At 72.2% G+C, this 49,408-nt stretch carries 42 protein-coding genes, 1 tRNA gene, 1 other RNA gene and 1 pseudogene; 33 read left to right on the top strand and 12 right to left on the bottom strand.

Annotation, left to right across the window (positions count from 1 at the left end):
* Window positions 1-190: 190 nt before the first annotated feature.
* The 3 genes from MXD61_RS21930 to rnpB form a co-directional block, all read right to left on the bottom strand.
* Window positions 191-1,147: a TIGR01777 family oxidoreductase gene (locus tag MXD61_RS21930; protein ID WP_248815316.1), complete on the bottom strand. Its 957-nt coding sequence runs from the start codon at window positions 1,145-1,147 to the stop codon at window positions 191-193.
* Complete coding sequence (locus MXD61_RS21925; protein ID WP_248815315.1) at window positions 1,144-1,953, bottom strand: TetR family transcriptional regulator; 810 nt, start codon at window positions 1,951-1,953, stop codon at window positions 1,144-1,146. Before MXD61_RS21925 ends, MXD61_RS21930 begins: the two co-directional genes overlap by 4 nt.
* 152 nt (window positions 1,954-2,105) lie before the next feature.
* Window positions 2,106-2,524, bottom strand: an RNA gene (gene rnpB / locus MXD61_RS21920) — RNase P RNA component class A.
* A gap of 121 nt (window positions 2,525-2,645) precedes the next feature.
* Here rnpB and MXD61_RS21915 point away from each other — a divergent pair.
* The 3 genes from MXD61_RS21915 to MXD61_RS21895 all read left to right on the top strand — a co-directional run bounded on the left by MXD61_RS21915 (window position 2,646) and on the right by MXD61_RS21895 (window position 8,403).
* Window positions 2,646-3,167, top strand: a complete 522-nt coding sequence (locus MXD61_RS21915) for a lipopolysaccharide assembly protein LapA domain-containing protein (RefSeq protein WP_248815314.1) — start codon at window positions 2,646-2,648, stop codon at window positions 3,165-3,167.
* A gap of 1,714 nt (window positions 3,168-4,881) precedes the next feature.
* Window positions 4,882-7,914 carry a protein kinase gene (locus tag MXD61_RS28180; RefSeq protein WP_308222818.1) on the top strand — a complete coding sequence of 1,011 codons (3,033 nt, stop codon included), beginning with the start codon at window positions 4,882-4,884 and terminating at the stop codon, window positions 7,912-7,914.
* Between the two features lie 174 nt (window positions 7,915-8,088).
* Window positions 8,089-8,403 (top strand): GlsB/YeaQ/YmgE family stress response membrane protein, encoded by a 315-nt coding sequence (locus MXD61_RS21895; RefSeq protein ID WP_163549774.1) that lies wholly within the window; start codon window positions 8,089-8,091, stop codon window positions 8,401-8,403.
* Between the two features lie 117 nt (window positions 8,404-8,520).
* Here the strand turns inward: MXD61_RS21895 and MXD61_RS21890 are convergent, their stop codons facing one another.
* Complete coding sequence (locus MXD61_RS21890; RefSeq protein WP_163549773.1) at window positions 8,521-9,171, bottom strand: MBL fold metallo-hydrolase; 651 nt, start codon at window positions 9,169-9,171, stop codon at window positions 8,521-8,523.
* Window positions 9,172-9,824: 653 nt separating this feature from the next.
* Here MXD61_RS21890 and MXD61_RS21885 point away from each other — a divergent pair.
* From MXD61_RS21885 to der, 10 genes are all read left to right on the top strand, one after another.
* The gene (locus tag MXD61_RS21885) at window positions 9,825-10,814 is read left to right on the top strand and encodes an AAA family ATPase (protein WP_308222817.1); all 990 of its coding nucleotides are present in this window, start codon (window positions 9,825-9,827) and stop codon (window positions 10,812-10,814) included.
* 49 nt (window positions 10,815-10,863) lie between these two features.
* Window positions 10,864-11,553, top strand: a complete 690-nt coding sequence (locus MXD61_RS21880) for a M50 family metallopeptidase (RefSeq protein ID WP_248815312.1) — start codon at window positions 10,864-10,866, stop codon at window positions 11,551-11,553.
* A 181-nt stretch (window positions 11,554-11,734) separates the two neighbouring features.
* The gene (locus MXD61_RS21875) at window positions 11,735-12,709 is read left to right on the top strand and encodes a ScpA family protein (RefSeq protein ID WP_248815311.1); all 975 of its coding nucleotides are present in this window, start codon (window positions 11,735-11,737) and stop codon (window positions 12,707-12,709) included.
* The gene (scpB, locus tag MXD61_RS21870; RefSeq protein ID WP_374629349.1) at window positions 12,706-13,353 is read left to right on the top strand and encodes an SMC-Scp complex subunit ScpB; all 648 of its coding nucleotides are present in this window, start codon (window positions 12,706-12,708) and stop codon (window positions 13,351-13,353) included. The genes MXD61_RS21875 and scpB overlap by 4 nt, the downstream gene beginning before the upstream one ends.
* Before the next feature lie 467 nt (window positions 13,354-13,820).
* Window positions 13,821-14,270, top strand: coding sequence for a hypothetical protein (locus tag MXD61_RS21865; protein WP_248815310.1), 450 nt, complete (start codon window positions 13,821-13,823; stop codon window positions 14,268-14,270).
* Complete coding sequence (locus MXD61_RS21860) at window positions 14,267-15,034, top strand: pseudouridine synthase (protein ID WP_248815332.1); 768 nt, start codon at window positions 14,267-14,269, stop codon at window positions 15,032-15,034. Before MXD61_RS21865 ends, MXD61_RS21860 begins: the two co-directional genes overlap by 4 nt.
* Before the next feature lie 41 nt (window positions 15,035-15,075).
* Window positions 15,076-16,152 (top strand): prephenate dehydrogenase/arogenate dehydrogenase family protein, encoded by a 1,077-nt coding sequence (locus tag MXD61_RS21855; protein ID WP_248815309.1) that lies wholly within the window; start codon window positions 15,076-15,078, stop codon window positions 16,150-16,152.
* 160 nt (window positions 16,153-16,312) lie between these two features.
* A complete protein-coding gene (gene cmk, locus MXD61_RS21850; protein WP_248815331.1) occupies window positions 16,313-17,047 on the top strand; it encodes a (d)CMP kinase in 735 nt (244 codons plus the stop codon).
* Window positions 17,044-17,817, top strand: a complete 774-nt coding sequence (locus MXD61_RS21845; protein WP_248815308.1) for a 1-acyl-sn-glycerol-3-phosphate acyltransferase — start codon at window positions 17,044-17,046, stop codon at window positions 17,815-17,817. The genes cmk and MXD61_RS21845 overlap by 4 nt, the downstream gene beginning before the upstream one ends.
* Window positions 17,818-17,874: 57 nt before the next feature.
* The gene (gene der, locus MXD61_RS21840) at window positions 17,875-19,416 is read left to right on the top strand and encodes a ribosome biogenesis GTPase Der (RefSeq protein WP_248815307.1); all 1,542 of its coding nucleotides are present in this window, start codon (window positions 17,875-17,877) and stop codon (window positions 19,414-19,416) included.
* A gap of 53 nt (window positions 19,417-19,469) precedes the next feature.
* Here der and MXD61_RS21835 read toward each other — a convergent pair whose 3' ends face one another.
* Complete coding sequence (locus tag MXD61_RS21835) at window positions 19,470-20,276, bottom strand: class F sortase (protein ID WP_248815306.1); 807 nt, start codon at window positions 20,274-20,276, stop codon at window positions 19,470-19,472.
* A gap of 320 nt (window positions 20,277-20,596) precedes the next feature.
* On the opposite strand from MXD61_RS21835, the gene MXD61_RS21830 reads away from it, so the two are divergent.
* Both MXD61_RS21830 and MXD61_RS21825 read left to right on the top strand, forming a co-directional pair.
* Window positions 20,597-21,136 (top strand): hypothetical protein, encoded by a 540-nt coding sequence (locus MXD61_RS21830; RefSeq protein ID WP_248815305.1) that lies wholly within the window; start codon window positions 20,597-20,599, stop codon window positions 21,134-21,136.
* A gap of 228 nt (window positions 21,137-21,364) precedes the next feature.
* Window positions 21,365-21,438 (top strand) — tRNA-Pro (locus tag MXD61_RS21825).
* 132 nt (window positions 21,439-21,570) lie between these two features.
* Here the strand turns inward: MXD61_RS21825 and MXD61_RS21820 are convergent.
* Window positions 21,571-21,828 carry an AlpA family transcriptional regulator gene (locus tag MXD61_RS21820; RefSeq protein ID WP_248815304.1) on the bottom strand — a complete coding sequence of 86 codons (258 nt, stop codon included), beginning with the start codon at window positions 21,826-21,828 and terminating at the stop codon, window positions 21,571-21,573.
* Window positions 21,829-22,626: 798 nt separating this feature from the next.
* On the opposite strand from MXD61_RS21820, the gene MXD61_RS21815 reads away from it, so the two are divergent.
* From MXD61_RS21815 to MXD61_RS21765, 11 genes are all read left to right on the top strand, one after another.
* Window positions 22,627-23,727 (top strand): C40 family peptidase, encoded by a 1,101-nt coding sequence (locus MXD61_RS21815; protein WP_248815303.1) that lies wholly within the window; start codon window positions 22,627-22,629, stop codon window positions 23,725-23,727.
* Window positions 23,728-23,831: 104 nt separating this feature from the next.
* Window positions 23,832-24,491, top strand: coding sequence for a CDP-alcohol phosphatidyltransferase family protein (locus MXD61_RS21810; RefSeq protein ID WP_248815302.1), 660 nt, complete (start codon window positions 23,832-23,834; stop codon window positions 24,489-24,491).
* A gap of 11 nt (window positions 24,492-24,502) precedes the next feature.
* Window positions 24,503-26,989: a mannose-1-phosphate guanyltransferase gene (locus MXD61_RS21805; protein ID WP_248815330.1), complete on the top strand. Its 2,487-nt coding sequence runs from the start codon at window positions 24,503-24,505 to the stop codon at window positions 26,987-26,989.
* Between the two features lie 112 nt (window positions 26,990-27,101).
* Complete coding sequence (locus MXD61_RS21800) at window positions 27,102-27,782, top strand: DUF881 domain-containing protein (RefSeq protein WP_248815301.1); 681 nt, start codon at window positions 27,102-27,104, stop codon at window positions 27,780-27,782.
* A gap of 31 nt (window positions 27,783-27,813) precedes the next feature.
* The gene (locus tag MXD61_RS21795) at window positions 27,814-28,176 is read left to right on the top strand and encodes a DUF1290 domain-containing protein (RefSeq protein WP_248815300.1); all 363 of its coding nucleotides are present in this window, start codon (window positions 27,814-27,816) and stop codon (window positions 28,174-28,176) included.
* A gap of 677 nt (window positions 28,177-28,853) precedes the next feature.
* Window positions 28,854-29,624: a DUF881 domain-containing protein gene (locus MXD61_RS21790; RefSeq protein ID WP_248815299.1), complete on the top strand. Its 771-nt coding sequence runs from the start codon at window positions 28,854-28,856 to the stop codon at window positions 29,622-29,624.
* 29 nt (window positions 29,625-29,653) lie between these two features.
* Complete coding sequence (gcvH, locus tag MXD61_RS21785) at window positions 29,654-30,034, top strand: glycine cleavage system protein GcvH (RefSeq protein WP_248815298.1); 381 nt, start codon at window positions 29,654-29,656, stop codon at window positions 30,032-30,034.
* Between the two features lie 291 nt (window positions 30,035-30,325).
* Window positions 30,326-30,871 carry an FHA domain-containing protein gene (locus tag MXD61_RS21780; RefSeq protein WP_163547669.1) on the top strand — a complete coding sequence of 182 codons (546 nt, stop codon included), beginning with the start codon at window positions 30,326-30,328 and terminating at the stop codon, window positions 30,869-30,871.
* A 16-nt stretch (window positions 30,872-30,887) separates the two neighbouring features.
* A complete protein-coding gene (locus MXD61_RS21775) occupies window positions 30,888-31,670 on the top strand; it encodes a MerR family transcriptional regulator (protein WP_374629346.1) in 783 nt (260 codons plus the stop codon).
* 180 nt (window positions 31,671-31,850) lie between these two features.
* Complete coding sequence (locus MXD61_RS21770) at window positions 31,851-32,336, top strand: bifunctional nuclease family protein (RefSeq protein WP_009739504.1); 486 nt, start codon at window positions 31,851-31,853, stop codon at window positions 32,334-32,336.
* Window positions 32,337-32,928: 592 nt separating this feature from the next.
* The gene (locus MXD61_RS21765; protein ID WP_248815327.1) at window positions 32,929-33,468 is read left to right on the top strand and encodes a MerR family transcriptional regulator; all 540 of its coding nucleotides are present in this window, start codon (window positions 32,929-32,931) and stop codon (window positions 33,466-33,468) included.
* Window positions 33,469-33,529: 61 nt separating this feature from the next.
* Here the strand turns inward: MXD61_RS21765 and MXD61_RS21760 are convergent, their stop codons facing one another.
* A complete protein-coding gene (locus MXD61_RS21760; protein WP_248815297.1) occupies window positions 33,530-34,087 on the bottom strand; it encodes a hypothetical protein in 558 nt (185 codons plus the stop codon).
* Window positions 34,088-34,714: 627 nt separating this feature from the next.
* Between MXD61_RS21760 and MXD61_RS21755 the strand changes: the two genes are divergently transcribed.
* From MXD61_RS21755 to MXD61_RS21735, 5 genes are all read left to right on the top strand, one after another.
* On the top strand, window positions 34,715-37,876 hold the full coding sequence (locus tag MXD61_RS21755; RefSeq protein WP_248815296.1) for an FtsK/SpoIIIE domain-containing protein: 3,162 nt from the start codon (window positions 34,715-34,717) through the stop codon (window positions 37,874-37,876).
* Between the two features lie 7 nt (window positions 37,877-37,883).
* Window positions 37,884-39,296 (top strand): hypothetical protein, encoded by a 1,413-nt coding sequence (locus MXD61_RS21750; RefSeq protein ID WP_248815295.1) that lies wholly within the window; start codon window positions 37,884-37,886, stop codon window positions 39,294-39,296.
* Between the two features lie 6 nt (window positions 39,297-39,302).
* Complete coding sequence (locus MXD61_RS21745) at window positions 39,303-39,566, top strand: hypothetical protein (protein ID WP_163547664.1); 264 nt, start codon at window positions 39,303-39,305, stop codon at window positions 39,564-39,566.
* A gap of 275 nt (window positions 39,567-39,841) precedes the next feature.
* Entirely contained in the window at window positions 39,842-41,362 is a 1,521-nt protein-coding gene (locus MXD61_RS21740) for a trehalose-6-phosphate synthase (RefSeq protein ID WP_163547663.1), read from the top strand.
* Window positions 41,363-41,554: 192 nt separating this feature from the next.
* Window positions 41,555-41,746 (top strand): hypothetical protein, encoded by a 192-nt coding sequence (locus tag MXD61_RS21735; RefSeq protein WP_248815294.1) that lies wholly within the window; start codon window positions 41,555-41,557, stop codon window positions 41,744-41,746.
* Here the strand turns inward: MXD61_RS21735 and MXD61_RS21730 are convergent.
* The 4 genes from MXD61_RS21730 to MXD61_RS21715 all read right to left on the bottom strand — a co-directional run bounded on the left by MXD61_RS21730 (window position 41,743) and on the right by MXD61_RS21715 (window position 45,045).
* A complete protein-coding gene (locus MXD61_RS21730) occupies window positions 41,743-42,270 on the bottom strand; it encodes a histidine phosphatase family protein (protein WP_248815293.1) in 528 nt (175 codons plus the stop codon). The two genes, MXD61_RS21735 and MXD61_RS21730, sit on opposite strands and share 4 nt — an antisense overlap.
* 329 nt (window positions 42,271-42,599) lie before the next feature.
* Window positions 42,600-42,968 carry a WhiB family transcriptional regulator gene (locus tag MXD61_RS21725; protein ID WP_163547660.1) on the bottom strand — a complete coding sequence of 123 codons (369 nt, stop codon included), beginning with the start codon at window positions 42,966-42,968 and terminating at the stop codon, window positions 42,600-42,602.
* A 905-nt stretch (window positions 42,969-43,873) separates the two neighbouring features.
* Window positions 43,874-44,254 (bottom strand): rhodanese-like domain-containing protein, encoded by a 381-nt coding sequence (locus MXD61_RS21720; protein WP_248815326.1) that lies wholly within the window; start codon window positions 44,252-44,254, stop codon window positions 43,874-43,876.
* Between the two features lie 80 nt (window positions 44,255-44,334).
* The gene (locus tag MXD61_RS21715) at window positions 44,335-45,045 is read right to left on the bottom strand and encodes a cysteine dioxygenase family protein (RefSeq protein WP_308222816.1); all 711 of its coding nucleotides are present in this window, start codon (window positions 45,043-45,045) and stop codon (window positions 44,335-44,337) included.
* Between the two features lie 670 nt (window positions 45,046-45,715).
* On the opposite strand from MXD61_RS21715, the gene MXD61_RS21710 reads away from it, so the two are divergent.
* Window positions 45,716-47,419 carry a GAF domain-containing protein gene (locus MXD61_RS21710; RefSeq protein WP_248815291.1) on the top strand — a complete coding sequence of 568 codons (1,704 nt, stop codon included), beginning with the start codon at window positions 45,716-45,718 and terminating at the stop codon, window positions 47,417-47,419.
* A gap of 43 nt (window positions 47,420-47,462) precedes the next feature.
* Here MXD61_RS21710 and MXD61_RS21705 read toward each other — a convergent pair whose 3' ends face one another.
* Entirely contained in the window at window positions 47,463-48,203 is a 741-nt protein-coding gene (locus MXD61_RS21705) for a response regulator (RefSeq protein ID WP_374629344.1), read from the bottom strand.
* Window positions 48,204-48,795: 592 nt separating this feature from the next.
* On the opposite strand from MXD61_RS21705, the pseudogene MXD61_RS21700 reads away from it, so the two are divergent.
* Window positions 48,796-49,408, top strand: a pseudogene (locus MXD61_RS21700) (hypothetical protein); the annotation flags it as partial.

Genomic DNA, 49,408 nt, shown 5'->3' with positions numbered 1-49,408 from the left:
GTGAACGCGGCACGGAATGTTCTCGCGGCGGGGCTCGCCGTGATCGCCTGCGGAGACGGAGTGAGACCACCCCGCTCTTAGAGTGGGGAGGCGTCTGTTGGTGAAACAGGAAAACCTGCCCGCGAGGGTAGGAATCCCCGGTCTTCAGGCCGGGGAGGATGTCAAACTTCCACCGACGAGGCCCGTGGCGTCAGTCGTGGCTCCGGCGCCGGGCGACAAGATCGCGAGCTGCCTCCGGCCAGTCGGGAAAGTCGAAGGTGAAGCCCGCGTCCAGCAGTCGCCCGGGAACCACCCGGCGGCTCTTGAGGAGCAACTCGGTGTCGGTGCGCAGGGCAAACGCGCCGATTTCGGCCATCCAGGCGGTGGCGGGCAGGCCGGCCCGGACGCCGGCTGCCCGGCGTAGCGCCGCCATGAACTCCCGGTACGGCAGCGGGTTCGGTGACGCGAGATTCACCGGGCCGTCCACATCACCGCGGTGCAGCAGAAACTCGATCGCCCGCACCAGGTCGACGCCGTGAATCCAGGACATGTACTGCCGCCCCCCGGCGATCGGCCCGCCGAGACCGCACCGGGTCAGGCGCATCATCATCTCGAAGGCACCGCCCGCGCCGGAAGCCATCACGATGCTCGTTCGCAGTGCGACCTTCCGTGTGCTCGGGGCCTGCGCATCGGCCTGCGCGCGTTCCCAGTCCCGTGCGATCCTCACGCTGTAGGCCCAGTAGGCGGGGACGCCGTCCTCCGAACCTCCGAGAACGCCGGTCGCCTCGTCGTTGGCCCGGTCGACACTGTGCGCGTAGATCGTGGCCGTACTCATCTGGAGCCAGACCGACGGCGGGCGGGCCGCCTGGGCGATCGCCGCGCCCACGACCGTGGCCGAATCCACCCGCGAATCCAGCATCTCCCGCAGATGACGTTTGGAGTAACGGCAGTTCACGCTTCGCCCGGCCAGATTGAGCACAGCGTCGGCACCGTCGATCTCCGCCAGCCACGTTCCTGTGTCGCGGCCGTCCCACCAGACCACCCGCGCGCCGGGTATACGGGTGTTCTCCCGTCGGCTCAGGACGACCACCTCGTTCCCGGCGCGGTCCAGCGCGTGCGCGAGGAGAAGACCGAGATGTCCGGTGCCACCGGGAATGACGATCTTCATCGTGCCCGGCTTCCGCGACGCTGTGTCGCCTGTGTTGCCTGGGGCATGGGCTGCCGCATCTCGACCAGCAGAGCGTGGATATCGGCGGTCACCGAGCGAAGCCCCGGAAGCCGACTCAACGGCAGGAGTCGGCTGATCAGTCGGGTGGTCGTGTCAACCAGCCGGCGGGTGCGTATCTGGTCGGGTGAGCGGTCACCGACCCAGAACAGCGTGATACCGAGATAGGTGAGCCAGAGTAGCTCCGGCAGATCCCGGGCCAGCGCTTCGCTGATTCCTCCGGCAGCGCCCTCGACCACCTCCCGGAAAAGGCCGATGGCGGCCTCGCGAGCAGCGGTGGATTCCCCACTGAAAGGACTGGCTGGCGACGATGGCAAGATCGCCGTCTTGATGAAAGATCCGGCGAAGGCGTGGTAGGGCGCCATCTCGTCGATACCGGCGTGGAGCACTCCGCGGAGCCGGTCGGCGAACGCAGCATGCTGTAATGCCTCGGCAGCCCGCCGTCGATGCCCGTCCTGGATGGTGGCGTAGAACTCCTGGACAAGAACTTCCTTCGAATCGAAATAATAGTAGGCGTTTCCCAGCGAGACGTGGGCCGACTGGGCGATCCCGCGCATCGTCGTGCGGTCATATCCGCGCTCCCGAAACGATGCCAGGGCCACGTCCAGGATCAGTGCCCGGGTCGCGCCGCCGCCAGCGCCGCCAGCGGCGGTAACCGGATCATCGGCAGTGCGCCGGCCGGCCGCATCGCTACCCGCTGTGCCCGACCCGCTGACGGCGTCGTGGCCATCCATGCCCCTGACGGTCATGCCGAGCTCCTCTGGTCGACCGGATTCTCGTACTGTAAGCCGTCGGTTGAACATGTTCAACCGACGGCTTACAGGTGCGGGCTCTGGCTTCTTTGGCCGGCATGGGGAACGTCGACCGCGCGGGAAATCGCCGCAGGTCGGCGGGCGTGGGGCGGATGAGGTGGCCTGTAAGCCGGGTTCTGTGGCCGGGGGAGCCTTACGGCGCCCCCGGTGACGGCCATCTCTCTAGGGCCGCCGTTGCCGGCGGCCTCAAGCGGTCTACCCGCAGGCTCGGGCGGGCAGCCCTCAGACGCCTGCGCGGCCCGCGGCCGATACCGGCCGCGAACCTTATTGACCTTGCTCCGGGCGGGGTTTACCGAGCCGCCCAGGTCACCCTGGGCGCTGGTGCGCTCTTACCGCACCGTTTCACCCTTACCGGCGCCGCATGCGACACCGGCGGTCTGTTCTCTGTGGCACTGTCCCGCGGGTTACCCCGGGTGGGTGTTACCCACCGCCCTGCCCTGCGGAGCCCGGACTTTCCTCGGCGGCACCGGGACAGGCCCGACACCGACGCGGCCGTCCGGCCACCTCATCCGCTTCCTTCAGCATAGGGCACCCCGCGGCCTAGACTTCCAGCCAGGGGATGGAACCTGGACGGCTCGGGGCGCGCGCCGACAGGTGACCATGGGCGACGTACACGATGGGGCGGGACGATGGCGGGACCTGAGCAGCCGGGCAAGCGGATCGACCCCACCCGTCCATCGCAGTCCGCGCCACCCACCGGCGTCGGCACCGGAGCCGCCGGCTCACCGGCCTCCGGGCAGGTCCCAGGGCCGTCACCCACGCCCTCGGCGTATCCGGCGGGCCCGCAGGGTGGTCCGGCCGCCGGCACGGGCGCGTTCCCCGGTGGTCCTGTTCCCGGTGGTCCCGTTCCTGGTGGTCCTGTTCCCGGTGGTCCGGCCGGGGGGCGACCGGCGCGGCGGGGGATCGGGTACACCACCTACGCGATCACCGTTCTGGTCGCGGTCATCGCCATCCTCGTCGTCATCTTCGTGGTCAAGAACGACGCCCAGGTCAGCATCTGGCTGTTCGGAACCACCCGGCAGATGTCGGTGGCCGGGGCGCTCGCCGCGTCCGCCGGTGGTGGGCTGATCGTCGGTCTGCTGGTCGGAGTGATCCCGCAGATCCGGCTGCGCCGCGAACTGCGCCAGCTGCGCCGCGCCGCCCGCGGCTGACCCCGCGCCACCCTCGGCTCGAGGTTCCCCTCGGCTGGCGGTTCCCCCGGTTCACGGTTCCCCTCGGTTGAGGGTTCTCCTCGGTTCGTGGTTCTTCGCGGTTCGTGGTCGCGTGCCGAGGGTTGTTCGGTCGCGTGCCGAGGGTTGTTCGGTGTGTGGGGGGTGACATCCTCGAACAGTCCTCGGCACGTCGCGGTCTCGTTCGCGATCCGAGCCGACCTGGGTGCCGCCGGCCTACCAGTCCGGCACCACGATGATCGATTGTTCTCCATGTCTCGGCGGGATCGGCTGAGCGCAGGTTCCTCGGCGATGGGGTCGCCGGGACAAGCCTCGGGCCGCGCGGACCCCCGATGGCGGACCAGGGATCGCGATTGCGTCGCGCCGGCCTGACCCCGGGCAGGGGCGGAACGAGTCGACGCACGGAGCGCGGGAACGGGCGGCGCGGGAGACCGGACGGACGCGGTCGGGGACGGACGGGGTCGGGGACGGACGGGGACGGGGCGGATGGGTGGGGTAAGGGGCGGATGGGTGGGGTGGGTGGGTAGTCCTGCGGGGTGCGGCTATAGCTGGTCGTAATGTTGGTGATCCCCGGAATCATCGGGACGAGCGCCGTGGCCGGGCGAATATCGCCCTGGCGGTCCAGCGGTGTCCGGGGGTCTGCGTGGCAGGCGCGTCCGACCGATTCGTGGCAAAGAAATCCGGTTGGGCTCCTGTCGTTCTGGAGTGGTCATGTTGGCCTTAATTGGCATCCTGATCTGGGAGGGGTTTCATGGCGGAAACACGCGCCATTCGCCGACTGGGTCGAAGCCCGGTACGGCACGTCGTCATCCATTCGGGCGCGTCCTGCGTCACCGTCGAGGGGCAGGTCACAAGGACGGTGCTGAGTGCGCCTGCCAGGGCAGTCGCACCGGCGGCGGCAGCGTCCGCGGCAGTGTCCGTGGGAGCTGCCGCGGCCCGGGAAAACGCCCGGGCGGCAGCGGTTCTGGTGCCGCGGGCGGCCGCGGCGGATGATGCCGGGGGCGAACTCGTGGAGCGGTTCATTCTGGTTCGTAGCCGACGGAACCCGCATCTGAACTGAGCGCACAGGGCACTTCAGCGGCGGCGTCCGACGGGCGCCGCCGCTGCTATTTCCGCCACCTCTTCGATGCGTTTGTGCAGAACGGCCCCCAGATCATGTCGAGCGCTGGCCGGTTGGGGTAACCGATAGGTGTGTCTGTCGGGAGCCGAATGGCCGGGTAGCTGCGGTTCCATCGGTACAGTCCCATTTGTGACACCGCAGCGAACCGATCCGTCCGATGGGGCCGTCCGCGGCCCTTCGCGGTACGTGCGCCGGTACCGAAAGTCCCGAGGGCGGCCCGCGAGACCATCCGTGTGGGGCTGCCCGGTGTGACGGGTCGCCCCTCCCGGACCGGGTAGCCCGTTCGGGCTCGCCCGATCCGGCCGCAGGCTCCGGGCCGATGGCCCGCGCAGGGCCCAGCGGACGCCCGGGATTCACGGGCTGCGCAGGTCAGGTTCACAACCGGACCACAGGTTGCGGCGCCACGGTGAGTGCGGAGTCCGGCGAGGTGGATCGACCCGGGGGCCGATCGGCCCGCCACAGGTTGCCCTGCCGGTAATAACGGGCACATCGTGCATATCGGGCATAGCTGGAGTTGCAGAAGGTTGGAGCCACCGCCGGACAGGCCGTGGACACCGACGACATGAGGAGGTCGACGTGCCGCCGAGGCCACTGCGCGCGGGAGACCCCCAGCAGATCGCCCGGTTCGCGCTGAAGGCGCGGCTGGGGTCCGGCGGCATGGGCGTGGTGTACCTCGGGTCCGATGACAGCACCGGGCAGGCGGTGGCGATCAAGGTCATCCGATCGGACTTCGCCGCCGACCCGGAGTTCCGCGCCCGGTTCCGCCGCGAGATCGAGGCCGCCCGCGCGGTCGGCGGCGCCTGTACCGCCCGGCTCGTCGACGCCGACCCCGACGCCGACGACCCCTGGATGGCCACCGAACTCATCGGCGGTCAGAGTCTCGCCGAGGCGATCGCGACCAGGGGTGCGATGACGACTCCTGTCGTCGTCGCGCTCGCCGCGGGCCTGGCCGAGGCGCTCACCGCCATCCACGGCGCCGGCATCGTCCACCGTGACCTCAAACCCGGCAACGTCATCCTCAGCGGCGACGGACCCAAGGTGATCGACTTCGGGATCGCCGCCGCCGTCGACGCCACCGCCGCCACCCGCACGGGCGTCCTGCTCGGCAGTCCGGGCTACATGGCCCCCGAACAGGTCACCGGGCACGGTGAGGTCGGCCCGGCCGCGGACGTGTTCGCCTGGGGACTCACCGTGCTGTACGCGGCCACCGGTCGGCCGCCCTTTGGCACCGGACGGGCCGACGCCCTGCTCTACCGGGTGGTGCACAGCGAGGCCGACACCGGCAACGTCCCTGGGCGGCTGCGCCGCGTCGTACGTTCGGCGCTGGCCAAGGACCCGTCGGCCCGTCCGACCGCTGCCGCGCTGCTGCGTGACCTGATCGGCCGCTCCGATGATCCCGCCGCCGCCACCCGACGTCTGCTCGACGACGCCTGGGACATCCCCTCGGTCGACCCGGCCGAACTGCTCGCCGCCGCGGCCCGCACCCCGTCTGGTTCATCCGGCTATGTGGGGTTCTCGGGTTCGTCGCAGGGCGACAGTCTGCGCGACATCGACTTCCACGACAGTCAGACGCTGGCCGGCCTGCCCCTGCCACGATCAGCGGTCAGCATGGACCCGTCCCATGAGCGCCGTGAGGGGGGGCGTCCCCCCGGACGGGCCGCCCGTCGGCTGCGGGCCTGGGGTCCCGGCGGATTCACCGCGCCGGAAGGCGATGCCCACCATTCCGGTGTCGCTCGTGGACGGGTCCAGCCGGGCCAGGTGCCGGGGTCGACAGGTGTGGGGATGCCTCCCACCCCGCCGGCGCCGGTCGCCCCCGGCGTCACCGGTTCGCCGGCCGGCTGGCGAACCGGCACGGCCCGTCGCGGACGATCCGCCCGCCGCACCCCCTCCGCCCGGGACACGGCCCGTCGCGGCAGGTCCGGTGGCGACACCGGCCCCGACGACGCACCAGCCGGACCACCAGCGGTCGCCGAGGTCACCGGTCTGCTCGACCCGCAGGCGCTGACCCCCTGGCACACCCTTGGCGGCCAACTGCCGTCCCGCAACGATCCGTCCCGCCGTGATCGGCCCGCCCGATTCGCCAACCCCGGACGAGATGAGCGTGCCAGCCGGGATGGGGACGCCGGCCGGGGTGAGAGCGCTGGCCTGGACGAGGACGATGCCCGCGAGCCAGGCGTTCCCGGTCAGCGGCGTGCCCCGGAGGTGTCCGGGGAGCAGCCGGTCGGCTCCGGCCGGGCCGCGGCGATGGCGATGGCGGTGGCCAGCGCGTCCGTCCAGGCGGCGTGGGATGGCACTGATCATCCGGACGCGGTGGACCGGGTTGATCAGCGCGACGATGGCCCGGCACAGGACCGAGCGCGGCGAACCGTGGGACGTCTCCCCGGCCTCAGCCCGGCCGATCCGGACGGCTCACCCGAGTCGCCCAAGGCGGCGACCAGACAGCCGCGGGAGGCCTCCGACGGCTCCGGCGGGGCGCTCGAGCGGTCGCCGGTGGACTCCGGCGGCTTTGGCCCGGCGTCCGAAGCCGCGGAGGATGCCGCTGGTCAGGCCTGGTCGATGGCCGCCGCAGAGCAGCGTGAGCGTGGCGAGGACGTGGTCGGCGACAGTCACAGCGATGTCGCGGACATTGGCGAAAGCACCGAACTCGACGGTGCCGGTGACGTCGACGGGAGCCTGCCGGCGCTCGAGTCGGGGCCGGGGCTGGAGTCGGGGCCGGGGCTGGAGTCGGGGCCGGCGACCCCGGCCTGGGCTCGGGAACGACTGGTCGTGGCCCAGATCGGCGTCGGCACCGGCGCCGACGCCAGAGCCGCTTCCGGTTCGCGCGAGATCGTGCGGATTGGTGGCGGGCCACTGGGCGGATCGCCGGCGGGGGCGTCGGCGGGGCGGAATCCTCGTCGCAACGCCATGCTCGCGGCGCTGGCCGCGGCGGTCGCCACGTTGACGGCCCTCGGGGCGGCCCATGCCGCTGGTGGGTCCGGCGGCAACGGTGCCGGCGGGGCGGGTCGTCCGACGCCGACGCCGGTGGTTCGCATGGTTTCCCCGCACATGGCCGGCTCCGTGCCGTATCCCAGGGTCGGGACCCGGCTGACCGGCCCGGCGGCCAACAGCGCCGCGCTGGCCAGCGGCTCGACGTCGGCCAGTGGTTCGTCGTCACCCACCGACGCGCCGTTGCCCGCCCTCGACGACGTGCCGGCCTTCCGGGGCGCCGTCAGCCAGCTCGCCGCCGGGCAGTCGTTCGTCGGCTTCATCGCCGATCATGAGGCCGAGGTCGTCCTGCTGGATCTGCTCGCACCGACCGACGGCAACGGCCAGTCCTTCTTCCCCGGCCCTGATCTCGGCGGGGAGTCCGTCCCCAACTTCACCCTCTACGACTCCTGCAACACGCTGTCCCTCGGCCAGGCTCCCGGCTCGGACACCGCCCTGGGCTGCACCGGAACCACCTACCGCCTGAGCGACATGGCCGGTCGCGGCGCGACCTTCGACTCGTCCCGCGGCTTCTACCGCCTGCACGGCTACTTCCGCGTCCACATCATCGGCACCACGCGGACGGGTATCACCGCCGTCAACCTGCTCGCCATCGATCCCAACACGCTCCCCGGCAGCGGCTGACCCGCGCCACCGATCCACCGCCGTCCCCTGGCAGTTCGCTGATCTCGGACGGGATCTCGGACGGGATCGGGGACGGGGACGGGGCTCGAGGCGGGGGTGGGGGCGGGGCGGGATTGTTTGTGGACGGGGGCCGGCGGAGAGAAAACAGGGAGGATCTCGACCTGGGGGTGCAGGATGTTCCAAGTCATCTGGATAGTCTTCGCCGGTCTTGTGATCGGCGTGCTGGCTCGTCTGCTCGTGCGGGGACGGCAGGACATCCCGCTGTGGCTCACCGTCGCCGTCGGTATCGTCGGCGCGCTCGTCGGTAACCTCATCGCCAGCGCGATCGGGGTCCGGCACACCGGCGGCATCGACTGGATCCGGCACGTTCTCCAGGTCGGTGTCGCGGTCGGTCTCATCTTCGCGGTCGCTCCGCTGTGGGCCGCCCGCGGCCCGGGCAGCGCCCATCACCACGACAAGGACCGGCATCACACCGCCGGTCGCCTCTGACGGTCCCCGCTGACAGCCACCTCTGACGGTCGTCCCTGACGGTTGCGTACGGGCGCGTCCACCGGCCCCGAGCTGGTGTCCCTGGCCGGGGCCGGTGGACGAATCCCGACCTGGCTGTCAGTGGCCGCGGCGGGCCCAGTCGTCGACGTCCAGCGCTTCCTCGCCGATGGTGGTGTCGTCGCCGTGGCCGGTGTGGACGATGGTGGCCGCCGGGAGGGTGAGCAGGCGGCTGCGGATCGAGGTGAGGATGGTCGGGAAGTCGGAGAAGGAGCGTCCGGTGGCGCCCGGGCCGCCGCGGAACAGGGTGTCGCCGCTGAACAGGACGGGGCTGTTCTGCAGCTGGCCGTAGAGGCAGACACCGCCGGGGGAGTGACCGGGGGTGTGCAGGACCTGCAGGACGCCGCCGCCGGGCAGGGTGAGGATCTGGTTGTCGGCCAGGGCACGGTCGGGGGGTCGGCGCGGGTAGACCATGCGCCACAGTTCGTCGTCCGCGGGGTGCAGGGCTATCGGGGCCCGGACCAGGTCGGCGAGTTCGGCTGCGGCGTTGATGTGGTCGTTGTGGCCGTGCGTGGCGACGATGCCGGTGACGGTGCGGCCACCGACGGCGGCGGCGATCACGGACGGATCGTGGGCCGCGTCGATCACGAGGACCTCGTCATCGTCGCCGACCAGCCAGACGTTGTTGTCGACCATGAAGGTCTGGCCGTCCAGGGTGAACCCGCCACGTGTGATGACGCGGTCCACCCGGAGGTTCGCACTGCCGGTCATGCCGCCTGCTCCTCACCCCGAACCTGACTTCGAACCCGGAGCGGTCCGCCCCGCGGGGATGGCCGGTGTCGGGTGGCGCGCTGCGCCCGTCCGGTCGGCCCCCGCTGGCGGTCCCCGTGGCCAGACCGTATCCGCCGGACTGGTGACTCGCCCCGCCCCGCCCGTCCGGATGCGATCTCCGGTCGGTCACCGCGCCCTGACGGCCCCCAAACGGGGTAGTTCCGCGGCGTGGTGGAACGCGGAGTGAACGAGCGGGACGTGGGGTGAGCGTCGCGGCAGGGGCGGGCGTGGCCCGCGGGGGACACGGGAAGGGCCGGGCCGACCGCCCCATACGGGCCACTGTCGGGGCCACCGGGAGTGCGCCGCGGACCGGCCCGGAGGTCGCAGTACACGGCGGCGGCGCGGCGGCGGTGGCGCCGGGACGGTGCTAGCGCTCACGGGCGGTGACATCGGGACATGCAGGTCAGATTGCATCTCACCAGTTACACCGGGTACCTGGTTCGGGTTTCACCACAGGTGCCCGTGGCAACGCGCACACGCCGCCCATCACGCGACACGCCGCCTCATGGCCACCCAGGAACCCCCGGAGCGGGTCCGGGTCGGTACGCTCCAACCGGTCCGTTTCTGCTCTTTGTAGAAGGAGCAACCCCTCCGTGGTCCCTTCCACCGACGCCCCGTCCGTCGATCCCCCCATCCGCTTGTCCTATGGCGAGGTGACTGTCGGTGAACCCCGACTGTCCGAGGAGGGGAAGCTCGAGACCGGCGGCGAGAGTCTGGACGACGGGGTCGGCGAGCCCGGCCCGACTGGTCGACCACTGCCGTCCTTCCCGATTCCGGCACCGCTGACGTCCCATGGCCCGGCCTGGATCGTGGCCATGTGCAACCAGAAGGGCGGGGTCGGCAAGACGACGAGCACGATCAACCTGGGTGCGGCGCTGGCCGAGTACGGCCGTCGTGTCCTGCTCGTCGACTTCGACCCGCAGGGGGCGCTGTCGGTCGGGCTCGGCATCAACCCGATGCAGTTCGACCTGACCGTGCACGATCTGCTGCTCGGTGGGGCGAGCGACGTCCGGGAGGTCATCGTCGAGACGCAGGTCGATCGGCTCGATCTGCTGCCGAGCAACATCGACCTGTCGGCGGCCGAGGTGCTGCTGGTCACCGAGGTGGGCCGGGAGCACTCGCTGGCCCGGGCGCTGGCCCCCGTCCTGGACGAGTACGACGTCATCCTGGTCGACTGCCAGCCCTCGCTGGGCCTGCTCACGGTGAACGCGCTCACCGCCGCCGACGCCGTGATCGTCCCGTTGGAGTGCGAGTACTTCGCGTTGCGTGGAGTGGCGCTGCTGCTCCAGACGATCGACAAGGTCCGCGAGCGGCTCAACTCGCGCCTGGAGGTCGCCGGCATCCTCGCCACCATGTACGACGCGCGCACCCTGCACGCCCGCGAGGTGCTCGCCCGGGTCGTCGAACGGTTCCCCGCCGAGGTCTTCCACACGGTGATCAACCGGACGGTGCGCTTCCCGGAGACGACGGTGGCCGGCGAGCCGATCACCACCTACGCCCCGACGTCGGTCGGGGCCGCGGGATATCGACGCCTGGCCCGGGAAGTGATGGTCCGTCACCACACCCCGCCCGCCATCGGCTGAGTCGGGCGCCGGGGCATCCGGACCGGGACGTACGTGAAAAGGTGACACGGTGCTGTTCCATCTCGCCGAACCGGCGGTCCTGCTCGCCCTGCTGGTGGCCTTCGCGATCGGCGTGTTCGTGCACGACGCCGCCCAGGTGCTCACCGCCCGGCTGGTGCGCGACCCCACCCCGATGCGGGCCGGGCGGCTGACCGCCAGCGTGAAGGCACGGCTGACCCCGTTCAGCGGGCTGGCCGTCTTCATCGTCGGGCACGGCTGGGCGGAGTCGGTGCCGATGAACGACGTGTGGCGGCGTCGGCGCTTCCACGTGGCGGCGGCGATCCTCGCCGGGCCGTTGGCCTACCTGCTGCTCGCGCTCGGCTCGCTGGCGCTGTTCGGTCTGGTCAGCGACCGCGCGTCGATCGACCTCGGCGATCGGGTCATCGAGGCGACGGTCGTGAACAGCTTCGCCGCCGAGTTCACCCTGTGGCTCGCGGTGACGTTCGCCTCGATGTTCATCATCAGCCTCATCCCCGTCCCGCCGACCGACGGCGGCCGGCTGGTGTTCCTGCTCGGCGGTACCTCCGAGGGCTGGCGCAACACCCACTACCGGCTCACCGACGGCAACATCGGCCTGGTGATCCTGCTGGCGCTGCTGTTGCTGCCGGCGCTGTTCCCCGGGTTCCCGTCCGTGGTCGGCCAGCTCGTCGGCCCGCTGCTGCGCGGCCTCGGCTCGCTCATCGGCCTGCACCTGGTCTGACCGGTCCCGGGGCTGTCCGCCCGCGCCTGGCCGGTCATCCCGCGCCGGAGCGCGCACCGGCAGGGTCGCCGCGCACCCGTGTGGACGGCGGTGCGCACCGGGGCGGACGTCCTGCGTACCTGGTGGGACGGGCCACCGAGTCGGTCGATCATGCCTGGATGGCCAGGCGTAGCGTTGCCATATGACCCCCTCCCGCGCTGCCACGCAGGCCACGGGCGCCGCCGGCGCGTCCGAGGGCGTGGGTGAGTCGGCCGGCGCCGCGGCGGTGAAGAAGCCAATGATCACGGCGCGGGGCGGGGCGCCGGAACCGTTCGTGGTCGAGCTCGCCAACTTCTCCGGGCCGTTCGACCTGCTGCTCTCCCTCATCGCCAAGCACCGGCTGGACGTCACCGAGGTGGCGCTCTCCCAGGTCACCGACGAGTTCGTCGCGCATCTGCGACGGCTGGGTGACCGGTTCGACCTGGGTCAGGCCACCGAGTTCCTGGTCATCGCCGCCACGTTGCTCGATCTCAAGGCCGCCCGACTGCTGCCCGGCGCCCTCTCCGAGGACGAGGCGGAGGACCTCGCCCTGCTCGAGGCCCGTGACCTGCTGTTCGCGCGGCTGTTGCAGTACCGGGCGTACAAGGAGGCCTCGGCGTTGTTCGCGGGTCTGATGGCGCTGGAGGCCCGGCACGTGCCCAGGGCGGTGGCGCTGGAGTCCCGCTACGCCGACGCGTTGCCCGAGGTGCAGATCGGCATCGGTCCCAGTGAGCTCGCGGCGCTGGCCGCCCGGCTGCGGGAGCCACCGCTGCCACCGCTGGTCGCGACGGACCACGTCCATCTGCCCCGGGTCAGCGTCCGAGAGCACATGATCGCTATCATCGGTCTGCTGCGGGAACTCGGTACCGCGGAGTTCCGCACCCTGTGCGCCGGCTGCCGCCAGACGATCGAGGTCGTGGCGCGGTTCCTCGCTCTGCTCGAGCTGTTTCGGGAGGGGCGGGTGTCCTTCGACCAGGAGGTTCCCCTCGGGGAGCTCACCGTGCGTTGGATCGCCACCGACGACGTGGCCGCCGATCTGTACGCCGTCGGTCGTGGCCTGTACGGGGATGACGCCTCGTACGGGGACGACGACCCGCATCCCGATTCCGACGACGACGCGCACAGGGAGGCCTCGTGACCCCGCCACCGCCCGCGCACCCGGTGCCACCGCAGCCGACCTCACCGACCCAGCCGCAGCCGTCGCAGCCGTCGGCGTCGGCGCGGGTGCCGCGGGGCGAACGGCCACCGCTGGCCGCGCTGCTGGAGGCGGTGCTGATGGTCGCCGAACAACCGGTCGGTGTCGCCGAACTCGCCACCGGGCTCGGGGCGTCCGCACGGGAGATCGAACGCCTGCTGCCGCAGCTCGCCGAGTCCTACGCGCACGACGGACGCGGGTTCCGGCTGCGTCACGTCGGCGCCGGCTGGCGGTTCTACACCGCCGACGAGTGCGCCCCCTGGGTCGAGGGTTTCGTGCTGGCCGGCCAGTCGGCGCGGCTGAGCCAGGCGGCGCTGGAGACCCTCGCCGTCGTCGCCTACCAGCAGCCGGTCAGCCGTGGACGGATCGGTGCGGTGCGCGGGGTCTCCGCCGACGGCGTCATCCGTACCCTGACCGCCCGTAGGCTGGTCGAGGAAGTGGGGCACGACCCGGATACGGGTGCGATCCTCTACGGCACGACCGACTACTTCCTGGAACGGATGGGCCTACGCAGCCTCGAGGAGCTGCCCCCGCTGGCCCCCCTGCTCCCAGGACTCGACGATCTGGATGACTTTGTCACACCGTGAAGAACCTGACACCCGCCGTGAAGGCGCCGTTGTCAGCCGTGAAAGCTCCGCTCCCCGCCGGCAGGCCACCCGCCGTGACGCACCCGGCCGCGGAGACGCGTCCGCTCGCCGGGAGGCGCCTGGCCGTCGGGACGCACCCGCTCGCCGGGAGGCGCCCAGCCATCGGGACGCACCTGCCCGTCGGGACGCACCTGCCCGTCGGGAGGTGCCTGCCCGTCGGGAGGTGCCTGCCCGTCGGGACGCTCCCAGCCGTGGAGACGCGCCCGTCCGCCGGGAGGCGCCTGGCTATCGGGACGCACCTGCTCGCCGGGAGGCGCCTGGCTATCGGGACGCACCTGCTCGCCGGGAGGCGCCTGGCTATCGGGACGCGCCCGCTCGCCGGGAGGCGCCTGCCCGTCGGGACGCTCCCAGCCGTGGAGACGCGCCCGTCCGCCGGGGCGCGCCCGCCTACCGGGACGCTCCTGCCCGTGGGGACGCTCCTGCTCGTCGGGACGCACCCGCTGGTCGGGGTGCGCCTGTCCGTCGGGACGTACCCGCAGGTCGGGGTGCACCTGTCCGTCGGGACGCACCTGCTGGTCGGGGTGCGCCCGCCTACCGGGATGCCCCTGCCCGTGGGGACGCTCCTGCTCGTCGGGGTGCGCCCGTCCGTCGGGACGCTCCCGCTGGTCGGGGTGCGCCCGTCCGTCGGGACGCTCCCGCTGGTCGGGGTGCGCCCGTCCGTCGGGACGCTCCCGCTGGTCGCGGTGCACCTGTCCGTCGGGACGCTCCCGCTGGTCGGGGTGCGCCCGTCCGTCGGGACGCACCGCCTCGCCGGGAGGCGTCCGGTGGTCGGGATGTCCCCGCTCATCGTGAAGCCCCAGCGCGTCGTGACGTGCCGGTCGGTCGGGACGCCGCCGTGCGGCGTGAGGCCCCGGTGAGCGGCGGCGGCAGCCGTGGCCGGCTGGGCGATGCCGCGTCCGAGGGCATTCGGTTGCAGAAGGTCCTGGCGGCGGCGGGAGTGGGTTCCCGGCGGGCCAGCGAGGAGATGATCGACGAAGGTCGGGTCCGCGTCGACGGGGCGGTCGTGCGCGAGCAGGGACGGCGCGTCGACCCGGAGACGGCCATCATCGAGGTCGACGGCGTGCGCGTCGTCACCCGCAGCGGGCTCATCCACCTGGCGTTGAACAAGCCGCGCGGGGTGCTCAGCACCATGTCGGACGACCGTGGTCGCCCGACCGTCGCCGGCCTGCTCACCGAGTTCGGACCGGGGCTGTTCCACGTCGGCCGCCTCGACGCCGACAGCGAGGGACTGCTGCTGGTCACCAACGACGGGGAGCTCGCCCACCGGCTGACCCATCCGTCCTTCGAGGTGGCCAAGACCTATCTGGTCGAGGTGTCCGGGCCGATGCGCCGTGAGGTTCCGCGCACGCTGCGTGCCGGCGTCGAGCTGGAGGACGGTCCGGCCCGCGCCGACTCGGTGCGTGTCGTCGACAACGCCAACGGGCGGGTCATGCTCGAGGTCGTCATCCATGAGGGACGCACGCGTATCGTGCGCCGGATGCTCGAGGCCGTCGGCTACCCGGTGCACCGGCTGGTTCGCACCCAGCTCGGCCCGGTCACCCTCGGGACGCTGCGCGCCGGCCGGCCGCGGCACCTCAGTCGTGGTGAGGTCGGCGCGCTCTACCGCGACGTCGGACTGTGAGCCCAGCTGAACCCTTGTCGACGGCCACGGACCGGGCATCGATGCCGCGCCGGGTCGGGATCGTCGGTACCGGGCTGATCGGCACGAGCATCGGCCTCGCGCTGGCCGCGCAGGGCGTCGAGGTGCTGTTGCGTGACACCGAGGACGCCCAGGTCACCATCGCCGAGAAGATGGGGGCGGGGCGACGCTGGGCGGGCGAGCGGGTCGAGCACGCCGTCGTCGCCACCCCGCTGCCCACGATCGCCTGGCAGGTGCACGAACTGCTGCTCGGCGGTCTGGCCGACACCGTCAGCGACGCGGGCAGCGTGAAGGCCCGGCCCGTCGAGGACGGTGTCCGCCTCGGCGGCGACCTGTCGTCATGGTGCCCGGCGCATCCGATCGCCGGCCGGGAACGTCACGGCGCCGTCTCCGCGCGCCCAGACCTGTTCGCCGAACGGGTCTGGGCGGTGTGCCCACTGCCGCAGACCGTCGACGCGGCCCTGGCGGCCACCACCGCGGTCGCGCTGGCCTGCGGCGCGACACCGGTGCGCACCACCCCCGACCGTCACGACGAGGCGATGGCGACGGTCTCCCACGTCCCGCAGCTGCTCGCCAGCGTGCTGGCCGGGGAGCTGACCGGACTCGACGCGCACGACGTGCCGCTGGCTGGCCAGGGCTTCCGGGACACCACCCGCCTGGCCGACAGCGACGCGGTGTTGTGGGCCGGCATCATCGAGGGCAACCGGGAGCCGATCGGACGCCGGGTCCGGTCGCTCGGCGGTGCGCTCGTCGCCCTCGCCGACGTCCTCGAGACGGGGGACGCAGCCCAGGTCGCCACCGCCATCACCGCGCTGATGCGGGACGGCCACGCGGGACGGGCCCGGCTGCCTCGTAAGGCCGGTGCCACCGTGCGCGAGTGGGGCTGGGTGGGGGTCGTGCTCGACGACCGGCCCGGTCAGCTTGCCGCGATCGTCGGCCTGATCAGCGACTGGGGTGTCAACATCGAGGATGTGGGCCCGTTCGAACACAGCCTGGACGCCCCCGCCGGCATCGTCGAGCTCGCTGTGGATCCGGCGGTCGCCGACGAGGTCGTCCACCGGCTGGTAAACACCGGATGGACGGCATACCGACGATCCTGAAGTGGCACCGAGTAGCCTGATCCGGGTCGCACGCGACGGACGCGACGGACGCGACCCGATCATCCGCACGTATCCGGGACGGAGGAATCGGGTGGAGCCCGACCACGGGTCTGCGTTTTCCACCGGCGCGAGCGCCGACGACGCGACGCAGCAGGCGGCCATTTCGTCGGGACAGGGGCTGGTCGTCGCGGTCGACGGCCCCGGCGGGTCGGGTAAGAGCACCGTGGCCCGCGAACTCGCGCGTCGCCTCGGCCTGCGCTACCTCGACACCGGCGCGATGTACCGCGCGCTCACCCAGCTCGCGTTGGAGCAGCGCATCGACATCGAGGACGCCGCCGCCGTCGGTGAGCTCTCCGAACGGGCGGTGATCTCGGTGGGTGTCGACCCCGAGGCCCCGACGATCGCCGTCGACGGCGCCCGGGTCGACGCGGAGATCCGCACCCGGGCGGTCACCAACGCGGTCAGCGCGATCGCCGCCGTGGCCGCCGTGCGTGGTCGTCTCGTCGCCCAGCAGCGCCAGATCATCGAGGCGGCCGGCGCGGTCGGCGGGATCGTGGTCGAGGGCCGTGACATCGGCTCCGTGGTCGCCCCCGACGCCGCGATCAAGGTGTTCCTGACCGCGTCAACCGAGGTCAGGGCGTTGCGCCGATCCCGTCAGCTCGGTGAGAAGGGCGTGGACGACGTCGCCCGCACCCTGGCCGAACTCGACCGCCGTGACGTCCTCGACAGCACCCGCGCCGCCGACCCGCTGGCCGTCCCCGACGGCGCGATCGTGCTCGACTCGACGACGATGGGCGTCCCCGAGGTGGTCGAGGCGGTCCTGCGCCACTGCGGCCAGTCGACCGCCGCAGGCCAGTCGGCTCCCGTGGGCCAGTCGACCAATGCGGTGTCATGACCGCTGATCCTCTCCCCGCCCCCGATCCCGCGCCGAGCACCAGCGCTGGCGCTGGCACTGGCACTGGAACCAGCGCCGGCAGTGCCGGCCGTGCCGCGGCGCACCGGGGGGCGCAGTCGCCGGTCTACAGCGACCGGCCGCATCGGCTGCTCAAGCCCGGGGTCCGTGCGGTGCTCAACCGGCTGGTCATGCGGGTCGACCTCGAGGGCGTGGAGAACGTCCCGCACGGCGAGCCGCTGATCTTCGCCGGTAACCACAGCAGCTGGCTGGACGGCCCGCTGGTCGTGATCGAGGCGCCACGGACCGTGCGCTGTCTGGTGAAGTCCGAGATGTACACTCGGATTGTCGGCCGGATGCTGCTGTTCAGCGGGCAGATCCCGATTGACCGTGGCCGTCCTGACCGGGATGCCCTGCACACCGCACTCGATGAGCTCTCCCGAGGCGGTGCGATCGGCGTGTTCCCCGAAGGCACCCGCGGCAGTGGTGAGATGGCCGCCGTCCAGCATGGCATCGCCTACCTGGCGGTCCACGGGCGCTGCCGGGTGCTGCCAGTGGCCTGTCTCAACACCGCTCAGGCGCTGCCCAAGGGCGCGCGCTGGCCGCGCCGGTCGGTGCGGGTGCGGGTGGTGTTCGGCAACCCGTTCGAGGTGGAGGTGCCGGCGAACCCCCGTTCGCGTCGGGCGCTGGCCGCCGTCGCCGAGGACATCCGGGTACGCCTGCTGGACCATCTCGAGACCGCCCGGGCCACCCACGGCGGCTCCACCGTGTGATCATCGAGGATCACCGGCTCTGACGACAGGTATGGCAGCAATGCCAGTGACGAGACGATGACAGTGACGAACGAACTGGACGGCCGGATGCGCGGTAAAGCGACGCACGGCGGCAGCGATGCGCAGAGTGACAGCGGTGCGCGGGGCGGTAGCGGTGCGCGGGGCGGCGGCGAGGCGCCGAGCGGGTCGGAGCAGGCCGGCTGGCTGGCCGAGGCGGCCGAACTGGTCGGGTTCGCCGACGGTGACGACGGCGAGTTCGGCGGGCCGGCACTGGGGCAGCCGATCGTCGCCGTCGTCGGTCGGCCCAATGTTGGCAAGTCGACGCTGGTCAACCGGGTCCTCGGGCGACGCGCCGCCGTCGTGGAGGACGTTCCCGGGGTCACCCGTGACCGCATCGCCTACGACGCGACCTGGAACGGCCGCCGGTTCACCCTGGTCGACACCGGCGGCTGGGAGCCGGATGCGTCCGGTCTCGCCGCCCAGGTCTCCGAGCAGGCCCGCGCCGCGCTGGACACCGCCGACGCCGTGCTGTTCATCGTGGACGTCGTCACCGGCGCGACCGACGCCGACGAGGCCGTCGCCCGGGTGCTGCACCGCAGCGGGCTGCCCGTCATCCTGGTCGCGAACAAGGTCGACGACCTGCGGTTCGAGGCGGACGCGGCGGCGCTGTGGAGCCTGGGGCTCGGTGAGCCCCACCCGGTGTCCGCCCTGCACGGCCGGGGCAGTGGCGACCTGCTCGACGCCGTGCTCGCCGCGCTGCCCGAGGCGCCCCGCGAGGTGTTCACCGAGACCACCGGTCCGCGCCGGGTCGCGCTGATCGGGCGGCCGAACGTCGGCAAGTCCAGCCTGCTCAACAAGATCGCCGGTAGTCGGCGTTCGCTGGTGCACGACGTCGCCGGCACCACCCGTGATCCGGTCGACGAACTCGTCACCGTCGGTGGCGAGGAGTGGCTGTTCATCGATACCGCCGGCCTGCGTCGCCGGGTACGCGAGGCCTCCGGCGCCGAGTACTACTCGTCGCTGCGCACCGCCTCCGCGCTGGAGGCGGCCGAGGTCGCGATCGTCCTGCTCGACGCCGGCGAGCCGCTCAGCGAGCAGGACCAGCGGGTCATCACCATGGTCGTCGAGGCCGGCCGCGCGCTGGTGATCGCCTGGAACAAGTGGGACCTCGTCGACGAGGACCGTCGGGTCACCCTGGAACGTGAGGTCGTGCGCGACCTCGGCCGGGTGGGCTGGGCGCCGCGGGTGAACGTCTCCGCCCGCACCGGGCGCGCCACCGACCGGCTGGCTCCCGCCCTGCGCACCGCTCTGGAGTCCTGGGGCACCCGTATCCCCACCGGCCGGCTCAACACCTGGCTCGGCGAGGTCGTCGGCGCCACCCCGCCGCCCGCCCGTGGCGGTCGGGTGCCGAAGATCCTGTTCGCCACCCAGGCCGGCGTGCGTCCCCCACGCTTCGTCGTGTTCACCACCGGCTTCCTCGAGCCGACCTACCGCCGTTTCCTCGAACGCCGGCTACGTGAGGACTTCGGCTTCGCCGGCTCACCCATCTCCATCTCGGTCCGGGTCCGCGAGCGCGGCGACCGCCGCCGTCCCAGCTAAGCCACAGGCCCGTGGCGAGGTGTCCTTCGCGCCTCTCGCCACGGGCCGTCGCGCTATCCCTGGGAGGACCTCGGAGCCGCGGCGACGGCGGGCGTGACGCGTGGAGCGGGCGGCACCGGCGCCGCCGCGGCGCTCGTGGTCGGGCTGGGCGCTGGCAGGGTGGTGTCGGCGTGGGCGTAGACGATCAGGTTGCTCAGGTAGTGACGGGTCTGGAAGTCGAACGCCCCACCGCAGGTGATCAGTCGTAGCTCGGGGCGGGTCACCGGGCCGTAGACGCGTTCGGTCGGGAACGTCGACTTGGTGGCCTCCTCGGAGCGGTCGACCAGGAAGGTCTGGCTGAGACCGGACGCTCCCACGACCACCACCTTGTCTCCGGGAACAAGCTGGTTGAGCCGGTAGAACACCGCCGGTCCCGACGTCGAGTCGTAGTGGCCGACCAGGACCGACGGGCCGATGCCGCCGGGTGCGGGTCCCCGGTCGTACCAGCCCACGTCCCCCCACGAGGTGGGCACGGCGATGGTGCCGTCCGCGGCGAGGCCGAGATCGACGACCGGTGCGTCGACGCTCAGCCGGGGGATACGCAGCCGGGCCGGATCGCTGATCACCACCGCGGGCTGGGTCGGGGCGGGCGAGGTGGCCGTCCCGGTCGGCGCCGGTGGGGGTGACGGGGGCGGTGCGGGGATCGGTGGCAGTTCGTTCGCCGCGTCCGCCCCGGAACCGCCGCGGACGGCGTCGAATGCCGGTTCCGCCAGCCGAAATCCGCTGACCAGGATCAACATGACGCCGACCAGTAGCACTCCGTGCCACGCCGACAGCCTGCGCCATGGCGGCAGCTGTCGCCACCTGGCTCGCTCGGTCATCTCGCACCCCCTGTCCTCGTCGGGACGGCAGGAATCGCACCGTGTATCGCCCCTGACTGAGCGTCACTCTAGCGAGCGGGGGGCAACAATGGGTGACCATGACGCGGATGTGCCTGGTGGGTCGACCTGGTCGGGAGCGAACCGGGCCGAATCCGGCTTTCGCTGACGCGAACGCACTCTCGATCCCACGCCGACTGTCGCGGCGGACCGCACCACGCCCTGCGCGCTTGGCGCGGATGCTCACAGCCGGTCGCTATGGTGTCACTCGCAGTGATGCATAGATCACCGTCAGTGAGAGAGGGGACCAGATGACGAAGGGTATGGGTCGCCGCGCCGCCGCGCTCGCGATCTCCGGCATCGCCACCGCAACCTTCACCGTGGCAGTCGGCACGTCCGCGGCCCACGCATTCGACGACAAGAAGCCCGTCTGCGGTAACGACAAGGACCAGAAGGACGACTGGGACATCTTTGGCGACAAGGACAAGGACGGCGACAAGGACGCCCCGGACAAGAAGGCCGAGGCCGACGAGCTCAACAAGGGCGACGAGGGCAAGGGCCTTGACGAGGACAAGGTCAAGGACGGCGACAAGGACGGTGACAAGGACGAAGACTGGTTCAACTGGGACGACAAGGACAAGGACAAGGACAAGGACAAGGACTGCGCGGCCGGTGTCGGCGTTGGCGTCGTCGGCGTCGGTGTCGGTGTCGGTGGCGTCGCCGGCGGCGGTGTGCCCGCCGGTGGCGGTGGCATGGCCGACCGTGGCGCGTCCTCACCGCTGCTTCCGGTCGCCGGGGCCACCATCGGTGCCCTGCTGATCGGTGCCGGGGTGGCGCGTCGTCGTACCCAGGGCGCCAGCTGAGGTTCGCTCTCCCTGCGGTAGTCAAAGTCCGCGGTCGTCAGCCGCACCTCCCGAACGGCCCTGCGCCGTGCTTCACCGGCGGCTGACGCACCGCACGGACTTCCTCGTGGGTGACGGCCTCGGCCTGGTCCCACGCGGGGCCGCGCACGAGGGTCGGGGGGCGCGTCGGTGCTCGACGCGACCCCCGGTCACTGTTCGGCGCGCGGATACGGTAGTGTTGCTCGCGTACGGGACGTGGCGCAGCTTGGTAGCGCACCAGACTGGGGGTCTGGGGGTCGCAGGTTCAAATCCTGTCGTCCCGACAGGGGAAATGCCCTCTCGGCCGAACGTGGCGGAGGGGGCGTTCGCATTTTCCGGATGCTCCATCGGCACGCATGTGGATCATGGCAGCCATGGGCATCGCCGGGCCCCGCCCGGGATTCGGCGGGTCTGGGCTATCCGCCGGCCTGGGTGGTCTGGGTGGTCTGAGCCTCGCGGGCGGCGCGGCGCTCGGCGCGGCGTTGTTCGTTCCAGGTGTCCAGCGTGGATCGGTGCCAGCGGGGGCGGCGTCGGAACTCGGGCTTGTCGGTGGCGGTGTCCGGGTCGTCAGGGGGCGGGGCGGTACCCGCGGCTACCTGCTCGCGCCATGACGACGCGGTCAGACGCAGGTGATTGGCCACCTCGGTCACGGTCATCAGGGGGTCGGACCTCATCGGTCCATCCTGCGTGACGCCGCGAACACGGATGGTCGCCGCGCGGTCACGCTGGCGGTCGGCGGTGGCCGCGGATGCCCGCGACCTCGATCGATGCTCGCCTGGCCACGGCGACGACACCAATGTCCACCCCCCGGAACGCCACCACCATCGTGGACGGCGACGGGTCGGACGGCTCCCCGCAGGGCCGGGCGGGTCCCCGGATCGGGTGCGAGCAGCGGCCAGCCGGTGTGGGTGCGTCCGGCTGGGGGTGTCGGATGTGGTCGGGGTGGGCTCGCACGGTCGGACGCACGCGGACGGTCATGATCGTACGGGTAGTCCGCGACGTCACGTCAGTGGGCGGGTGCGCAGGGATTCCGGATGTTTCCCGCGACACAGCGGGCGCTCGCCGGTACTGACGGATGGTGATCGAGAGTGCGCGGTTTGCTGGCAGGCGGGGGTATCGGGTGCGGGTGTCCAAGCGTTGGGCTCGGGGTGGTTGCCGGCAATAGCGGTATGTCCACTATCGTCGTCAGCAGCACGTTCGTTTGGGTCTTCAGAAGTGATGCGCCGCAGGCGAAGTGTGGGCACCCGCAAGCCAACTGCGACACCCGTCGAACCGATGCGCCTAGTCCTGCCCCCGGTTCGGCGACCCCTCCGAGTTTGCCGGGGCAGGCGTGGGGACCCACGGTCCCGGGGGAGCACCACCGTCGCTCGTCAGCGCGTGGTCTGCCTCGGTACTGACCGGGTCCGTCGGTGATCGGGCACCCCGGCCCGCTTCCGGCGTCTCACCTCGCCAGCGCACGGGAAGGACGCGTTTTGCCACGTCGTGCCATGGCCTGGCTGCCGGACGACTGGGAGCAGCTCGTCCGCGGTCGCCAGCGCCCCGCGGCCCCCCGTGCTTCCGCCGCGACCGGCTCCGGTACGTCGCGGCGTCGTAGCTCCGCCCCGCCGCGCCGGGCGGTGACCATCGCGGCCTTCACCACCGGCACGATCGCCGCGTCGACGGCGGCCTTCGCGGCGACCGTCCCCGCCGGCACGGACGGCTCCTCCTCCCTGGAGGCGAACTCGCTGCTGCGCGAGGCGTCCATGACGTCCACCCAGAGCGCCTCCGGTGACCTGACGGCCGCCCGTTCCCTCGCACCGCTGGCCACCGCGATCGCCGATCACGACCCGGTCTTCACCAACGTCTCGATCACCGCGGACAGGACGACCGTCGCCCCGAACACCCCGGTGGTGCTGACCGTGCGCGCCACCGAGGCCGACACCGGTGCGCCGCTGGCCGGCCAGGACATCCGCATCGTCGTGGTCAACGGGCCGCAGTGGCAGACGTCCACCCGGTTGCACACCGATGCCAGCGGCAACGCGCAGATCACCGCGCGGCTGCTGTCCACCACCACGATCACCGCGGTCTTCGATGGTTCGAGCGCGCTGCGGCCCTCCCTGGCCGGCGCCGCCACCGTGACGATCGCCAGCCCCACCCGAACCGGCACGGGGGTCGGCCGGGTCGGTGTCGGAATCGACGGCTCGGTCATCTCGCAGGCCATCCCGACGGTGATCCCCGGCAGCTCGATCGGGGAGAAAGCCGTCTACCTGGCCTCGCTGAACAAGGGCAAGCCGTACGTGTGGGGCGCGGAGGGCCCGTACTCGTTCGACTGCTCCGGGCTCGTCCAGTACGTGTTCAAGCAGCTCGGCCGCTCCCTGCCGCGCACCGCCCAGGGGCAGTACAACGTCTCCACCAAGGTGCCGCAGTCGGGCAAGCAGCCCGGTGACCTCATCTTCTACGGGACGCCCGGCAACATCTACCATGTGGGCATCTACGCCGGTAACGGGTACATGTGGGCCGCTCCGCAGACCGGCGGTGTGGTGTCGTTGCGTCCGATCTACAGCTCGACCTACAAGGTCGGCCGCATCCACTGACGGCTGTATCCGCTAGCGTCAGCACTGTCCGGCCCGCCGGGTCGTAGGGACAGCGCCCAGCGGTCGATCAGACCGCTGGGGCGCCCGGTGGAGGAGGACGTCGCATGCAGGACGCCGTGCCGGGCGGGGCGCCGTCGCCGGACCGGATCTGGACGATTCCGAACGCGCTGTCGGCGTTGCGCCTGCTGGGCGTGCCACTGTTCCTGTGGCTGGTCCTCGGTCCGGAGGCGGACGGCGCTGCCTTCGGTGTGCTGGCCTTCGCCGGTGTCAGCGACTACCTCGACGGCAAGCTCGCCCGCGTGCTCGACCAGGCCAGCCGGCTCGGCGCCCTGCTCGACCCGCTGGCCGACCGGCTGTACATCCTGTCCACCATCGTCGCGCTGACCGTGCGCGACATCGTCCCGCTCTGGTTCGCCGTCGCGCTGCTGGCCCGGGATGTCGCCCTGCTCGCCCTGCCGCCGCTGCTGCGCCGGATCGGGGTGGGGGTGGCCCTGCCCGTGCACTACCTGGGCAAGGCGGCGACGTTCAACCTGCTCTACGCCTTCCCGCTGCTGCTGCTCTCGGCCGGGGACTCCTGGCTCGCGACGGCCGCCCGTCCGGTCGGATGGGCGTTCGCGATCTGGGGTATCGCTCTGTACTGGTGGTCCGGCGCGCTCTATTTCCTTCAGGCGGCGCGGCTGGTCCGAGCACATCGTGGCCGCGGCGGCGGATCAGCGGGCAGCTCCGCGACGGCGGGGACGGCCGGAGCGGGAGGTCATCGGTGAGAGCGGTCGTCATGGCGGGCGGTGAGGGCACCCGGCTGCGACCGTTGACCGCCAACCTGCCCAAACCACTGCTGCCCGTGGTCAACCGGCCGATCATGGAGCATGTGCTGCGGTTGCTCAAGCGGCACGGTTTCGACGAGACGGTCGTGACGGTGCAGTTCCTCGCCTCGATGATCCGCACCTACTTCGGTGCCGGTGACGAGCTGGGCATGCACCTGTCGTACGCCACCGAGACGACTCCGCTGGGCACCGCCGGCAGTGTGAAGAACGCCGAGGACGCGCTGCGTGACGAGGCGTTCCTGGTCATCAGCGGCGACGCGCTGACCGACATCGACCTGACCGAGCTCGTCGCCTATCACCGCAGGGTCGGCGCACTGGTCACGGTGGCGCTCACGTCGGTGCCCGACCCGTTGGAGTTCGGCATCGTCATCACCGGCGAGGACGGCCGCATCCTGCGCTTCCTGGAGAAGCCGACCTGGGGCCAGGTCTTCTCCGACACCGTCAACACCGGCATCTACGTGATGGAGCCGGAGGTGCTGGCGCACGTGCCACCCGGTGAGGCGGTGGACTGGTCCGGGGATGTGTTTCCCCGTCTGGTCAAGGCCGGCGCACCCGTCTACGGCTATGTGGCCAAGGGCTACTGGGAGGATGTCGGCACCATCGCGAGCTTCCTGCGGGCCCAGGCCGACGTGCTGGGCCGCAAGGTGGAGGTCGACATCGGCGGCTTCGAGGTGTCACCGGGGGTGTGGATCGGTGAGGACGCCGAGGTGCATCCGGACGCCGTCCTCAAGGGTCCCCTCGTCGTCGGCGACTACAGCAAGGTCGAGGCCGGAGCCGAACTGCGCGAGTACTCCGTGCTCGGCAGCAACGTGCTGGTGAAGTCCGGCGCCTTCCTGCACCGCGCGATCGTCCAGGACAACGCCCTCATCGGCCCGCAGGCCAACCTGCGGGGCTGCGTGATCGGGCGCAGCACCGACGTGCTGCGCGCGGCGCGGATCGAGGAGGGCGCGGTCATCGGCGACGAGTGCGTCGTGCGGGAGGAGGCCTTCGTCTCCCACGACGTGAAGGTCTACCCGTTCAAGACGATCGAGGCCGGCGCGGTCGTCAACACCTCGGTGATCTGGGAGTCGCGCGGGCAGCGCACTCTGTTCGGCCCGCGCGGCGTCTCCGGCCTGATCAACGCCGAGATCACCCCGGAGCTGGTGGTCCGGCTCTCGGCGGCCTACGCCACCACCCTGAAGAAGGGCGCCACGGTCACCACCGCCCGGGACGGCTCCCGCGCCGCCCGCGCCCTCAAACGTGCCGTGATCAGCGCGCTGACCACCGGGGCGATCAACATCCGTGACCTCGAGGTCGCGCCGATGCCGGTGGCCCGCTTCGACGTCCGCTCGTCGAACGCGGCCGGCGGCATCATGGTGCGCACCACCCCCGGAGATCCGGAACGCATCGACATCCTCTTCCTGGACGCGGAGGGGGACGATCTCTCCCCGGCCGCCCAGCGCAAGCTCGACCGGGTGTTCTCCCGCCAGGAGTTCCGCCGGGCCTTCCCCGGCGAGATCGGCGACCTGCGCTTTCCCGCGCGTACCCTCGATCTCTACATCCAGGACCTGCTCGACCGGGTGGACACCACGGGCGTCACGGACGCCGCACTCAAGATCGTGGTGGACCCGTCCGGGGGAGCGGCCTCGCTGGTGCTGCCGACCCTGCTCGGCCGGCTCGGCGTGGACGTCCTCACCGTCAACGGCCGGGTCGACGAGACCATACCCGCCTACGACGCCACCGACGACCTGCGCGCCACCGACCGTCTCGGTGCGCTGGTCGCGAGCTCCGGCGCCGCCTTCGGGGTGCGCTTCGACCACACCGGTGAACGTCTCGCGATCGTCGACGAGCGCGGCGACCTCATCGACGACGACCGCGCGCTGCTGGTCTTCCTCGATCTGGTCGCCGCCGAGAGCCGCGGTGCCGCCGTCGCCCTGCCCGTCACCACCACCCGGGTCGCCGACCAGGTCACCCGGTTCCACGGCCTGAGCGTGCGGCGCACCCCCACGTCCGCGCCGGCGCTGTCCCAGGTCGCCCGGCAGGACGGGGTCGTCTTCGCCGCGGACGGACGTGGCGGCTTCGTCGTCCCCGAGTTCGGCCCGGCCATCGACGGCCTCGCCGCCTTCGTCAAGCTGCTGGCCCTGGTCTCGCGGACCCGACTGACCCTGTCCGTGATCGACGCCCGGATACCCTCGGTCGCCATCCTGCGCCGCTCGGTGCCCACCCCCTGGGCGGTCAAGGGCACCGTGATGCGCCGCGTCGTCGAATCCGTCGACGTGGACGCCGGTTTCACGCTGGACACCACCGACGGCGTGCGCGTGGTGGGCGCCGACGGTTCGTGGATTCTCGTCCTGCCCGACCCCAGTGAGGCCGTCACACATCTGTGGGCCGAGGGCGCCGACCTCACCGAGGCCCACACCCTGCTGCGGCACTGGGCCGACGTCGTCGAGTCCCGCTGAGCGCCCCCCACCGCGGCGCGCGGCACCACCTTCGGCAGTAATGCGGCCGCCGTCCGTCAAAATGCCCCTTGTGGGGGATCGGACCGGGCGACCTGGGCGGTCGATGGTGCTGATGGCGACGTTGCTGCTGCTCGCCGGCGTGGTCACGCTCGGGGTGCGCCGGGGGGTCGCCGAGGCACCGGCCCGGCAGCGACTCGAACAGGCCCTGCGCGCCCAGGTACAGGCCCGTTCCGCCGAGCTCACACTCACCCGGGAACGGGTCGGCGCGCTGGACCGTCAGGTGGCGGCCGGACGTTCACGGCAACGCCGCGCCGCCGAGCGGCAGGCCCGTTCCGCGGCCGACGTCGCCGCGCTCGGCCCGCCCGGGGGCTGGGCCGCGGTGCGCGGCCCGGGCGTCCGGATCACCCTCTCCGGGCGCCTGCCCGACGGCGTCGGTGTCGGTGCTGGCGTCGGTATCACCGATCATGACGTCGCAGACCTGGTCAACGTGCTGTGGATCGCGGGCGCGGAGGCGATCAGCGTGAACCAGGTACGGCTGACGACACTGAGCGCCATCCGGGCCGCGGCGAACGTCATCCTCGTCGGCCTGCTGCCCGTCACCGCGCCCTACGTGATCGAGGCCCTCGGTGATGCCGGTGAACTCGGCACCCGGCTGGAACGCTCGGCCGTCGTCGACCGGCTGCGCAACCAGCCGGACTCGCCGGCGACCGCCCTGACGGTGACCAGGCCCGCGACCATGACGCTGCCCGCGGCACCGTTGCCGGTGCTGCGCAACGTCCGCCGGACCGGATGAGGGAAGGACACCGATGACGCGGATAGCGCGGATGATCGCCAGAACGGCTCCGAGGTCGATGACGCCCGCCCTGCTCGCCCTGCTCATCGGAGTAGCGGCCGGTCTGCTGCTGGGGCCGACGGCACCGCACTGGCTCGCCCCCTACCTGGCGGTCGCGGTGGTCGCCGCCGTCGACGCCGTCCTCGGCGGCGCGCGGGCGTTCGTCGAGCGGACCTTCGACGATCGGGTCTTCGTCGTGTCCTTCGTCGGCGATGTCGCCGTCGCGGTGCTGCTGGTGCTGCTCGGTGAACTCGTCGGTTTCGCCGATGCCCTCTCGACCGCGGTCATCGTCGTCCTCGGCATCCGGATCTTCACCTCCGCGACCGCCCTGCGCCGCGCTCTGGTCGGCCGCTGACATGCCCACCCCGCCCCCCACTCCCACTCCCACTCCCATGGACGTTCCCCCTCCCGCCTCGGGGTCTCGTCCCAGAACGGTGCTCTGCCCCGGATCGGGGTCTCGTCCCGCGTGCGGCTGGTCCTCGCCGCACCCCCGACCCCGCCCATCACTGATAGCAACCATGATCTCTCTCTTGGCGATCGATTCCGTCGCGTGCTACGCCCCGTGACGGGCCGCCGGTCAAGATCGCGCCACACGGGTCGTCCTGGGGGGCAAATCGGACGCGGATACCCCCACAGCGACCCGTGTGGCTTTGCCGCCCCCATGGCATCCCGCACATTGGTCGCAGATGGTGACCGCAGGGGCGGGGCGTGTCCTGGTAGGTCATGGTCGACCCGGGGGTGCGCATGAAGAGGCAGGTGAGGTCCGCGTCCGTGCGGGATGTGCGGCTTTCTGCGATCGCAGGCTCGAAACCACCGTCGGACGCCCCCGAATCCACGCCGGACGCCAGGGCAGAGGTCCAGCCCGGACGTCCGGGTGAGGACATGCCCGAAGCCGTGCCCGAGGAGACGGACGCGGCCACGGACGCGGGTCGGACGGCTGGCAGCGGCGCGGACCGGCAGCCAGGGCAACAGACGGAATCAGAGCAGCCGGCAGAGCCAGCGGGGTCAGAGCAGCCAGCGGACCCTGGGGAGATGCCGGACCCCGGGGAGGTGCCAGGGCCGCGGGAGGGGGTGTGGGCGCGGCGGGGGGTGCGGATGGTGACGTTGGTGTTACTGGCGGGGCTTGGGTTCGGGGGTGTGATCGCCGTACGGTCGGCGGCGCCGTCCTTCTCGGTGGCGCGGGCGGGGCCGGACCAGTTGGCCGCGACCCTGCGCGCGATCGGTGCCGCGGATCGGTCGCTCGCGGCGCAGGAGGGGCGGCTGCGCCAGGTGGCCGGCGTCCCGCTCCTCGGCGCGCCGGGGAGCGGGCGGCAGGGGCCCGTGGCACCCGTGGCACCCGTGGCACCGACCTCCGCCCGGGCGACACCGGGACCGGACGATGCCGACGAGGTGGCGGTGCTGGCCGGGACCGTGCCGGTGACGGGGCCGGGGCTGGAACTGACCATTCGTGATCCGAAGGGGTCCGTCGACGCGTCGGTGCTGCTGGACGCGCTGCAGGAACTGCGGGACGCGGGAGCCGAGGCGATCGAGATCGCGGGGGTGCGGGTGGGGGTGTCGACGTATGTCGCCGATCATCCGGGGCTCGGACTGGTCGTGGACGGACGGTCGATCACAGCGCCCTATGTGCTGCGGGTGATCGGTGATGCGCACACCCTGGACCGGGCGCTGCGGATTCCCGGCGGAGTGCTCGATACGGTAGCGGCGCGCGAGGGCGCGCAGACCGGTGTACGGACGTTTGTCCGGATGCAGATCCGAACGGTGCGGCCGACGCCCAGTCCCCGCTACGCTCGCCCGGCAGGCTGAGCACGTCGATCAAGGGAGGCGATCTTCCGGTGTATCCGGACGACCTGAAGTACACCCGTGAGCACGAGTGGGTCCGGCTCGGTGGGGACGCGGCCGTGGTCGGCATCACCGCGTACGCGCAGGAGGCGCTGGGCGACATCGTCTTCGTCTCGCTGCCCGAGGCGGGTAGCGAACTGGCGGCCGGCGAGTCCTTCGGCGAGGTCGAGTCGACCAAGAGCGTCTCGGAGATCTACGCTCCGGCGGCGGGCCGGGTGATCGCGAGCAACGAGGCGCTGGTGAGTTCGCCCGAACTGATCAACTCCGATCCCTACGGTGACGGATGGCTGGTCGAGATCGCGCTCGCGGGCGGCGGTATCGACGGTCTGCTCACCGCCACAGAGTACGAGGAGTACGTCAAGGAGCACTCATAGTAGCTGGTGTGGTCGGGTGGCGGGGGCTGGGTGGCGCCACGCCGAACAACACGGGTCGCACCCTTTTCGCGACCGTGCCCCCGATGCACTAGCCTCGGAGTGCGCCGGGGGTACGGTCATGGACGCTCCGACCGTAGGCGTGTGATCATCGACGGTGGTGGGGATGTGCCGGGTACGCCCGGCCCCACCATCGCAATGCTGGTAACGACATTCCCGCCGCCGCCTGGCGGCGGCCGAGGCGGCTGACGAACCCGCTTGCGCGGGGCTCGACGGCAGGAAGCGGACGCGACTGTGTTCTGCACGAGGTGCGGACAGCAGAACCCGTCCGACGCGCTGTACTGCGCGCGGTGCGGGTCCCCTCTCGTGCGCCCGGGCGAGCCCGTGGCGCCGGAGCGGCCCGCCGAACAGACGTCGACGCTCAATCTGGCCGCCGCGCTGTCGGGTATCGAGGGTGACCATGTCGACGAGTCCACCGAGCGCGACGCGGTGGCCGCGGTCGACGCGCTGCCACCGGGCTCGGCCCTGCTGGTCGTCAAGCGGGGTCCGAACGCGGGCAGTCGGTTCCTGCTCGACGCGGACATGACCAGTGTCGGTCGCCATCCCGAGAGCGACATCTTCCTGGACGACGTGACGGTCTCGCGGCGGCACGCGGAGTTCCATCGCTCGCCGTACACCAAGGGCTTCTCCGTGCGTGATGTCGGCAGCCTCAACGGCACGTACCTCAACCGGGAGCGCATCGACTCGGCCGACCTCACCAGCGGCGACGAGGTGCAGATCGGCAAGTTCCGGCTGGTGTTCCTCACCGGCACGAGCTACGGGGGGTCGGCGGCGCGGTGATCGGGCAGGTCAGGCGGTGAGCGGGTTCGCCGCGGCGGCGTCCACGTCACACCAGCAGCTGTCGGCTCGGGGTCCTAACGGGGCGAAGGGCCCGGCCGCGAAGGTGCTCACCATCGGCCAGGTCCTGGAGCAGCTGCGGGCGGACTTCGCCGACATCACGTTGTCGAAGATCCGCTATCTGGAGGCGGAGGGTCTGGTCGAGCCGGCCCGGACGTCGTCCAACTACCGCAAGTACTCGGCCGACGACGTCACGCGCCTGCGTTACGTGCTGCACGCACAGCGCGACCGTTTTCTGCCGCTGCGGGTGATCAAGGAAGAGCTCGCCTCGCTGGACCGCGACGAGACCCCGGTGCACCGGCCGGGCCCCCGCGCGCTGCCCCCGCATCCGGCCCCTGCCGGCCTGGACGCGATCCTCGGGGCCGAGCGGGTGCGGATGTCGCGCCGCGAGCTCCTGACGACCGTGGGGCTTGACGACGAGACCCTCACCGATCTGGAGCAGCACGGTCTGGTGGCACCGATCGCCGGGGGCGGTTACTACGACTCCGACGCGGTCCTGGTCGCCCGCACGGTCGCGCTGCTGGCCGGGCACGGTGTACAGGCCCGGCATCTGCGGGCCGCCAGGACGGTGGCCGATCGTGAGGCTGGTCTCATCGAGGCGGCCGCCGCCCCCCTGCGCGGACAGCGCGGTCCGGACAGCGCGGGCCGGCATGCGCAGACCGCGGACGAGCTCGCCGCCTTGCTGGTACGGCTGCATGCGGCACTACTACGGTCCCGCCTGCGGGCCGGTCGTCCTGGCTGAACGGCCGGTGTGGGCCCGGCTCGGCGGCCCCGCCCGGGCGGCCGAGCCCGCTGCGGCAGGCAGCGGAACCCCTCGGCGCGCTGACGCGGGACCCAAGCGGGGATACTGTCTCCCCTGTGGGGTTTTCTGGCTCCGGTCCCAACATCCCGCCCTGCCCCACCTGCGCGAGGAGGTAGATCGGTGCATCGGCTGGACATCGTCGGCGTGCGAGTCGAGCTTCCGTCGAAGCAGCCGATCGTCCTGCTCAAGGAGGTGGGCGGTGAGCGGTACCTGCCCATTTGGATCGGCGCCGTCGAGGCGACCGCGATCGCGTTCGCCCAGGAAGGCATCACCACGGCACGTCCGATGACGCATGACCTGATGCGGGACGTGCTGCGCGCCCTGCAGACGGACCTGACCCGGGTGACCATCACCGACCTTCAGGACGGCGTCTTCTTCGCCACGCTCGTGTTCGGAAACGGCGTGGAGGTCTCCGCCCGGCCCTCCGATGCGATCGCGCTCGCGATGCGCATGGGCGCGCCGGTCTACGGCGTCGAGGCGGTCCTGGCCGAGGCCGGGATCACCGTGCCCGAGGAGCAGGAACAGGAGCAGGAGAGCGAACTGGAGAAGTTCCGCGAGTTCCTGGACACGATCTCCCCCGAGGACTTCAACACCCCCGGGTCCTGACCGCACGCGTCACGACCATCGCACACGTCACGGCAGCGGGCCCGCACCACGTCCACCGACGCGGCGCGGGCCCGCTGCGCAGCGCAGGCGGCAATTCCTTTTTGTCGACCCTGCCCCGCCGTGTCCGCTGGACTACGGGCGCGTCGGCTTAGATCATTGAAGGAATCGCGCGTCCCTCCTACGGCCAGGGCAGTCGTGCCCCCACAGTCAGCGTTGGCCGTCTGGGCCCAGGCGCGTAACCATGGTGCTCTGCTTCGGCTCTGACCTCGCCGGACACAGCGCCCAGCCCTGGCGGCCAGACGCGGCTGTGACGGTCGCGGCGAGGACGGTCCGCCGGGCTCGGCGCCCGGCAGCCGTGGGCGTCTCCGCTGACTCTGGCGTCTGGGCGCCACGGTCGTCCGCCGTTCGGACCCGGATTGTGCCCGTGGTGGGTACCGGTTCCGGGACGGTCCGGTCGGCGGGCGGGTGGCGGTGAGAAAGGTGACTCGACCGGACCGGATGTCCGGGACGGCGGCCCCTGGGTGCCGGCTGCCGGGATGGCGCGGATCGATCCGGAGGATGGGCTGGCTATGGCGGCGAAGTGCGTACAGCGATGATCGAACAGGGCCAGCTGTTCCCGGGTGAGATACCCGAACCACCCGGGGACGACGTCGGGTACCGCGGGCCGACGGCCTGCTCGGCGGCGGGGATCACCTACCGCCAGCTCGACTACTGGGCCCGCACCGGGCTGGTCGTGCCCAGCGTCCGCGACGCGTCGGGCTCGGGCAGTCAGCGGCTCTACTCGTTCCGGGACGTCCTCGTCCTGCGCGTGGTGCGCAAGCTGCTGGAAGCGGGGGTGTCGCTGCAGAACATCCGGGTCGCCGTCGAACACCTACGGACCCGCGGGGTGGACGACCTGGCCCAGCTGACGCTGATCAGCGACGGGTCGACCGTCTACGAGTGCACCTCGGACGACCAGGTGATCGATCTCGTCCGCGGGGGGCAGGGAGTGTTCGCGATCGCCGTCGGCCGGGCCCTGCGCGACATGCGCGGCCAGCTGGCCGAGCTGCCCTGCGAGCGTCTCGGGGATCCGCCCGCCAGCCATCCCGGCGACGAGCTGGCCACCCGCCGCACCCGCCGCAGCAGCGCCTGAACCGGCCGAACCGCCTGAACAGGCTGGTCCCCTGAACGGGCCACTCGTGCGGCGGCGTCGCTCAGGTGCGGCCCTCGGCCTCCTGGGCGTTGCCGAGAGTGGCCTCGTAGGCGAGCCATTCGGCGCGCAGCACCGGCCACCCGTCGGCACGCAGCAGATCCACGACGGCGGGGTCGTCGTCCACCACCACGGCGATGTGACGCCGCGCGCCGAGGCTGCGCAGTTCGGTGCGTTTGAACACCCGTGCGGGACGCCGGTCGTCGTCCGGACGCATCCGCAGCTCGCCCAGCGGTAGCCCCTGTTCCCGCAGCCAGCGGGCGGTGTCCTCGCGGGAGCTCTCCGGGCGTCCGGTCAACCAGACGACCTCGTGGTCGCGTGCCAGCTGATGGACCAGTTCGACGCCTTCGGTCAGCGGCGGGTCCGCCGGGGCCGCGGCGAAGAACGAGTCCCAGTCGCCCGGGCTCGCCCGCAGGAACCGCAGACGGTGGCGCACATCGGCGACCACCCCGTCCACGTCGACGATCGCGAGTGGCCGCTGCTGTGCGGGCACAGCCCCACTCACCCCGTCGAGGCTGTCTGCGTCGTCGGCCGCGTCCGTCACCAGGCTCCCCTCCCTCATGCCGCCCTGACCATCGCACCTTTCGATGCGGGACGAGACACCCGCTCCACGGTGTGACGCTGCGTGGCCGTGCTGGCGAAGGTCGACGCGCGGATGGCTGATGGACATGACCATGACATCGTCCTGCGCCGGGCGCCGGGCGGTGATACCTGGTCCGGGTGTCAGCTACCCCACACGGGCCGCCATCGGACGGGTCCGGGCAGCTCGGGCGTCCGAACAGGGCCGCGACGACGGTCCTTCGCGTGGTCCGTGCGTCGTCCACGACTGGTCTGACCCCTGTGATCCGGGTCGGAGATGGCACCGCGGGGCCGGGTGGTGGCTAGCGTGTCCAGGGTCGGCGGCGAATGATCGAAGTCGGCCGATCGGCCGGCCGGTCGGCGTGGCCGGCGGCGGGCCCACCGGGGCCCTGGCCCGATCGAGGTGGGGCCGTCCGGGCCATGTGACCGTCATCGGCCCGATCGGGGCCACGATCGGGCATGGCGGTTCGGCCGGTCCGGCGCGTTCTGGGATGTTTGCACTTCTGGACGTGTCATGGTCGTCAGAGCTGCCGTCAGCGTCATGGTCGAAGGCGACGTCGGTGCTGCGCGCGGTGGCGCCGGTCGTGGCGGGTGAGGGGAGGATGGGTCGATGTCGGGAACCCGGCGAGCGCGCACGCTCGTGGCCGGGATCCAGTCCTCGCTGGGCGCGGCGCTCGCGCTCGCCGACCGGCTGGAGGCACAGGCCGACGAACTCGAGCGGGGCGGCGGGCCCGGCGGGCGGGACCCGGCGGGAGACCCGGTCGACCCGCTCGCCCCCGGCCCCGAGATCATCGAGGCCGGGGCGATCGCCCGCACCCGGACCCGCGGATTCGCGGGCCTTGCCTGGTCCTCGTCCGAGTGGCAGCGCGGCCTGCTGGGGCTGACCGCCGACGGTGGACCGGCTGACGGCGGACTGACCGCCGACGGTGGACCGGCGGCCCAGGGCGGCGGTGCTGGCGGTCCGGGGCGTCCCCAGCGATACCGGCCGGGCCTGTGGCGGGCCGGCAACGTGCTGCTCGGGGCCGGCCCGGGGGCGGCCCGGGTGCCGCTGGCCGTGCCCCTGCTCGATGCCCGCAACCTGCGGATCGAGACGTCCCGGGCGCAGCGGGGCGCCGCGGTGGACCTGGTCCGCGGTCTGCTCACCCGCATTCTGGCCGCGGTGCCGGCCGGTCGGGTCCGGGTGATCGTCTACGACCCGCACGAGCTCGGTGCGGGGCTCGCCGGCCTCGCACCGCTGCGAGCCGCCGGTGTCGTCGAGGCGACGATCACCACCCGGGCCCGACTCGAGGAACGGCTGTCGCGGCTGTCCGACGAGGTCGGACGGATCACCGTGGAGCGCCTCGGCGGGCAGTTCGACTCGCTGCGCGACCGGGAGGACGCCGGGCGTGGCCGGCCCGAGCCGTGGCAGGTGCTGGTCCTGCTGGGCGAGCCGCAGCTCTACGAGGAGGGCGGTCGGTCACTGGCCGCGATCGCCGCACAGGGGCCGTCCTGCGGCGTCAGCGTGATCTCCGTCGTCCAGGCGCAGCCGCGGCACCCGGGCGAGGGCGGCGGCGATCAGGACGACGTGGCGCCGCCCGACCCCGACGGTGACCTCGGCTTCGACGACGAGACCGATCCGGTGGCCGCGGTGCTGCCGAACTCGGTCGTGTTCACCTCCGTTGATCTTCTCACCCACCGTGCCGGCTGGCAGGACATCCAGCCCGGGCTGTGGCGGACCTCGCTGACCGGCCAGCTGCCGGTCGTGCTCGATGGGCCGCCGCCGACCCCGATCGTCACCCTGGTGAGCAACCACATCGCCGAGATCGCCCGCCAGCACGCGGCGCGCCCCCCGGGCATCACCGAGTTGCTGCCGAACGTCCTGTGGGAGTCCGACAGCTCCTCCGGGGTGACCGTGACGGTCGCCCGTGGCATCGACGGGCCGGTCGCGCTGACCTTCGACGACGACACCGTGCACGCCCTCGTCGGCGGGCAGGCGGGCGCGGGCAAGTCGACGCTGCTGCTCGACGTCGTCTACGGCATCGCCGCGCGCTACTCGCCCGAGCAGGTGCGCTTCCATCTGCTGGACTTCAAGGAAGGCCTCGAGTTCGCCCAGTTCGCCGGCGGTCCCGCCGACCCGTTCTACCTTCCGCACGCCGACACCGTCGGAATCGAGAGCGACCGGGAGTTCGGGGTCGCCGTCCTGCGCGCGGTGCGTGAGCAGATGCGCCGCCGGGCCGTGGCGATGCGTGCCGTCGGCGCCCGGGACCTGCGTGGCCTGCGGGCCGCCGACCGCTCCTCGGCCTGGCCACGGATCCTCGTCGTCGTCGACGAGTTCCAGGTCATGCTCACCCCGCTGGACGAGATCGCCCGTGAGGCCGTCGCCCACCTGGAGGTCCTCGCCCGACAGGGGCGGGCGTACGGCGTGCACCTGCTGCTGGCCAGCCAGACGCTGTCCGGCATCGACGCGCTCGACTCCACCGCGGGCAAGCGCGGTTCGATCTTCGGGCAGTTCGCGCTGCGGGTGGCCCTGCGCACGTCGATCTCGGAGTCGCGGGTGCTGCTCTCGACCGCGAACGAGGCCGCGGGCGCCCTCGGCGGTGTCGGCGAGGCCATCGTCAACCGGCGTAACGGGCATCCGGCGGGCAACGAACTCGTCCGGGTCGCCTATCCCGACGCGGCCACGATCGCGGGCCTGCGTGACCGGCTGTCCACCGCCACCGCCCGCAGCCTGCCCGGTGCCCGCCCGCCGCGGGTGTTCGTCGGGCACGCTCCCGCGCTGCTCGACGACAACGCCGTCTACCTGGCGCTGGACGGACGGCCCGCCCCGGCCGCCGTCGACCGCATCGGTGTGGGCGCGGGTCACGACAGCGCCGCCGCCGCGAGCCTGGACGTCGCCACCGGCTTCGACGCCACCGGCGGCGCCGAGGTGGCCGCTGTCACCGATCACGGCACTGCTGCCGGGCTTCAGGTGTCGCCGGGTGGTGACCTGACGGTCGGTGCGGGGCCCGGCGTCGGCACGCCGTCCGGTGGACGGCCGGTGCCCACGGTGGGGGAGGACCCGCTGGCCCTCGTCGGTGTCCCGGTGGACCTGGCGCCCGCGGCGGTCGGGGTGCGCCTGGCCGCCTCACCCGGTCGTCACCTCGCGGTGCTCGGACCGCTGCGCCGGGAGGCGACGGGCATCGTGACCGCGGCCGCGGCCAGCGTCGCCGCGCAGGCCGGACCCGGCCGGCTGGTCGTCGAGATCGTCGCGGCCGAACCGATGGCGTGGGGCGCGGCCGAGGTGCTGGCCGAGCGAATCCGGCGGGCCGGTCATCCGGCCCGGGTCACCGACGTCACCGGGCTGCGGGCCGTGCTCGCCGCCGCCGCCGGCGAGACCCGCGCGCGGGAGGAGGCGGCTCTGGCCGGCACGGTCGCCGCGGCGCCACCGCTGCGGCTCGTCGTCGTGTTCGCGATGGACGCCGGCCGGGCCGCTCTGGAGGCCCGCGACGAGCAGACCCGGCGCACCGGCCTGGAGGATCTTCGCACGCTGACCCGGCGCGGCCCGGCCCAGCACGTTCACCTGATCGGCTGGTGGCGGGGCGTGTCGCGGATGTCGGAGGATCTCGGCCCGGTCAACCGGGACGACATCGCGGCCTGGGCGGCCGTGGGCGTGCCGGGCAGCGAGCTGTTCGCCCTCGCCGGGCACCGCCCGGTCGCCGGCGGGACGATGCCCAACCGGGCCGTCCTGTTCGACCGGCATGCCCAGTCCGAACCACGCACGGTGGTCCCGTTCGCCCCGCTGGTCCGAGGGTAGGCAGACCATGATGATCGGTCAGGATGATCCATACCGCGGCGGCGCCCCCGACGGCGACGGCGCCGAACCCGCCGAGCCCGGCGCCGGGTGGGCACGGCGGTCCACACCGCCTGGGCAGGCCGGTGGATGGCGTCCGGACGTGAGTGTTCCCCCGGCGCTCGCCGCCTCCCCGGCGGCGGCGAGCGAGGAGGCGCAGGAGATCGTGAGCGGAGCTGACCCGCGCGATCCGGCGCGGCTGTGGTCGATCGCGGGTTCCTGGCCGCACGCCGGCCCCACGTTCGCTCTTCCGCCCGACCCCACCCCACCCGGGGTCCCCACCGGTCCGCCGGCCGCGGCAGGGCCGATCGCGGCCGCGTCCACCGCGTCGACGGCGGTGGGAGTGCCGAGGCCGGCGGGCACACCGGTGCCGGCGGGCACACCGGTGCCGGCGGACACACCTGCCCCGGGGCCGGAGGCGGAGGCGGAGGATCCGTGGCGCGCGGCGACGCGCTACCGGGATCTGCTCGGCACCTCGGATGTGGCCCGGGCTCGGGCGGGGCGCGACGCGCACCATCGTCGCCAGGGCAGCCGGGCCCAGGCGCAGCGTCACCGCGCGGCCGCCAGGGACATCCGGGCACGGGTCGACGGTGTGTGGGGGCAGGTCGCCGAATCGCTTGCCCAGTACGGCCTGACCGACCTCGACCAGCTGCGCCCCGCCGACCCCGGCGCCGCCGCCGTGGAACCGGCCGGCCAGGTCCGACTCACCAAGGGTGGCGCGTCCACACCGGGCGGTGGCAGCGGTGGCCGGCGGCGGGCCGGTCGACCGCTGGCCCGGGCCGGCCATGGCCCGGCGGTCGGCACGCAGCGCACCCGAGGCGGACAGGTCGGCCCGACACCCACGGATCGAACCGACCGCCGACGGCGGGGATCCGCTCGCGTGGGCGGCGCGGCGGCCGGACCGGCCGGGCCGGTCGACCCGCGCACGGCGCCGCGTCAGGCCTACGAGCTGTGTCTGGACGCGATGAGCAAGGCCGCGGAACTGCGGGCGGTGAGCAAGGGCGCCGCGTCGGCGTCCGCGGGGCTGATGACCGCGCTCGCCAGCCTGCTCAGCCTCGCCGTCGTCGGACTGCTGCGGGTGTTCGCGCGCGCACCCGGGATGCCGTGCGTCGTCGGGGCGGCGCTGGTCGCCTCGGGTCTGGTCGCCGCGGCCGCCGGGATGGAGGTCGGGGTGAAGGCGATCGCCCGGGCCGCCATGCTGGGAGCGGGCTGCGCCGCGGTGGCGGTGCTCGCCACGTTCCGGTTGGCCCCCACCGACCCGGTGGCCATCGCCGGATCGCTCGTCGCGCTCGCCGCCGCCGCCCGGTTCGGCCTCGGCGTCGGCGCGCCGACGCAGCCGCAGGCACAGGCCGGCTCTCGCGCCGGTGCTTCCAGGAAGGGATGAGGACGGGTGTCAGGCACGATCGCCGAGGTCAAGGCCCAGCTCGACGAGGCGTTCCGGCGGACCGAGGAGGTCGCCGGCCAGCTCGAGGGAGCACTCGGCATGCTCGAGGAGGCGCAGGCGATGGTGATCGCCGCGACGGACGGCAGTGAGCACCGCTCCGTCGAGCAGTTGACCAGTGCTCTGGTGGAGACACGCGACACACTCCAGATGTCGCTCGCGTCGCTGGGCTCCGCCGTCCAGGAGGTCCGGGACTACCGAGACGGCCTGTAGGCGACAGCCCGCTCACCATCGGTGCAGGCCCGGCGTGTGCCGGGTGGATCCGCTCGGCTGGCGGGGCTACCTTCGTCGCGCTGAGATGCATGTTTGTCGGTCGACAGTAATCCGGTGAAGGTCTGGGTAACAACGGTCTGGGCACCCCGCAACGCGGTGCATCCGGGTCCGGGGCTCACTACAGTCCGGATTGTCCCCCGTGCGCCCCTGCGCTGGCGGCGGCCGGGACTCCGGGACGTCCGAGTACTGCCCGTGATCAGGAGGCTACATCCGTCGTGTCGGACTTCATCGCCCTCGACCTGCCACTTGTGCTCCTGTCCAACCGCGGCCCCGTCAGCTTCGACCGGGATGCCACCGGTCGCACCGTCGGCCGGGGCGCCGGCGGCCTCGTCTCAGCTCTGTCCGGGCTCGCCGAACACCTCGATGACGCCGTGTGGGTATGCGGCGCGGCCAGCGAGGAGGACACCGTCGTCGCCGGGGAGAACGCCGGCAGCTCCATCCTCGTCCAGACCCATCCCCAGCCCCATCTGGTGGACGGCGAACCCGAGGGCCCGGCGATCCGGGTGCGTCTCGTCGTCACCGACCCGGCGGCCTACGCCGACTTCTACAGCGTCTGGTCCAACCCGATCCTCTGGTTCATCCAGCACGGTCTCTACGGCCGTTCGCTGTCCCCGGTGCTCACCCGCGCCGAGCACGACGCGTTTGAGAACGGCTACGCGGCGGTCAACCGGGCCTATGCCGACGCGGTGGTCAGCGAGGTCCGCTCCCGCGGCGGCAAGGCCCTGGTCCTGCTGCAGGACTATCACTTCTACCTGGTGGCCGACTGGGTGCGGGAGCAGTGCCCCGACGTCGTGCTCACCCACTTCGTGCACATCCCCTGGCCCGGGCCGGACGAATGGCGCATCCTGCCCGGGGACATCCGCGAACGGCTGCTGCGCGGCCTGCTCGGCAGCGATGTCGTCGGCTTCCACACCCGTCGCTACGCCCGCAACTTCGTGCTGTGCGCCGCCGAACTGCTCGGCCTACCGGCCGACCTCGACAAGCTCACCGTCACGGTCGGCGATCGGGTGGTGCGCGCCCGCTACTATCCGATCTCGGTCGACCCGGCCGCCCTGGACGCCACCCAGGCCTCCGAGGAGGTCGCCGCGCACGTCGCCATGCTGCGCTACCTCTTCCTCGACGACGACCGTCAGCTCCTGCTGCGCGTGGACCGCACCGACCCGAGCAAGAACGTCGTGCGCGGCTTCCTCGCCTTCGGCACCCTGCTCGACCAGCATCCCGAACTGGTCGGACGGGTGAGCTTCCTCGCACTGCTCCAGCCCAGTCGCACCGACGTCCCCGAGTACGCCGACTACATCGCGCTGATCGGCGGTGTCGTCGCCGAGATCAACGCCCGGCACACCAAGGAGGGCCGTCAGCCGATCGACCTGCGCATGGTCGAGGACTTCCCGCTCGCGGTCGCCGCCTACTCCATCTGCGACGTCCTGATCGTCAACGCCATCGCCGACGGCATGAACCTCGTCGCCAAGGAGGTGGCCGTCGTCAACCGCCGCGGCGGGGTGCTCGCCCTGTCGGAGATGGCCGGAGCCCACGAGGAACTCGGCGAGTTCGCCGTCACGTTGCAGCCCTTCGACGTCCAGCAGATGGCCGACGCCTTCTACACCGCGCTGACCATGCCGATCGGGGAGCGTCATCGCCGGCTGGCCGCGGCCGCGGACCAGGTCCGCACCCACGACGTGCGCCGCTGGCTCGACGACCAGATCGTCGACCTGCGCCGCATCGCCGGCTTCATCTAGACCGTCCCGGGGGGGTCGTCCCGGGGTCGGAGGTCATGGCGGCGGGGGCCGGATGGACCAGCCGACAGTGGTGGGCATCCCGGGCTCGTGGGACGGGTTCGCGGGTAGGGTCGCATCGGGAACGAGGCGCGCCGGGGCGTCCCGCCGATCGGCGGTCGGTCGGCGGCCGCGGCGCAAGGACGGGAGTCGTACGTGAGCGAGACCGGTCACCACAAGGCGAACACGGGTTCGTGGCTTGCGGTGTTTCTGATCATCGCGGGCTTCGTGGTCGGGGCGGTCGCGCTTCCGCTGGCCTCGACCCCGCTGTGGATCGTGACCGCCGTGCTGCTGGTCGGTGGGTTCGCCGTCGCCCTGGCGGCCCGGATCATGGAGCAGGCCTACTAGCTCGACCCAGCGGACTCGCGCAGTTCTCGGGGGGTGACGAACGAGGCCAGTCGCGTGGTGGACTGGCCGAGTTCGGCCCAACGCGGCACCAGGAGATCCTCGACGGCGAGCGCCGCCGTCGGGTAGGTGGCAATCCGCGGGCGGTCCGTGGCGGCGAGCAGTGCCACCGCGAGAGTGTGGATGCCGGGGTTGTGCCCGACGAGCAGCACGGTGGGTACCCCGTCGTCCACGTCGCGGAGCCGGTCGAGCAGGGTCTCGGCCTCGGCGAGATAGAGCCGGTCCTCCGTGACGACGGGCACACCGGCCGGTAGTGCGGCGGCGATGCCCTCGACGGTCTGCCGGGTGCGCAGCGCGGCCGAGCACAGGATGAGGTCGGGGGCGAGGTTGCTGTCCCGCAGATGCCGGGCGACCAGCGCGCACGCGCGCAGGCCCGAGTCGGCCAGCGGCCGCTGGGCGTCGGGAGTGTCGCCCTCGGCCCAGTCGGACTTGGCGTGGCGCAGCAGCAGAAGCCGGTGCGTCGCCATCAACGAACCCTGACCGGGGTCAGGTGGGCTGCACATGCCCGGTTCACCGCTGTGTCCACCGCCGTCTCCGGATGTTCTGGCCGCGCCCGGTCGCCCGGACACCTCACGGCTGTGGTCGTGGGCCGCTCACTGGCAGCCTGCCGAACGCCTGCCCCACCCGTCAATGGTGTCCGCACCACCGGGTCCGCGACGGTCACCGGCCAGTGCCGGTGCGGGCTGGACGGTGCGCCAACCCGGCGAAGCTGGCGGAGCCGGGACGGCGAACGGCCCGGCCAGCGGGCGCGAGCAGCGCCTGGAGGCCGGACCGTCCGAAGTATCCGCGGTCGCGATCAGCTCGCGACGGAGGTGGACAGAAGGAGCCGGTCGGCGAAGGCCAGCGCGTCGTCGGCGGAGAGCCGACCGCGGGGGACGACGGTGGCGCGCTCGTCGGAGGTGAGGCCACCCCACACGCCGTGCTCCTCCTGGCGGAAGATCGCGGTGGCCAGGCAGGGGCGCTGGACGGGGCAGTCCGAGCAGATCTTGCGGGCGCGGGATTCGGCGGCGGCCCGGGCCTTGGTGTTACGGCCGTCCGGCGGGAAGAACGCGTCGGGATCGCCGTCGCGGCAGGCCGCGTCCTGGCGCCAGTAGGCGGGCCAGCCCGCACCGAAGGGCTGCGGCGGCAGGTCGCGACCGGGCAGGACCGGTACGCCGGCGCTCATCGCGCGCCACCACAGCGCAGAAGACACGCGGTCGAGTGGATGCTAAGTGCGGTGACGACGCGTGCGGGAAGCACGCTGAGCTGACTGGGCATACCGACTCCTGCTGACGTTGCAAAGGCGGACACATGCTTTGCAGACCACCACATCCGGCGTTGCGCGACACTCCAGACAGGCAGGTCAACCTTGGTGAGGCGAGATGCACCGCGGAGCCACAGGTTCGGTTCCAGTGGGGCCGCCCGTACCGGTGAACCGGGGGTGTGGCTCCGCCTGGAAACGATTCCGTCTCGCCTCGTTAACCGAGGAACGTAGACGTCTCTCGACCGGATAGCAAGGGTTCCGGAACGCGAACGTCCGGGACGGTCGACGGTCGTTCGAGAGGGCCGTCGGATGATCGCGCGAGCGATTGTCGCGCCGTCCGAGGCGAGCATAATGATCATGAAGATGCGCGCCGGAGGGCTTGGCGTGAGATCATCGTGGCGGTCTCGCTGGCGAGCGGAACTGCTGTTGGGCAGCGAAAACGAGCCACTTCAAGATCGCTGTCGGATGGCGGACAGTGGGCGGGTGGGCCCCCGTCCGGGGGTCTACGATCGTGGTTCCAACTGGCGTACGGCCCGATGACGAACAGATGTCGAGTCCGCGAAGTTCGGCCGGCGGGGCCCGCTGGGGCAGCTATTGCCACAAAAATGTGTTGAGCATTACATTTAATGCCTTTGCTGGGGCAAGCGCGGGAAGCCCCGTTCGGGGTAGCGCGCAGGCGCCGGATCGAGGGCTGGCCGCGTAGGAGCAGCCACGCACCGCGTCCGGGAGGTGTCGCCGGGCGGGCGTGAGCCAGCCGCGCGAGTGCATGATCATCCGTGTCGGGGCAGGCGGGAGCCCCGAGGTCTCCCTGGGTTCGGGCAGTCCGATCAGCGCGCGGCGGCGCCGGGGCGCACGGGCAGGCCGGCGGCCGCCCACGCCTGGTAGCCGCCCACCACATCGGTGGCGCGGCGCAGGCCGAGCTGGCGCAGCGCGTCGGCGGCGAGACTCGAGGTGTAACCCTCCGAGCAGATCACGATCACCTGAAGATCGTCGCTGGTCGCGATCGGCAACCGGGCGTCGCTGGTCGGGTCGAACCGCCACTCGAGCACGTTGCGTTCCACGACGAGCGCGTCCGGGATCTCGCCCTCGGCCGCCCGTTGCGCGGCCGGCCGGATGTCCACCAGCACACTGAGATCGTCGGTGGCCAGCGCGTCGGCGGCCGCCGACGGTTCCAGTCGGCGTAGCCGGGCCCGGGCCGCGGCGAGCATCGCGTCGATGCGGCTGCCGCCCGTGGGCGTCCGATCGGCGCCGTCCGGGTCGGCAGGGTCGTCCGGGTCGGCAGGGTCGCTCATCGTCGCGGCGCTGCGGCCAGCAGGTCGCCGGCGGGCGCCAGCGGTCGGGGGATCCCGGGTGCGGCGTCGACCGGGACCCGCGCCGTGGTGGCAGCGGTGCTGTCGGTGGTGCTGTCGGTGGTGCTGTCGGTGGGGCTGTAACGCAGGGGCAGTTCGGGCGGTGAGTAGGCGTGGATCGTCGTGGCGAGCGTGGTGCCGCGGTTCGCGACGCGATGCACATGCGAGATGTCGAAGGCGGGGCTGTCGCCGGGTGCGTGTGTCCTGCGGTCGGTGAGCGACCAGGAGCTGTCGAAGCGGTCCTCCTCCAGCACACCCTCGGTCACCGTCAGCGCGCCGAACGCCCCGCCGTGATCGTGGATCTCGGTCTGCTGCCCCGGGTACCAGCCGATCAGCCACACCTCCACGGTCGCGGACAGCAACAGTCGGGTGTACCAGCGCCGCTCGGGATGGTGGCGCACGATCGGCCGCCACACCTGCGGGGCGCCGGCCAACGCGACGGTCAGCTCCCGCAGCGTCGCCAGGTCGACCCGGCCGGGCTCGTCACTGAGGCACTGCCAGGGCACCAGCGGTGCCTGCCGGGCGAACGCCGCCGACGGGGCGAACGGCGCCAACCCGGCCAGCTCGCCGGACACCACCGACGGGACAGGCGGAGCGGGATGGCCGGGGTGGCCGGGGTGGGTCAACAGAGCCGGATGCAGCAGAGGCACGGGATCTCCAGAGGGCGGACAGCGGTATGCCCAGGCCGTCGATCATGAGGCGGTCAGGTATCCGCGGGTTGACCGCGCAGCGGCCGTAAAAGGCAGGGCGCGCCGGGGTGCCGGTCGTCCGGATGAGGTCAGGCGACCACCGCCGAGGGCGGCGCGGGCCCGGATGGATGCCCCGCGCGGAGGCGGAGGGATCACGGCCTGGGATGCGCTACCACACGAGGCCGTGGCCAGTCTGGGTCAGGGCTGAGGGAACCGGAAAACGGGGGGCCCGCCTGGGCTGGACCTACGTGACGGTTCGGCCGGCACGATCACCGTGCGGCCGGCACCGACAGAGGGTGCAGGGCGGTGGCTCAACCCCGCCCGGTACAGGCCGCGCTGACGGCCCGGCCAAGGTCAGTCACGCGATCGCGGTGCAGAAGGAGGCGCGTCGCTGCCATGCGCACAGTGTACGACGACGCGGCAGCGGACGGTACCTTCGCGTGGCTTCGGCGCGGGGTGTGCCGACCCACGCGGCCTGGGTCGGCTGGACAATGCGGGGTGACACGAGGGTGTTCCCCTGGGTGATCCCGGTCGATATCCTCCGAGACAGAATGATCCGCCTCGGCGGCCGCCGTCCCTCGGGCCGCGGTGGTGCGCCGCTTCGGCGGGCGGGGGAGAGGAAACGGCCAGGATGGACGACCCGCACGACCGGTTGTCCGCGCAGATCGACGATGTCGTGGCCGTGCAGTCGCGGATGCAGGGCCTGTTGGACGCCGTCGTCGGGGTGGCCCAGGAACTGAGCCTGCCGGTCACCCTGCGCCGGATCGCCGAGGCCGCGGCGAATCTGGTCGACGCGGCCTATGGCGCGCTGGGGGTCATCGGTGAGGCGGGGGAGATCACCGAGCTGTTCCATGTCGGGTTCGGTGACGCGGTGCCCGAGCGGATCGGTCGGCTGCCGCTCGGGCGGGGCCTGATCGGCGAGAGCCTGCGCGATCCACGTCCACTGCGGGTGGCCAACGTCACGCGCCATCCGGCCGCCGTGGGATTCCCGCCCGGCCATCCCCGGTTCGACACCTTCCTGAACGTCCCGATCATGGTGCGGGGGGATGCCTTCGGCACCCTGTTCCTCGGCGCGAAGCGCGACGGGGGCGAGTTCACCCGCGAGGACGAGAGCCTGGCCTGCGCGCTGGCCGCGGCGGTCGGCTTCGCCATCGAGAACGCCCGGCTGTACGAGACGGCCCGGCGCAGGCAGGCCTGGCTGCACGCCAGCGCCGAGATCACCACGGCGCTGCTGTCGGTCGCCGATCCGCTGGAGGCGCTGGCCCTGGTGGCTCGCCGCGCCCGGCAGGTGACGGCCGCCCGGCTGGCCGCGATCCTCGTCCCCGGCAATGAGGAGGGGACGCTGATCGTCGAGGTGGCGGACGGCGCGGGGGAGGATCGGCTGCGCCGGCGGGCCCTGCACCGCAACGACCGCCTGCTCGACGCTATGCGCACCGGACGGGCGGCGCTGGTCGGGCCGGGGGCGTCCCCGCTGTTCGGGGCTGAGCTGCCCGATCCGCCGGCGGAGCTGGGCATGGTGGTGCCGCTGATGGCGGGTGGCCGGGCGCTGGGTGTGCTGGTGCTGGGCACCGAGGGGGTGTCGGTGCCGTTCAGCGGGCTGGACCTGGAGATGGCCGCGGCGTTCGCCGGGCAGGCGGCGCTGTCCCTGGAGTTCGGACGTATCCACCGCGACCGGGAGCGGCTCGCCGTGTTCGAGGAACGCGACCGGATCGCCCGCGACCTGCACGACGTCGTGATCCAACGGCTGTTCGCCACCGGCCTGCAACTACAGGGCATGGCCCGGATGGCCGGCGGCCCGGTCGCCATCCGGCTGCACAGCGCCGCCGACGAACTTGACCACACGATCGCCGACATCCGCCAGACGATCTTCTCGCTGACCTCGGCGGACTCCGACGGCGCGGACCTGGCCGCGGAGATCCGCGCGATCCTCGCCCAGACCGAACGAGCCCTGGGGATCATCCCGCAGATCCGGGTGGACGGCCCGATCGACCGACGGGTCCCCCCGACGATCCGTCCGCACATGCTCGCCGCGCTGCGGGAGGCGCTGTCCAACATCGCCCGCCATGCCCGCGCCACCCGCATCGACGTCCTGCTCCGGGTCACCGGGGTGGACGTCCTGGTGGAGGTGCGCGACGACGGCTGTGGCCCGGGCGGGGCGTCGCGCAGCAGCGGGCTGACGAACCTGCGCCGGCGCGCGGTGGACCTGGGCGGACGGATGGCGTTCGGACCGGGGGAGAGCGGCATCGGCACGACCGTGAGCTGGCAGGTCCCGTTGATCACGCCGCCCGAGGCGCTGTGGGTGTTCACCCCGCCGGACGGCCTTCCCCTGCGATAGCGGGCGGATCGTCCGGCGGGCAACGCCACCCGCCCGAGCAGGGCTAGTTGTTGAGCCGGGTGGCGAAGACCGCGGCCTGGGTGCGACTTTCCAGGCCGAGCTTGGCCAGCATGCTGGAGACGTAGTTCTTGACCGTCTTCTCGGCCAGGTACATCCGACTGGCGATCTGCCGGTTGGTGAGACCCTCGGCGATCAGCCGCAGGATGCGCCGCTCCTGATCGGTGAGACCGGCGAGGCGTTCGTCCTGCGCCGGACCCTCCCGCAGCCGCACCAGCACCCGCGGGGTGACGGCGGGGTCGAGCAGCGACTTGCCGGCCGCGACCTGGCGCACCGCTTCGACCAGGGCATTGCCACGGATCTGCTTCAGGATGTACCCGGCTGCGCCCGCCATGATGGCGGTGAACAGGGCCTCCTCGTCGTCGAAGGAGGTCAGGATCAGACAGGCCACGCCCGGATTCGCCGAACGAACCTGCCGGCAGACCTCGATGCCGCTGCCGTCCTCCAGCCGTGCGTCGAGGACCGCCACGTGCGGCTCCAACGCGAGGATCCGCTCGGCGGCCTGGTCGGTCTGACCAGCCTCACCGACGACCTCGAGATCGTCCTCCTCGGTGAGCAGGTCGCGCAGGCCGCGTCGGACCACCTCGTGATCATCCAGGAGGAACACCCGGATGGGCCGGTCGGCTCTGCTCGCCTGGTTGGCGCTGCCCGCTTGATTGGCGCTGTGGGATGACGCGGGGGTCGCCGCGCCGCCGACGGCGGAACCGCCCGCCAGTTCGTCTGACACCGTTGACTCCGCCCGACCTTGCCGTCGTAAGGAAGAACATCGCTGTAGGTCACGTTCGGCAAGCAGGATATTACCCGCATTGGCCCGCGTTGGGGCGGGCTCGGGGCGGCGCCGCCGTTCGAGGCAGCTGGATCTTCATGCGACAGTGCTGTTGTGGTACCTGACCTGTAGTAGCGGACGTGCCACGCCATGAGTCCCGTCATGGGGCGTGTCGCCGTGCTGCCGGCACCGGTCGCCGGGGCGGCGACCAGCCCGCGCGTCGGCGCACCTCCATCATCTCGGCGAGCGCGTCCACTTTGCGCCCTTATGTCGCTACTGTGTCCAAACACACCCCGATGCGGAGCGCGTCAGGTCCGTCCGTCACAATGCTGGTCGTCGCCCGCCGCCGCCGGTCGGGTTGTCCAGGTGTCGGCACTGTCCGGTCTGCCTGGTCACGGGCGCGCGTCCCGCGCGCGGCACGAAGGTGCCAGCGCGCAGCCGGGGGCGTCCGGTGTCGGGGTCGCCCCGGTGCCAGCGCCCCGGGGCGGACGGGTCGGACTGGCGGGTGTCGTGCGGGTGGCGCAGTGATCGTGTGACGAAAGGACGTGCGCCCGTGCGATGGGGTAAGAGCGACAGCCAGACGCCCAAAGCGACCGAGACAGACACCCCCGCGCCCGTGCCGACAGCGGCGAGGATCGCCACGCTGCTGGCCGAAGGCGCCCGGCAGACCACGGCCGCCGCCGGCACCGAACAGACCACGCCGGCCGCCGGAACCGCGGGCCAGGCGTGGACACTCACCGAGACCCTCGCGACTCCCGCGGCGGTGACCACCTACCGGGTCTCCGCCGCGGTCACCGACACCGGCGCCGTCGAGCCCGACCTGGCGCTGTCCTACGACCTGCTGGTCCGCTACCGGGAGAGTCTGGCCTCCGCCGGTTTCGTCGTGACGGACGTCCTGGAGGGCTGGCGGACAATCGCCCTCGACGTGCGGACCGAGCAGGACGCGGCCACCGTGCACGCGGAGTCCAACGGCGTCTCCGCCTCCGCGGACGCGGCCGAGGGCCAGCCCGCGGACGCGCCGGAGCCGGCACCTGAGGAGTCCGTCGAGGCCCCGGTCGCCGCCGCCGACACCGCCGTGGCCGCCGACACCGCCGTGGCCGCCGACGCCGGCCCCGCCCCGGCCCGCGCGGCCCCCGGGCTCCAGGCGCCCCCCCGCGGCGGGCACG

Origin of the sequence: Frankia sp. AgPm24 (genome assembly GCF_023243055.1) — a bacterium.
In the GTDB taxonomy this organism is placed as follows: Bacteria; Actinomycetota; Actinomycetes; order Frankiales; family Frankiaceae; genus Frankia; species Frankia umida.
The sequence above is the reverse complement of the archived record's forward strand: the minus strand, read 5'-3'. Positions and strand labels throughout refer to the sequence as shown.

What these genes read in the sequence shown, in the direction of transcription:
- MXD61_RS21720 (WP_248815326.1), bottom strand. Translation starts at nt 44,254, where the DNA reads ATGCTCGCCGCGGCCCGGGCCCGGCTACGCCGACTGGAACCGTCGGCG.
- MXD61_RS21915 (WP_248815314.1), top strand. Translation starts at nt 2,646, where the DNA reads ATGGCGGGACCTGAGCAGCCGGGCAAGCGGATCGACCCCACCCGTCCA.
- MXD61_RS21820 (WP_248815304.1), bottom strand. Translation starts at nt 21,828, where the DNA reads ATGAGGTCCGACCCCCTGATGACCGTGACCGAGGTGGCCAATCACCTG.
- MXD61_RS21805 (WP_248815330.1), top strand. Translation starts at nt 24,503, where the DNA reads ATGGCGGGCGGTGAGGGCACCCGGCTGCGACCGTTGACCGCCAACCTG.
- MXD61_RS21730 (WP_248815293.1), bottom strand. Translation starts at nt 42,270, where the DNA reads ATGGCGACGCACCGGCTTCTGCTGCTGCGCCACGCCAAGTCCGACTGG.
- MXD61_RS21875 (WP_248815311.1), top strand. Translation starts at nt 11,735, where the DNA reads ATGACCCCCTCCCGCGCTGCCACGCAGGCCACGGGCGCCGCCGGCGCG.
- MXD61_RS21750 (WP_248815295.1), top strand. Translation starts at nt 37,884, where the DNA reads ATGATGATCGGTCAGGATGATCCATACCGCGGCGGCGCCCCCGACGGC.
- MXD61_RS21855 (WP_248815309.1), top strand. Translation starts at nt 15,076, where the DNA reads ATGCCGCGCCGGGTCGGGATCGTCGGTACCGGGCTGATCGGCACGAGC.
- MXD61_RS21930 (WP_248815316.1), bottom strand. Translation starts at nt 1,147, where the DNA reads ATGAAGATCGTCATTCCCGGTGGCACCGGACATCTCGGTCTTCTCCTC.
- MXD61_RS21830 (WP_248815305.1), top strand. Translation starts at nt 20,597, where the DNA reads ATGGGTCGCCGCGCCGCCGCGCTCGCGATCTCCGGCATCGCCACCGCA.
- MXD61_RS21790 (WP_248815299.1), top strand. Translation starts at nt 28,854, where the DNA reads ATGCCGGACCCCGGGGAGGTGCCAGGGCCGCGGGAGGGGGTGTGGGCG.
- MXD61_RS21795 (WP_248815300.1), top strand. Translation starts at nt 27,814, where the DNA reads ATGATCGCCAGAACGGCTCCGAGGTCGATGACGCCCGCCCTGCTCGCC.
- MXD61_RS21845 (WP_248815308.1), top strand. Translation starts at nt 17,044, where the DNA reads ATGACCGCTGATCCTCTCCCCGCCCCCGATCCCGCGCCGAGCACCAGC.
- MXD61_RS21755 (WP_248815296.1), top strand. Translation starts at nt 34,715, where the DNA reads ATGTCGGGAACCCGGCGAGCGCGCACGCTCGTGGCCGGGATCCAGTCC.
- MXD61_RS21895 (WP_163549774.1), top strand. Translation starts at nt 8,089, where the DNA reads ATGTTCCAAGTCATCTGGATAGTCTTCGCCGGTCTTGTGATCGGCGTG.
- MXD61_RS21725 (WP_163547660.1), bottom strand. Translation starts at nt 42,968, where the DNA reads ATGAGCGCCGGCGTACCGGTCCTGCCCGGTCGCGACCTGCCGCCGCAG.
- MXD61_RS21925 (WP_248815315.1), bottom strand. Translation starts at nt 1,953, where the DNA reads ATGACCGTCAGGGGCATGGATGGCCACGACGCCGTCAGCGGGTCGGGC.
- der (WP_248815307.1), top strand. Translation starts at nt 17,875, where the DNA reads ATGACAGTGACGAACGAACTGGACGGCCGGATGCGCGGTAAAGCGACG.
- MXD61_RS21890 (WP_163549773.1), bottom strand. Translation starts at nt 9,171, where the DNA reads ATGACCGGCAGTGCGAACCTCCGGGTGGACCGCGTCATCACACGTGGC.
- MXD61_RS21835 (WP_248815306.1), bottom strand. Translation starts at nt 20,276, where the DNA reads ATGACCGAGCGAGCCAGGTGGCGACAGCTGCCGCCATGGCGCAGGCTG.
- MXD61_RS21765 (WP_248815327.1), top strand. Translation starts at nt 32,929, where the DNA reads ATGATCGAACAGGGCCAGCTGTTCCCGGGTGAGATACCCGAACCACCC.
- MXD61_RS21710 (WP_248815291.1), top strand. Translation starts at nt 45,716, where the DNA reads ATGGACGACCCGCACGACCGGTTGTCCGCGCAGATCGACGATGTCGTG.
- MXD61_RS21800 (WP_248815301.1), top strand. Translation starts at nt 27,102, where the DNA reads ATGGCGACGTTGCTGCTGCTCGCCGGCGTGGTCACGCTCGGGGTGCGC.
- MXD61_RS21760 (WP_248815297.1), bottom strand. Translation starts at nt 34,087, where the DNA reads ATGAGGGAGGGGAGCCTGGTGACGGACGCGGCCGACGACGCAGACAGC.
- MXD61_RS21810 (WP_248815302.1), top strand. Translation starts at nt 23,832, where the DNA reads ATGCAGGACGCCGTGCCGGGCGGGGCGCCGTCGCCGGACCGGATCTGG.